Annotated in this window: 53 protein-coding genes and 1 tRNA gene (1 of these 54 running past the window's edge); 29 read left to right on the top strand and 25 right to left on the bottom strand. The window is 48.8% G+C overall.

Features of this window, described 5'->3' with window-relative positions:
- Positions 1-472 precede the first annotated feature (472 nt).
- Entirely contained in the window at positions 473-688 is a 216-nt protein-coding gene (locus QZT94_RS00970) for a hypothetical protein (protein WP_296773090.1), read from the top strand.
- Between the two features lie 190 nt (positions 689-878).
- A complete protein-coding gene (locus QZT94_RS00965) occupies positions 879-1,151 on the top strand; it encodes a heavy metal-associated domain-containing protein (protein WP_270626010.1) in 273 nt (90 codons plus the stop codon).
- A gap of 42 nt (positions 1,152-1,193) precedes the next feature.
- On the opposite strand, the gene QZT94_RS00960 is transcribed toward QZT94_RS00965, so the two are convergent.
- On the bottom strand, positions 1,194-1,853 hold the full coding sequence (locus tag QZT94_RS00960) for a VTT domain-containing protein (protein WP_296761186.1): 660 nt from the start codon (positions 1,851-1,853) through the stop codon (positions 1,194-1,196).
- Between the two features lie 131 nt (positions 1,854-1,984).
- On the opposite strand from QZT94_RS00960, the gene QZT94_RS00955 reads away from it, so the two are divergent.
- The 5 genes from QZT94_RS00955 (at position 1,985) to QZT94_RS00935 (ending at position 8,604) form a co-directional block, all read left to right on the top strand.
- A complete protein-coding gene (locus QZT94_RS00955) occupies positions 1,985-4,552 on the top strand; it encodes a lysylphosphatidylglycerol synthase transmembrane domain-containing protein (RefSeq protein WP_296773088.1) in 2,568 nt (855 codons plus the stop codon).
- A 57-nt stretch (positions 4,553-4,609) separates the two neighbouring features.
- Positions 4,610-5,425, top strand: coding sequence for a thioredoxin domain-containing protein (locus tag QZT94_RS00950; protein WP_296761189.1), 816 nt, complete (start codon positions 4,610-4,612; stop codon positions 5,423-5,425).
- A complete protein-coding gene (locus QZT94_RS00945) occupies positions 5,425-6,285 on the top strand; it encodes a cytochrome c biogenesis CcdA family protein (protein ID WP_296761191.1) in 861 nt (286 codons plus the stop codon). The genes QZT94_RS00950 and QZT94_RS00945 overlap by 1 nt, the downstream gene beginning before the upstream one ends.
- Positions 6,286-6,380: 95 nt before the next feature.
- Positions 6,381-7,640 carry a PLP-dependent aminotransferase family protein gene (locus QZT94_RS00940; protein ID WP_296761192.1) on the top strand — a complete coding sequence of 420 codons (1,260 nt, stop codon included), beginning with the start codon at positions 6,381-6,383 and terminating at the stop codon, positions 7,638-7,640.
- A gap of 1 nt (position 7,641) precedes the next feature.
- Positions 7,642-8,604, top strand: a complete 963-nt coding sequence (locus QZT94_RS00935; protein WP_296761194.1) for a D-alanine--D-alanine ligase — start codon at positions 7,642-7,644, stop codon at positions 8,602-8,604.
- A 92-nt stretch (positions 8,605-8,696) separates the two neighbouring features.
- On the opposite strand, the gene QZT94_RS00930 is transcribed toward QZT94_RS00935, so the two are convergent.
- Genes QZT94_RS00930 through rpmH form a run of 8 tightly spaced genes read right to left on the bottom strand, consistent with a single transcriptional unit; the run spans position 8,697 to position 14,292 of the window.
- Positions 8,697-9,860 (bottom strand): ParB/RepB/Spo0J family partition protein, encoded by a 1,164-nt coding sequence (locus QZT94_RS00930; protein WP_296761196.1) that lies wholly within the window; start codon positions 9,858-9,860, stop codon positions 8,697-8,699.
- Positions 9,860-10,780: a ParA family protein gene (locus QZT94_RS00925; protein WP_296761197.1), complete on the bottom strand. Its 921-nt coding sequence runs from the start codon at positions 10,778-10,780 to the stop codon at positions 9,860-9,862. Before QZT94_RS00925 ends, QZT94_RS00930 begins: the two co-directional genes overlap by 1 nt.
- Positions 10,781-10,822: 42 nt before the next feature.
- A complete protein-coding gene (gene rsmG / locus QZT94_RS00920; RefSeq protein ID WP_296761199.1) occupies positions 10,823-11,476 on the bottom strand; it encodes a 16S rRNA (guanine(527)-N(7))-methyltransferase RsmG in 654 nt (217 codons plus the stop codon).
- A gap of 54 nt (positions 11,477-11,530) precedes the next feature.
- Positions 11,531-12,052, bottom strand: coding sequence for a R3H domain-containing nucleic acid-binding protein (locus QZT94_RS00915; RefSeq protein WP_270626020.1), 522 nt, complete (start codon positions 12,050-12,052; stop codon positions 11,531-11,533).
- A gap of 33 nt (positions 12,053-12,085) precedes the next feature.
- The gene (yidC, locus tag QZT94_RS00910) at positions 12,086-13,456 is read right to left on the bottom strand and encodes a membrane protein insertase YidC (RefSeq protein WP_296761201.1); all 1,371 of its coding nucleotides are present in this window, start codon (positions 13,454-13,456) and stop codon (positions 12,086-12,088) included.
- Positions 13,457-13,471: 15 nt separating this feature from the next.
- The gene (gene yidD / locus QZT94_RS00905; protein ID WP_072510462.1) at positions 13,472-13,801 is read right to left on the bottom strand and encodes a membrane protein insertion efficiency factor YidD; all 330 of its coding nucleotides are present in this window, start codon (positions 13,799-13,801) and stop codon (positions 13,472-13,474) included.
- Positions 13,798-14,151: a ribonuclease P protein component gene (gene rnpA, locus QZT94_RS00900; protein WP_296761202.1), complete on the bottom strand. Its 354-nt coding sequence runs from the start codon at positions 14,149-14,151 to the stop codon at positions 13,798-13,800. Before rnpA ends, yidD begins: the two co-directional genes overlap by 4 nt.
- 3 nt (positions 14,152-14,154) lie before the next feature.
- Positions 14,155-14,292, bottom strand: a complete 138-nt coding sequence (gene rpmH / locus QZT94_RS00895) for a 50S ribosomal protein L34 (protein ID WP_072510464.1) — start codon at positions 14,290-14,292, stop codon at positions 14,155-14,157.
- A 408-nt stretch (positions 14,293-14,700) separates the two neighbouring features.
- Here rpmH and dnaA point away from each other — a divergent pair, with 408 nt between their 5' ends.
- The 6 genes from dnaA to rplI all read left to right on the top strand — a co-directional run bounded on the left by dnaA (position 14,701) and on the right by rplI (position 20,875).
- Entirely contained in the window at positions 14,701-16,113 is a 1,413-nt protein-coding gene (dnaA, locus tag QZT94_RS00890) for a chromosomal replication initiator protein DnaA (RefSeq protein WP_072510465.1), read from the top strand.
- A gap of 458 nt (positions 16,114-16,571) precedes the next feature.
- The gene (locus QZT94_RS00885; protein ID WP_296761205.1) at positions 16,572-19,007 is read left to right on the top strand and encodes a transglycosylase domain-containing protein; all 2,436 of its coding nucleotides are present in this window, start codon (positions 16,572-16,574) and stop codon (positions 19,005-19,007) included.
- Between the two features lie 211 nt (positions 19,008-19,218).
- Complete coding sequence (gene rpsF / locus QZT94_RS00880; RefSeq protein ID WP_072510466.1) at positions 19,219-19,503, top strand: 30S ribosomal protein S6; 285 nt, start codon at positions 19,219-19,221, stop codon at positions 19,501-19,503.
- 21 nt (positions 19,504-19,524) lie between these two features.
- A complete protein-coding gene (locus tag QZT94_RS00875; protein ID WP_072510467.1) occupies positions 19,525-20,103 on the top strand; it encodes a single-stranded DNA-binding protein in 579 nt (192 codons plus the stop codon).
- A gap of 50 nt (positions 20,104-20,153) precedes the next feature.
- Positions 20,154-20,396 carry a 30S ribosomal protein S18 gene (gene rpsR / locus QZT94_RS00870; RefSeq protein ID WP_072510468.1) on the top strand — a complete coding sequence of 81 codons (243 nt, stop codon included), beginning with the start codon at positions 20,154-20,156 and terminating at the stop codon, positions 20,394-20,396.
- A 17-nt stretch (positions 20,397-20,413) separates the two neighbouring features.
- Positions 20,414-20,875 carry a 50S ribosomal protein L9 gene (gene rplI / locus QZT94_RS00865; RefSeq protein WP_072510469.1) on the top strand — a complete coding sequence of 154 codons (462 nt, stop codon included), beginning with the start codon at positions 20,414-20,416 and terminating at the stop codon, positions 20,873-20,875.
- A 101-nt stretch (positions 20,876-20,976) separates the two neighbouring features.
- On the opposite strand, the gene QZT94_RS00860 is transcribed toward rplI, so the two are convergent.
- Positions 20,977-22,278, bottom strand: a complete 1,302-nt coding sequence (locus QZT94_RS00860; protein WP_296761209.1) for an MATE family efflux transporter — start codon at positions 22,276-22,278, stop codon at positions 20,977-20,979.
- A gap of 255 nt (positions 22,279-22,533) precedes the next feature.
- Here QZT94_RS00860 and dnaB point away from each other — a divergent pair, with 255 nt between their 5' ends.
- Positions 22,534-23,859, top strand: a complete 1,326-nt coding sequence (gene dnaB / locus QZT94_RS00855; protein ID WP_270626026.1) for a replicative DNA helicase — start codon at positions 22,534-22,536, stop codon at positions 23,857-23,859.
- A 61-nt stretch (positions 23,860-23,920) separates the two neighbouring features.
- On the opposite strand, the gene QZT94_RS00850 is transcribed toward dnaB, so the two are convergent.
- A complete protein-coding gene (locus QZT94_RS00850; protein WP_296761211.1) occupies positions 23,921-26,536 on the bottom strand; it encodes an MMPL family transporter in 2,616 nt (871 codons plus the stop codon).
- Positions 26,537-26,699: 163 nt separating this feature from the next.
- A complete protein-coding gene (locus tag QZT94_RS00845; protein WP_296761213.1) occupies positions 26,700-27,911 on the bottom strand; it encodes a hypothetical protein in 1,212 nt (403 codons plus the stop codon).
- Between the two features lie 415 nt (positions 27,912-28,326).
- On the opposite strand from QZT94_RS00845, the gene QZT94_RS00840 reads away from it, so the two are divergent.
- From QZT94_RS00840 to pntB, 4 genes are all read left to right on the top strand, one after another.
- Entirely contained in the window at positions 28,327-28,728 is a 402-nt protein-coding gene (locus tag QZT94_RS00840; protein ID WP_072510474.1) for a hypothetical protein, read from the top strand.
- Between the two features lie 75 nt (positions 28,729-28,803).
- The gene (locus tag QZT94_RS00835; protein ID WP_072510475.1) at positions 28,804-29,022 is read left to right on the top strand and encodes a carbon storage regulator; all 219 of its coding nucleotides are present in this window, start codon (positions 28,804-28,806) and stop codon (positions 29,020-29,022) included.
- Positions 29,023-29,179: 157 nt separating this feature from the next.
- Positions 29,180-30,736, top strand: coding sequence for a Re/Si-specific NAD(P)(+) transhydrogenase subunit alpha (locus tag QZT94_RS00830; RefSeq protein WP_296761215.1), 1,557 nt, complete (start codon positions 29,180-29,182; stop codon positions 30,734-30,736).
- 3 nt (positions 30,737-30,739) lie between these two features.
- Positions 30,740-32,281, top strand: coding sequence for a Re/Si-specific NAD(P)(+) transhydrogenase subunit beta (gene pntB / locus QZT94_RS00825; RefSeq protein WP_072510477.1), 1,542 nt, complete (start codon positions 30,740-30,742; stop codon positions 32,279-32,281).
- Positions 32,282-32,488: 207 nt separating this feature from the next.
- On the opposite strand, the gene QZT94_RS00820 is transcribed toward pntB, so the two are convergent.
- The 3 genes from QZT94_RS00820 to trxB form a co-directional block, all read right to left on the bottom strand.
- Complete coding sequence (locus tag QZT94_RS00820) at positions 32,489-33,205, bottom strand: DUF2993 domain-containing protein (RefSeq protein WP_072510478.1); 717 nt, start codon at positions 33,203-33,205, stop codon at positions 32,489-32,491.
- A 121-nt stretch (positions 33,206-33,326) separates the two neighbouring features.
- A complete protein-coding gene (gene trxA, locus QZT94_RS00815; RefSeq protein ID WP_072510479.1) occupies positions 33,327-33,656 on the bottom strand; it encodes a thioredoxin in 330 nt (109 codons plus the stop codon).
- Positions 33,657-33,690: 34 nt separating this feature from the next.
- Complete coding sequence (gene trxB, locus QZT94_RS00810) at positions 33,691-34,611, bottom strand: thioredoxin-disulfide reductase (protein WP_072510480.1); 921 nt, start codon at positions 34,609-34,611, stop codon at positions 33,691-33,693.
- Between the two features lie 289 nt (positions 34,612-34,900).
- Here trxB and betT point away from each other — a divergent pair, with 289 nt between their 5' ends.
- The gene (gene betT / locus QZT94_RS00805; RefSeq protein WP_296761217.1) at positions 34,901-36,970 is read left to right on the top strand and encodes a choline BCCT transporter BetT; all 2,070 of its coding nucleotides are present in this window, start codon (positions 34,901-34,903) and stop codon (positions 36,968-36,970) included.
- 208 nt (positions 36,971-37,178) lie between these two features.
- Positions 37,179-37,547, top strand: coding sequence for a hypothetical protein (locus QZT94_RS00800; protein WP_072510481.1), 369 nt, complete (start codon positions 37,179-37,181; stop codon positions 37,545-37,547).
- Here QZT94_RS00800 and QZT94_RS00795 read toward each other — a convergent pair whose 3' ends face one another.
- Entirely contained in the window at positions 37,548-39,806 is a 2,259-nt protein-coding gene (locus QZT94_RS00795) for a heavy metal translocating P-type ATPase (protein ID WP_296761219.1), read from the bottom strand. It lies immediately after the preceding gene.
- Positions 39,807-39,892: 86 nt separating this feature from the next.
- Between QZT94_RS00795 and QZT94_RS00790 the strand changes: the two genes are divergently transcribed.
- Together QZT94_RS00790 and QZT94_RS00785 are read left to right on the top strand one after the other, a co-directional pair.
- On the top strand, positions 39,893-41,323 hold the full coding sequence (locus QZT94_RS00790; protein WP_296761221.1) for an N-6 DNA methylase: 1,431 nt from the start codon (positions 39,893-39,895) through the stop codon (positions 41,321-41,323).
- Entirely contained in the window at positions 41,320-42,255 is a 936-nt protein-coding gene (locus tag QZT94_RS00785) for a BsuBI/PstI family type II restriction endonuclease (protein WP_296761223.1), read from the top strand. Before QZT94_RS00790 ends, QZT94_RS00785 begins: the two co-directional genes overlap by 4 nt.
- Before the next feature lie 140 nt (positions 42,256-42,395).
- On the opposite strand, the gene QZT94_RS00780 is transcribed toward QZT94_RS00785, so the two are convergent.
- From QZT94_RS00780 to QZT94_RS00750, 7 genes are all read right to left on the bottom strand, one after another.
- A tRNA-Thr gene (locus QZT94_RS00780) sits at positions 42,396-42,471 on the bottom strand.
- Positions 42,472-42,559: 88 nt separating this feature from the next.
- Positions 42,560-44,608 (bottom strand): DUF6541 family protein, encoded by a 2,049-nt coding sequence (locus QZT94_RS00775; protein ID WP_296761225.1) that lies wholly within the window; start codon positions 44,606-44,608, stop codon positions 42,560-42,562.
- Between the two features lie 112 nt (positions 44,609-44,720).
- The gene (locus QZT94_RS00770) at positions 44,721-46,139 is read right to left on the bottom strand and encodes an MFS transporter (protein WP_270626034.1); all 1,419 of its coding nucleotides are present in this window, start codon (positions 46,137-46,139) and stop codon (positions 44,721-44,723) included.
- 12 nt (positions 46,140-46,151) lie between these two features.
- Positions 46,152-46,925, bottom strand: coding sequence for an IspD/TarI family cytidylyltransferase (locus QZT94_RS00765; RefSeq protein ID WP_296761227.1), 774 nt, complete (start codon positions 46,923-46,925; stop codon positions 46,152-46,154).
- A gap of 17 nt (positions 46,926-46,942) precedes the next feature.
- Positions 46,943-47,458 (bottom strand): CarD family transcriptional regulator, encoded by a 516-nt coding sequence (locus QZT94_RS00760; RefSeq protein WP_072510809.1) that lies wholly within the window; start codon positions 47,456-47,458, stop codon positions 46,943-46,945.
- A 199-nt stretch (positions 47,459-47,657) separates the two neighbouring features.
- Complete coding sequence (locus QZT94_RS00755; protein ID WP_296761229.1) at positions 47,658-48,728, bottom strand: metallophosphoesterase; 1,071 nt, start codon at positions 48,726-48,728, stop codon at positions 47,658-47,660.
- A gap of 3 nt (positions 48,729-48,731) precedes the next feature.
- Positions 48,732-50,930 carry a transglycosylase domain-containing protein gene (locus QZT94_RS00750; RefSeq protein ID WP_296773086.1) on the bottom strand — a complete coding sequence of 733 codons (2,199 nt, stop codon included), beginning with the start codon at positions 50,928-50,930 and terminating at the stop codon, positions 48,732-48,734.
- A 185-nt stretch (positions 50,931-51,115) separates the two neighbouring features.
- Here QZT94_RS00750 and QZT94_RS00745 point away from each other — a divergent pair, with 185 nt between their 5' ends.
- From QZT94_RS00745 to QZT94_RS00735, 3 genes are read left to right on the top strand one after another with little or no spacing between them, the layout of a single operon-like run.
- The gene (locus QZT94_RS00745) at positions 51,116-51,445 is read left to right on the top strand and encodes a WhiB family transcriptional regulator (RefSeq protein WP_072510487.1); all 330 of its coding nucleotides are present in this window, start codon (positions 51,116-51,118) and stop codon (positions 51,443-51,445) included.
- A gap of 27 nt (positions 51,446-51,472) precedes the next feature.
- The gene (locus tag QZT94_RS00740; protein ID WP_296761232.1) at positions 51,473-51,631 is read left to right on the top strand and encodes a hypothetical protein; all 159 of its coding nucleotides are present in this window, start codon (positions 51,473-51,475) and stop codon (positions 51,629-51,631) included.
- A 4-nt stretch (positions 51,632-51,635) separates the two neighbouring features.
- A complete protein-coding gene (locus tag QZT94_RS00735; protein ID WP_072510488.1) occupies positions 51,636-52,106 on the top strand; it encodes a RidA family protein in 471 nt (156 codons plus the stop codon).
- 12 nt (positions 52,107-52,118) lie between these two features.
- On the opposite strand, the gene QZT94_RS00730 is transcribed toward QZT94_RS00735, so the two are convergent.
- Positions 52,119-52,499, bottom strand: a complete 381-nt coding sequence (locus QZT94_RS00730) for a hypothetical protein (RefSeq protein ID WP_072510489.1) — start codon at positions 52,497-52,499, stop codon at positions 52,119-52,121.
- 95 nt (positions 52,500-52,594) lie between these two features.
- Between QZT94_RS00730 and QZT94_RS00725 the strand changes: the two genes are divergently transcribed.
- From QZT94_RS00725 to QZT94_RS00710, 4 genes are all read left to right on the top strand, one after another.
- The gene (locus QZT94_RS00725; RefSeq protein WP_296761234.1) at positions 52,595-52,999 is read left to right on the top strand and encodes a sterol carrier family protein; all 405 of its coding nucleotides are present in this window, start codon (positions 52,595-52,597) and stop codon (positions 52,997-52,999) included.
- 112 nt (positions 53,000-53,111) lie between these two features.
- Positions 53,112-53,669 (top strand): phage holin family protein, encoded by a 558-nt coding sequence (locus QZT94_RS00720; protein WP_296761236.1) that lies wholly within the window; start codon positions 53,112-53,114, stop codon positions 53,667-53,669.
- Position 53,670: 1 nt separating this feature from the next.
- Positions 53,671-53,952: a DUF3618 domain-containing protein gene (locus QZT94_RS00715; protein ID WP_072510491.1), complete on the top strand. Its 282-nt coding sequence runs from the start codon at positions 53,671-53,673 to the stop codon at positions 53,950-53,952.
- 181 nt (positions 53,953-54,133) lie between these two features.
- A complete protein-coding gene (locus QZT94_RS00710; protein WP_072510492.1) occupies positions 54,134-54,340 on the top strand; it encodes a DUF3073 domain-containing protein in 207 nt (68 codons plus the stop codon).
- 116 nt (positions 54,341-54,456) lie between these two features.
- On the opposite strand, the gene QZT94_RS00705 is transcribed toward QZT94_RS00710, so the two are convergent.
- A protein-coding gene (locus QZT94_RS00705; RefSeq protein WP_296761238.1) for an FtsX-like permease family protein crosses the window boundary here: on the bottom strand, positions 54,457-55,744 show its 3' portion. Its footprint extends 1,268 nt past the window's final position; 1,288 of the gene's 2,556 nt are visible here — the last part of the coding sequence; the start codon falls outside the window, past its right edge; it ends in the stop codon at positions 54,457-54,459.

The following is a 55,744-nucleotide window of genomic DNA, read 5'->3' as shown; positions in this document are numbered from 1 at the left end:
GTGCTGTTCGAGGTAGTAGAAGAAGAATCCGTACTGCTTGCGTTATTTCCGGATGAAGTAATGCTGGAAGTATTCATGGGAGCTACCCGGTAACGAATCGCACCGGGCACAGTTACCGTGCGGGTATTTTCCCGAGTCTCCGACACTTGAACCGAGTACTCCCCCGCTTTCCCCTGCACCGATAGCACCGAGCACGCGCGATTCCCAGAGCACCCAAACTAAACCATCTCAGAGCAGCTCCGCTGCCCAAAGTGCAGCTACTCAAAACCGCACTCAACCGGCTCCTACCCGAACCATCATTCAGACTCGGGAAAATACCCGCACGGTAACTGTGCCCGGTCCGATTCGTTACCGGGAAGCTCCCAGGAATACTTCCAGCAATACTTCATCCGGAAATAACGCAAGCAGTACGGATTCTTCTTCTACTACCTCGAACAGCACCGCGCAGCCTACTCAAGAGGGGTCTGGTAGCGTGAGTGGCTCAACTGGCAACGGGACCGCCAGTCAAGTTCAGGGAGTAGAACAACCCAAGGCAGCGCCCTCCGCGCCTGCAGCCGCCAAGACGACCAGCAATCCCAGCGTTGTTAATCGCATGGGTGGACTGGGAACAATCGCCGCGATTGCAGTACTTGGGTTAATCGGCGCAGGTGGCGCCATTGCCCTAACCAGGTCACTAATGAACGGTTAAGTCCACTGGGAACTGGCCTTAACGGCTTCTAACTGGTTAGGTACGGGGCAGGAGATTCCCTCAATCTCCTGCCCCGTATTACTATCTTCATTACCGATTCTATTTTGGGTATTAATCCGGGAAACCATTACAAAGCACCGCTAAAGCACTACAATTCAAGCAGAGCATACCTAGAGAAAAAGAGGCTATTATGCGGTTCTTCCCAGCTAAACGACCAGGACAAAAAGCCATTGATCGCACCATCGATATTTTAGTTACCGGAATGACTTGCGATAAATGCGTAGAACGCGTCACTCGTGCTCTTAGCAATTTGGACAATGTTAAAAGAGTATCGGTGCTATTACGCAGCGACAAACCCAGCCAGGTCACAATCCTCACCGATTACGAAATTGATGATGAGTGCATCCGGGAAACCATTAAAGAAGCCGGTTACAGCGTCGTAGCTATCGAACGCAATCAATAAAGTTAAGGGACAGACCTCAACAGCGGAAACCGCCTTCTATCCCTATTTATCGGCTGTTTTTTTAGTTGCCCGAGCCTTAATAAAGCTAATCACCATCGGCAGCACGGAAATCGCCACGATGGCAATCGCAATCAGCTCCACATTATTGGCAACCAGGGGAATATCTCCCAAAAGCACCCCTGCCACCATGAAAGCCCCAATCCAAAGCGCCGCGCCTATCATGTTCCAGATTAGGAAGGTTCGGAAATGCTGTTTCCCAATCCCGGCAATAATTGGAACAAAGGTGCGCACAAAAGGCACGAAACGCGCCAGAACCAGCGCTACCCCGCCGTAGCGGCGAAAGAAATCCTCAGATTTATGCATATTTTCGGTAGATAAATAGCGGGCATCGTCTTTGAACAGGCGTCTGCCATATTTTCGACCTAACCAATAACCTACGAGATTACCGCTGATAGCCGCGACAAAAAGCACTAGGAAAGTAAGCCATTCCGGAACGGAAGGGATTCGGTTATGCAATATCCCTAAGGCAAAAATCATGGAATCACCAGGCAATACCGGAAATAACACCCCAGATTCGATGAATACGATGAGGGCCACTGCCACCACCATCCAGCCCCCCAGCTGGGCTAAAAGAGTATTTAGCAAAAGATTCGGATCAGTTAGGTAATCGAATATCCCCGCTGTTTGTAGTGCCGCAACCATGCATCCTCCTGAGGCTAAACCTTAACTTCTGTAATTCTAAATGAGTCCTTTAACGCCCTGGTACGCGAGGGGCAGCCTTAGGGGTAAGCTCACATCTAGGTATGCACCGGTTCATTGCATACAATCAAGTCATGAGCGCTTCGGGAGAGATTGTCAAGACCCAGCTGACCCAGCACATCACCCGAGTAGTTGATACAAAAAACTCCCGCTTGCGACGCGTAGACGACCTAGCCCGTGCCGGTCTGTACCTAACAGCAATTATCATGGTGGTATTGCTGGCAATCTATGCCCATGCCACTACCCAAGCCGTTGCGCAAGACCTGACCAAAGTATTCGTGAACACCACCTTAGCGCAGGTTTTACTGTTGCCTTTATCGATGCTGCAGAACCTATTTATCCTGGCAACACCGGTAGCGCTGCTGATTATGCTGGCTTTTAAAGCCCAGTGGTTACGTACTTTCCAGGCCGCTTTTACCGGTATTATCGGGGCGATAGTAGCCAGCGCTTTCACCGCCCTTATCTCCGCCCTCCCCTACGTGCTTTCCAACGCCCTAAAAGTGTGGGTGGTAGGCGGCTCAATCGTCGCGATTTCTATCCCCTCTACCGCTGTGGTCGCCATGATGAGCATGGCGGGGGAACGTCGCCGCGACCAACTGGTGCGTATCCTATGGATAATAACCTGGGCAATCCTGGTTTTGGCAGTGCTGCAAGGACGGATGACTCTACCCTCGGCACTAATCACGGTGCTGCTGGGCACCTTCACCGGTTGCCTAGGACGCTACCTCTGGGGAGTTAGTAATCACCGCCCTACTGGACCTTCTTTGATTCGGGCATTAACCGAAGTTGGGATAACTCCGTGCCGTATTCTTCGCCTAGACACCCCCACTGAGGGGGATTTATTACAGGTAGAGGATATAGCTTTCTCTACCGAACCAGGGTTCTTAACTCCTACAGGCATTATGCAAAGGGAGCAGCTTTGCCTTGATCCGGTTTTAGAACTGAGCACCTTTGCTGGCGGTGATTTGAAAACTCATGGGGAGGCTAGCGAATCTGGAGAAAGAGTTTACTGCGTAATCTCTGATACCTCTCACCGCTACCGCATGATTGCTACCGACGGAGACTCTCGGCTTATAACCTGGATTACCGGAATCTGGAATAATCTACGTTTGCGTTCTTTCTCCAAATCTACAGCTGCCACCGTGCGGCAAAACGGGGAATACACGGCCCTAATGGGGGCAATGACCACTCGCGCTCAAATCAAAACCCGCCCTTACCACGGCCTGGCGCACTGCGGTAGCACCATGCTGAACATTTTCGAGGACGATATTGCGCTCACCCCTTTTAGCGCCCTCACCGAGTCAGATATTTCAGATTCTCAACTGCGAGCAGCCTGGCAACAGCTAGTATCTGCCCATCAAGGTGGGTTAGCTCACCGTAATATTAATTCCTCCAATCTGTGTTTAGGAGCCGATGGAGCTATATATTTCCTTAACTGGTCACAGGGAGAAGTTGCGGCTTCCAGGATGTCAATCCTGATTGACCAGGTACAGCTGCTAGTTATAACCAGCCTCGGGCTGGGAAAGGATCGGGCAGTTAGTGCCATGAAAGCAGTCCTTCCTACTTCCCAGATTCAAGCAATGGTCCCGGTTTTGCAAACCTTGGCGCTACCGCAATCAACTAGAGCTAAACTACGTAAAACTGCGCTGCTCGCTACCCTCCGCCAAGAACTATTGAGCAGCACCCGGACTAATCCCAGCGAGGTTCAGCCTGCCCAACTGCGCCGATTCTCTTATTCCTCGCTAATATTTGCCTCCCTTGGCGTGGTTGCGGTGCTGGTGGTGCTAGGTTCTTTGAACTTTAAGGAAATCTATACCACCATCGCTGCCGCCAATACTTGGTGGATTATAGCCGGGGCATTTTTCTCTATTGCGATGAGCAGCGGACAAACTCTTTCTTTACAGGCAGTAACTCCCAGTCGTCTGGGTTACGGCGAACTATTTTTACTGCAAATTGCCGGCTCCTTCACCTCTTTAGTAGTACCCGCCGGAGTCGGAGTTGGCGCGTTGAACCTGCGCTATTTAACTAAGAAGAATATGAGCAATGCTCTCGCCTTAGCGACCGTTTCCTTGATGCAACTGTTCCAGTTTGTATGTACCGTAGTGCTGCTTGTGATAATGGTCATGTTTACCGGAAAATCCATGAATGTTAAGCTGCCTTCTTCCACGATGGTGGTCACTGTGGTAGTGATTGTGGCGGTATTGGTGGGTGGGTTAGCTATTCCCAAAGTTCGCGGGTGGATTTGGACAAAAGTTAAACCCACTTTTCACCAGGTGTGGCCGCGCATAATCTGGATTACTTCCAGCCCAAAGAGAATGTTGCTAACCACGATCGGGGCTTTGCTGCAAACCGGTTTGCAAGTTAGTGCCTTTTACTGCGCGGTTGCTGCTTTCGGCTATCATCTTCCCATCTCGACTATCACCGTGACTTTCCTGGTATCCAATACTTTAGGTTCACTGATTCCCACTCCCGGTGGTTTAGGGCCTGTTGAAGCCGCATTAACTGCCGGTTTGCAGGTGGCAGGAGTTCCTGGCGCGACTGCGCTCTCGGGTGCACTACTTTATCGCCTCCTCACTTTTTGGCTTCGCGCCCCCCTAGGTTGGATTGCCACCCGCTACCTGCAACGGCGTGACGTTATATAAGAAAATAGCTTAAGCTAGGTATTCTTGAGGCTAAATATGAAGAGAGGAAACAGGTAAATGAGTGAACACCCCAAGTTAGGGCGCGAAAAGAAAAAACCAGCGTTAATCGCCCTCCTAGTGTTATTAGCATTGGCATTCTTAGTGCTGGTGTTTTCTATCGCCTACTATATGGGTTCCGCCAAGAACAATACGACCGCGCAAGAGTCCTCATCAGCCCCTAAAACAAGTGCCTCGACTTCCCAAGATGCCAGCGAACTTCCGCAAGGAGTCAATCAAATCACTGACGAACAGGGTAAAAAACTCATTAAGTCCTTTTACCGCTCGAATCCAAAGGATCCCCGGGCAATTGGTAACCCTAAAGCTCCGGTAACTATGGTTCAGTTTTCGGACTTTTCCTGCCCCTTGTGCTATCAATACGAATCTACAGTATTTAAGCAGTTAAAACCTTATATTGATAACGGTACTTTGCGGATTGAGTTTAATAACCTCTCGATTTTCGCTGCCCAATACCATTCCGATCTGGCAGCAACCGGAGCTATCGCTGCCTCCAAGCAAGGGAAATTTTGGCAGTTCCTAGAACAGGCAACCCAGCTGGCGACCAAGCAGGGCGGGGGACATATCAGCTGGGACGACCAGCTGGTAACCCAACTTGCCAAATCCAGTGGGGTTAGCGACCTTACGCAATTTAACAAGGATTTAAAGTCTGCGGATACTCGAAAAATAGTGGAGGACGAAAGTACGCACGCCCGCTCGGTCGGTATCAACGGTACGCCGGCATTTTTCATCAACGACTATTTTATTAGTGGCTCCCTACCGGCAGATACTTTCATTAAAACTATTGAAATCGCAGCTAAACAAGAAAACAACAAGTAATGTCTATTAACTTCACTATTGCCTATCTTGGAGGTTTAGTCACTTTTTTGGCTCCCTGTGGGGCGTTTTTATTACCGGCTTTTTTTGCGTGTGCCTTTGAAGACCGCTCTCGGCTATTGCAAAGAATCTCGGTCTTTTTCTTGGGGTTAATAGTTGCTTTGGTACCTTTGGGCTTTGCAGCCGGGGGATTGGGGGGCTGGCTACTAGCCCATTCTCACCTGGTAACTTTAATAGTCGGGGTAGTTATCCTAGCTTTAGGTATTACCCAGGTTTTAGCCCTTCCCCTACCAAAACTCCCTCTACCTAAGGCTTTAGGGGGAACTACCAAAGCTAGTGTGGCCGGGGTTTTCTTATTCGGCATTTCCTACGGGTTGGCTGGTTCTGGTTGTACCGGTCCAATCCTAGGGGCGGTACTTTCTAGTGCAACCCTAACTGGTTCTAGTTTCCGAGGGGGAGCGTTAATGTTTTGCTATGCGGCAGGAATGCTAACGCCAGTGGCACTGTTATCTCTTATTTGGGGATCGCTAACAGCTAGCCAACGCCGTTTCTTCCACCCGCGTCCTTTGAGGTTATTTGGACGGGAAACTACCTGGGGTTCTGTTATCTCAGGTGCAGTATTCATACTGGTAGGAGTATTACTACTGGTTACTGGGGGTACGAATAACCATTCTTTACTGGACGCCGGTCAGCAAATCTCCTTAGAGACCCGTATTAGTCAGGCGGTCAGTTCGCTTCCCGATTTTCTCCTGCCACTACTGCTGGTAGTAACGGTTGCCTTTATTGGGGTTCTAATTTGGTATTTACGCAGTCAGCGCTCAAATGACAGCCAAAACGCTACTCAGGCGACATCAGATAAATAGTTTTTATTTTACATTTATGCTTTTTTAACTTTGGTTTTGGTGGCAACGCTGCTTCGTGCAAAAATGGCAATTAACCTAGTAAAAAGGAGACGCGCATGGGTACGCAAAAGAAAGGAACGCATCTAGATCTTTGGCAGGATTCCTACGCTGCGCGAGCTCACAATCTGCGTGAATCTGAAATTCGTGCCCTTTTCTCGGTGGTTTCCCGCCCCGAAGTTGTCTCCTTAGCGGGTGGGATGCCTAATATCCATGATTTACCACTCGCCGAGCTGGCTGAAGGCGCTAAGGAACTGGTGTTAAATCACGGTGAACAGGCAATGCAATATGGCAGCGGGCAGGGTTGGGCTCCGCTGCGAGAATCTATTACCGAGGTGATGTCCGCCGAGGGAATTAACGCCAATCCTGACAATGTAGTAATCACCACTGGCTCTCAACAGGCATTAGACCTGGTCACGCAGCTTTTTATTGAGCCTGGCGACGTTATTCTTGCCGAGTCACCCTCATATGTGGGCGCTTTGGGCGTGTTCAACGCCTACCAAGCCGATGTGCGTCATGTTGGGCTCGATGACCAGGGTTTAATACCGGAAGAGTTTGCTTCAGCCGTTGAGCAGGCACGCGGTGAGGGAAAGCGAATTAAGTATCTTTACACTATCCCGAATTTTCACAACCCCGCTGGAGTGTCAATGTCCATTCCAAGGCGAAAAGAACTAGTAGAGCTGTGTCGGAAATACGGGGTCTTAATCCTGGAGGATAATCCCTACGGTTTGCTAGGTTTTGAAGGGCAAACTATGAGTCCCCTGGTAGAACTGGCACCTGACCTCGTAGTTTATCTTGGTTCGTTTTCTAAGATATTTGCTCCTGGTTTTAGAATCGGTTGGGCATATGCTCCACCAGCGGTTCGTGACAAGCTGATAGTAGCGTCCGAGTCAGCAATTCTTTCTCCCTCGATGGTTGGGCAAATGGCTATTCATGCCTATCTGCGTGATTATGATTGGCGCGGGCAAATCGACTCTTACCGACAAATGTATCGGGGACGCCGGGACGCTATGTTAGATGCCCTGGCTACCTATCTACCAGAATGCACCTGGACGGTACCTGAGGGAGGTTTCTACACTTGGCTGACTTTACCTTCAGGAATGGATTCAAAAGCTATGCTCAGCCGGGCGGTTACCGAGTTAGTTGCCTACACTCCGGGAACTGCATTTTATGCCGATAATCAAGGGCACGAAAACTTAAGACTTTCGTTTTGTTATCCGCCTGCTGATGAGATTCGTGAGGGCGTACGTCGCCTTGCCAAAGTAGTGGAACGTGAAATTGAGCTTCTAAAGTTATTTGGTTCGCAAGAAAGGCACTAATATGACTGAGGTTAATGGCTTAAAGGTTGCGATTATTACCGGTGGTCAGCTGCAAGAGCGAGAAGTGTCCTTACGCTCGGCAAACAGGGTCGCAACCCAGTTACGGCAATATGCCCATACGGTTAAGACCTTAGAATTAGACCATAATCTTTTAGATTACTTGCGTGAGTTCCATCCCGATGTGGCATGGCCAGTTATTCACGGACGTGAGGGCGAGGATGGCTCCTTGCAAGACCTCCTGGAGCTAGGGGGCATTCCTTATGTTGGTTCCGGTCCGAAGGGATGCAGAATTTCTTTATCAAAACCGGTTGCTAAGTCGGTCGTAGAAAAGAATGGGCTACCTACGCCCCGCTCGGTCGCCCTCCCCCAAATACTATTTCGGCAGGTGGGAGCAACTACGCTACTTGCAGAAGTTTCGACTAGGCTAGGTTTTCCTTTAATGGTTAAGCCTTCTCGAGGCGGTTCCGCTATGGGGATAACCTATGTCGAGGACGAAGATGGGCTTAGAACCGCCATGGTTAATGCTTTTGCTTACGATGATGAAGTTCTGATTGAACAGTTCGTTTCCGGGCGAGAAGTCTCAGTTTCTATCGTTGAAGAATCGGGTAAATCCCGCGCCCTACCCTCGGTAGAGATTCGCACTGACGCTGGTCGTTATGATTTTGACGCTCGCTATTTAACCGGACGTACCGAGTTTTTTGCTCCCGCTCCGCTTGAAGAAGAGCTTGATGAGCGGGTGCGTGCGCTGGCTTTACAGTGCCACCGAGTCCTTGAATTAGAAGGTTTTTCGCGGATTGACCTGATTGTCGATAATGACAATAACCCCTGGTTTATTGATGCGAACGCAGTGCCGGGTATGACTGATACCTCGCTTTGGCCACTGGCAGCGGAAGCAGATCTTGGATTTGGCAAACTAATTGATGCCGTAACTCGGGACGGTGCAGCCAGGGGCATACGTTGCTAAGAGCCATCACTACCGCTAACAGGTTCTACAATCGCTGATTTTCGCAATAGTTTACCCCTCCCTGAGGAGTTTTCTCTTAGACGATAGGACTATTACTTACGGAGATGTTTTAGCAATTGGGTAATCCGTTCTAAATCGTCTTCATCTGCATATTCAATTACCAACTTGCTGGTTTTTTTACCCGGCTTAATAAGTACCCGGGTATCGAAGATATCTCTCCAAAGACGTTGGACGTTTTCCTGTCTCTCAGAAAGCTCCACTTGAGTGCGTCTAGCACCCGTGCTAGTGCGTTTCGCACCAGCACGCACATTTCCGAGCGCTACGATTTCTTCTGTGGACCGCACCGATAAACCTTCCGCGATAATCCTTTCAGCAAGATACTCTTGTTCGGCAGGGTCACTTATCGCTAATAATGCCCTGGCGTGACCAGCGGAAATTACTCCTGCCGCCACCTTGGGTTGTACGCTAGCAGGTAGTCGCAGTAATCGCAGCGCATTAGTAATTGCTGGACGCGACTTTGATACGCGCTGAGACAGTTCCTGCTGAGTACATCCGAAGTCTTCCATCAACTGCTGGTAAGCAGCCGCTTCTTCTAGTGGGTTTAGCTGCACGCGATGCAGGTTCTCAATCAGGGCATCCAGGAGCATCTTGTTGTCGGAAGTTTCCCGAACTATAGCCGGAACTTCTTTTATTTTTGCAAGCTTAGAGGCTCTTAAACGCCGCTCACCCATAATTAATTCATAGGCATCTTTATTTACCGGATCTTTTCTAACAACTATCGGCTGCAGCAGTCCGACTTCTTTAATAGAAGCCGATAATTCTGCAATTTCGTCATCGTCAAAAGTTTGCCTCGGTTGCGCACGATTGGGATTAATGGCTTCGACTGCCAGCATTTCTAACCTTGCTCCGGGTACCGGAACTAATGATGTTTCACGTGAAACATCTTGAGTAGAATTTAAGCAGTCGCCATCACTCTGTTTTTTAGCGTTGTCAGAAGTGACCGGCGCTACGCTAGACTTACCCTTTTGTGCAGAGCCCTTGGAGCTAGAAGCTCGCGATGTTTCACGTGAAACATTTTTACGAGGTTCAAGAAGTTCTCGTACGGAACCACCTTTAGGAGAACTAGCGTGCCCCCCGAAAAAAATATCAGCCGGTCTAGAGGCAGTGTCTAAACTATGCTGTTCAGCCTGATTAACAACAGGGTCGGTTGGGATTAACGCAGATAAACCACGCCCTAAATGTTTTTTTCGTGCCATTATGATTTCACCTCACGACTAATTAATTCATACGCGGCATCTAAGTAACATTTTGCACCCTTGGAACCTGGTTCATAGGTCAAAATCGATTCCTCATGGGAAGGAGCCTCTGCTAAAGCTACATTACGAGGAATTATCGTTTTCATTACAATATCTCCGTAATAGGCACGAACTTCTTCTAACACGCCTTTCCCCAACAATGTATTAGTGGTTACCATCGTAGGTAAAATTGCAGTAAAGCGCAGCTTTGGATTTAGCCGAATAACCAGCATATCAATAGTTTTGGTAAGTTGCGTAAGACCTTCTAATGCCAAATACTCAGCTTGGAGGGGAACCAAAACCTCATGAGCGGCCACAAGAGAATTAACCGTCATAATCCCCAGGGAAGGAGGAGAATCAATAAAGATGTAATCAAAATACTCTCCGCTGCTAAGCAAAGCATTTACTGCCTCGGAGAGGACTTGTTGAAGATTAGTTCTCGCATTTAGCTCAAGTTCAATACCAGCCATATCCATTGATGCGGGAACAACCCACAGACCGGGGATTTTCTGATTCTCTACCATTGCTTCCCGTAAGGGTACGCCCTCGGTCATAACCTCATACAGTGAAGCCTGATCATCTGAAAGATTTCTAAAACCCAGCGTAGAAGAGGCATTACCTTGTTGATCGGCATCAATAACCAAAACCCTTAGTCCGCCCAAGGCGATAGCTGCCGCTAGATTAACAACCGTTGTAGTTTTGCCAACCCCACCTTTTTGATTAGCCACCGCAATTACTCGAGTAGCTTGTGGGGCAGGTAGCTTTTCCACTGTTTGCCTATTTGCTTCCCGCTGTCCCGTAACAACGCCCGATGAAAGACTCTCTTGACCGCTTATAGCTTGCTCAACCATCTCGGCATCAGCCAAACGATGTTTACTCATTATGCCTCCAATATAAAAGCGGTATTTTAAAAATTGCGGAGTCTAGGCGCGTTTAGTTGCCATAATGATTCGCGTAACGGAACCATCCATTAAAGACGATACCTGTTCAATATGAGCAGCCTCTAGTTTAGCTTGAACCAGTGCCTCGCGCGCATTAGCTAGCTCTTCAGGAGCGCGTTCACCTTTAATGGCAAGCATTATCCCACCCGGAGCAACCAATTTGCCCGAAATCCGTACCAGTTTATTTAAGTTGGCAACCGCGCGGGAAGTAACTGCGGAAAACTGCTGATCAGCTGGTAGGTCTTGACTACGAGAACGCAAAACTTCCACGTTTTGCAAATCCAGTTCCTCTTTTACCTCTTCTAACCACTCTGCGCGTCTACCAAGGGGTTCAATAAGATAAAACTGCAAGTCTGGACGCATAATTGCCAAAACTATTCCCGGTAAGCCTGCACCCGAACCTACATCGGCAACCGTGGCATTTTTCCCAATCGGCAAAAACTTCTCAGCTGCACCGCAGTTTAAAAGATGTCGTGACCAAAGCCGAGGAAGTTCGCGCGGACCTAGTAGACCGCGTAACTGACCCTGCTCGATGAGCATCTGCGAATAGCGAAGCATTAAGGGAAAAGAAGTACCGAAAAAATCGGCAACAGCTTGTCCCGGTTGCTCAACCAGGGGAAGCGTTTCTAATGCCATGACTTAAATCTGTTAAAGCAGGAACTCACCACATCAATCTAGTGCAGCAGGGCGCTATTCAGCTTCCTGCGGACCGGAAGCATCAGGATAGATTACTACTGCCCGGTTGGGAGCCTGCCCTTGCGAGCCTGAATACACGCCCTCTTCAGCAGCAACATCATGACAAACTTTACGTTCAAACGGATTCATCGGCTCCAGGCGAACCGGCTCCCCGCTGGTCTTTGCTTTCGTAATTGCCTCTTCTGCAATCGCCCGCAATTCTTGTTTACGTGTCTGGCGAAAGCCGGCAATATCTAGCATCAAACGTGAATGTTCCCCAGTCTTTTGAGAAACTGCCAATCGGGTTAAATCCTGGAGAGCCTCCAAAACTTCGCCCTCATTTCCCACTAGTCGCTGTAAATCTCCCAAATCCTGGGCATCAGCCACGATATCTACGCTGGCGCGGTCATGCTCAACATCAATTTCTAAATCGCCGCCCAAATCAGCGATATCAAGCAGCTCTTCTAAATAGTCGGCCGCAATATCGCCCTCTTCTTCTAGAGCTGCTACCCGTTCTGATGACTGTTCTTCGCTCATGTCACAAATCCTCCATGCCTATTAGCATCGATACTATCGGTTATGGTTACCTTTTTTACCTGCGTTATTATTTCGCCGTGCCTGTCGGCGTTTCGCTTTTTCTTCCTCACTAAGCTGACCGGCAGCCCGTCGCCGTTTAGCCTGCGCATCACGCTGCGCCCTCGTTAGCCTCTTGGGTTGTGCTTGCGCATTCCTAACCCCTGGTTGCATTCCAGCTTGCTGGCGAGCCTGCTTTTGCAAAGCCGCCATCATCTTTGATTGTTTAACTGGTTTCTTTGGCTTTTCTTCTAGCTCAAGATCTTGAGCCTTCTTGTGTAAATGGTCTTGGGTTTCTTTATGGAGGGCGAGTCCTTCACGTAATTTCTCGCCGTTTTCTATCCCGCTAAAGGGGTCATCTTCACCCTTGCGGGTGGCTTTTACCTCCAGACGCAGGGCTTTAGCCACGTCCTCGCCACTGAGTCCCAAATCCATTAGCTTTTGGTTGTATTCCGCTAAAGTCTCTTCTTTGAAGCTATCGTATTTGACCTGATGCCTGCGCATTTGCGCATCGTGAGCCGTTGATCCGGGGGTGGGCAGATAATACATTACAAAAATCTGCTGAATAAAGCTGACCACCATCGTAACTACCAGGTAGACCAACACCCCAATCTGGACGATAAAACCGAACCAAGCAGTCATCAAGGGCATCAAATACACCATCATTTTCATCATCCGCATTTGTTGCGCATTTGAGGTGTTCATATTGTGCTTCATATTGATGAACTGCTGGAAGAACATTAATCCTGCGTAAAGCAAAACGGATACAATAATCAGGATTTTAGTAGTCGTTGGGTTAGAAGCAGTATTAGTAAAAGTATCTGATAAATAAACCCCAAAAACAGTGGATTTATCCATCTCGGCAGCAAGAGTAGAATCAAAACCCCCAATATGCGCCCCTGGTTGGGATGCAATTAGGGGCATTTGCCAAAGCACCCGATACAGGGCGGCCAAAATCGGCAACTGAATAAGCAGAGGGAAACAAGATGCCATCGGATTAACGCCGTATTGCTTGTAAAGATTCATGGTTTCCTGGCTCATCTGCTGCTTAGAAACCTGGTCGTTACGACCTTTGTATTTTTCTTGAATCTTCTTTATTTCCGGTTGGATAGCACTCATGCCCCGCGTGGACTTAATCTGTTTAATAAACAGCGGGATAATCAAAAGTCTTACAAAAATAGTGAGCACCACAATTGACAAAACCCAGGTAATTCCCGGTCCTTCCGGCAGACCTAGCGTAGTTAGTCCTCGGTGGATACCAACTAATACCCAGGCGGTAACCCATTTAAATGGAAATAAAACTGTGTCATACCACCCGCCCGAGGTGGGTTCGGTAGATGCCGCTAGCAGCTGTGCACTTAGCATCATGGATTTGCTCCTTTACTATTTTCCCCTGCTTATTTGGAGTCCACTATCGATTTTTGCCCAATGAGCTTGAAGTTCGCTTAAAGACATTTGATGATAGGGAGCGCTCTTCCATTCTCCCTTTTGGGGAGGATAATCCACCCCTCCGTTAGATAGCGGATTACACCGAATAAGTCTCCACGCTGACAGCAGACTTCCTTTGAAAGCGCCGTGAATGTTAATTGCGGAAAGCGCATAGGTACTGCAAGTGGGATAGTACTTGCAGCGAGGAGGGAAAAGGGGCGAAAGGCGGCGTCGATAAAGGTTTATCGCCGCAATGATTGCCCTTTTCGCAAGTTTTCCACTCACTGCTTACCTTTCGCCTGCGCCCTAGCCAATGCCTGCTCTACCGCGCTAGTGAGCTGACGAAAAGAGGCGGTCTTAGCTTTTTCCCGGGCGCGAATCACCGTGACAGTACCTTCCCCAAAATTTTGCAGACGCATAGCGCAAACCGCCCGAAGTCGCCTTTTAACCAGGTTACGATCAACTGCTCGAGGTAAAGACTTTTTCGATACCACAAAACCGACTAGGGGATTACCTTCACCTGATGGTGCAGGTAAATGATGTACCAGCACAGTCTTGTTACCCGCGCTGTATCCGCGTCGAAAGACTTTAGAGAAATCGGCTGACTTTTTCAGGCGATTTGCCCGCGGCAACATGCCCTAAGCCGTAAGTTCCTTGCGCCCTTTACGACGACGACTAGCGATAATAGCGCGCCCTGCACGGGTACTCATACGCGCCCGAAAACCATGTTTTTTGGCTCGGCGACGGTTATTCGGCTGAAAAGTCCGCTTTGTCACTGTAGTTCTCCTGAGTGTTATTTATTTACCGAAAATGATTCCGATATTTTATTTTCCAGTTTCATTTCACCTGGATTAGACAACATATGCAAGCCTACGCATAGCGCTTTGCCAGGTCAAATAGTTATTCAGTGGTTATAACCACTAATTTCTAATCACAGGTTTGCAAAGCTGTGGAACTTGAAAAAACTACAAAGATGTAAGATCTTAATTTTCTATTATTGCCAAGTTTCAAATTTTTGCAGTTTATGCACGCAGGAAGCTATTTTCATCGTTAAACTACAACCACGTAAGTTATCCACAATATTTTCCCCAGATTGGGGATAACCTAGTTTTTGCCCTACAATCATCAATAACCCCACAGTTGGGGATTCCTCACTGCTTTTATTAGGAATTTTGGAGAAATCAATGTCCAGTTCGCTACAGACACTCTGGCAAGATGCGATAAGACAACTAAAAGAAAATCCACAAGTCGGGCAAGCAGACTTGGCGTTCCTAAGAATGTCTACCCCTTTGACCACTTACGAAAACACCATCGTAATCGCGACCCCTAATGAATACTCGAAGTCCGTCCTCGAAAACCGACTGGGTTCTTTTTTACGGAAGGCTCTGTCTACCAGCACTTCCCGTGAAGTTATCTTGGCAATCTCTGTAGATCCTTCCCTAGATCAAGGAGAAACTGTTAGCCCTAATAATGAACAAGAAATCGCTCCTGCCCCGCAAAATTTCGAAACCACTGCACAAGAAAAAATTCCGCCCGCTAAACCTAAAAAACCTTTTGAAAGTCGCCTGAACTCGAAATATACCTTCGAATCATTCGTAATCGGTGGTTCAAATCGTTTTGCCCACGCTGCAGCTATCGCAGTTGCCGAAGCCCCCGCTAAAGCCTATAACCCGCTTTTTGTCTATGGCGGATCAGGTCTAGGCAAAACCCACCTACTACATGCAATCGGAAACTACGCTCTAAACCTCTATCCTCATATCAAGGTGCGTTACGTTAATTCCGAAGAGTTCACTAACGATTTCATTAATTCAGTTTCCGAGGGTAAAGCCCACGAGTTTCAACGCCGTTACCGCAATATCGATATTCTAATGATTGACGATATTCAGTTCTTGCAGGGTAAAGAACAAACCATTGAAGAGTTTTTCCATACTTTCAACTCGCTCCATAATGACAATAAGCAGGTAGTTATTACCTCCGATGTTCCTCCCAAAAAACTTGAAGGATTTGAAGAACGCCTGCGTTCTCGCTTCGAGTGGGGACTTTTAACCGATGTCCAGCCTCCTGACTTAGAAACTAGAATCGCTATTTTGCGTAATAAAATTCGTCAAGAGGAGGTGGAGGCACCCTCGGAGGTATTGGCCTATATAGCCTCCCGTTTTACTATCAATATTCGTGAGCTTGAGGGAGCTTTACTGCGGGTTAGTGCTTTCGCCTCTTTAACAAAGCAACCTTTAAGCTTGCAGCTTGCGGAAATGGTATTAAAAGATATTGTTTCTGACCCTAATGATCAAGAGATTACCCCCGCCCTAATCAAGGCACAAACCGCTGGATATTTTGAAACCACCGTTAATGATTTATGTTCGCCCTCACGTTCGCGTTCGCTTACCGAGGCTCGTCAAATCGCAATGTATCTTTGCCGAGAACTAACCGAACTGTCGCTTCCTCAAATCGGAAAAGAGTTTGGAGGACGCGATCACACTACGGTTATGCATGCAAATAAGAAAATCACCCAGATGATGAAATCTAAGCCCCAGATTTTTGATCACGTTAATGAGCTGACAAATCAGATACGGCAAGCAGCACGACATTCTAAGTGATTTATCTAATAAAACAGCTCTATATCCTAGTATTTATAAAGAAGACATAAGAATTATTTTAAGTTAATTTTAGATTCCTGCTACCAGCGAAACTACAAAAATGTAGTTCTCATGAACACAGGTTAAACCGTGTTTCTCCACAGCTGTTAATAACCCTGTGTATATCTGGGGATTGCAAGTGACAAATTGTGTATATTTTTCGGCGAAACTGCTTTCCAGACCGAATAATCCTCAACTAATCCCCAGACATCCCCACAAACATTCACAGCAATAAACATAAATTAACCTGGGATTTTATCCTTCAATCCCACCAATGCTAGGTAGTGATGATAACGATAAACAATAAAAAATCTATGTATAAACAACCCGCCAAAATTTAAGTGCTGCCCAAAACAGAAAACTATTTATTACTGAAAAATCAGCACTGAATCGCTATCTTGCTAAGCTAACCTGTACCTATGACGGATAAGTATTCATCGCGTGGCTCTAAATTTAGCGGACAGGACTTTCCTAGCCGCAGACAACGCCGCAAACATGAAAAAGAGCAGTTACAAGCCAGAGCACAAGCAAACGCTCAGCGAACCGCTGCACCCTTGAACCCTGCTAAATATGCCCGAGACGTAAAACCTCTAAAATCGTCCTCAAAAGTCAGTAGCTCAAACGGCTCAAAAAATCGACAAGGTATGTCCCCCTCAAAACTAGAACCAGCAGGAAAACCCAAAAAAATAGCTGTCAGTACAAAACCTGCTAACAGTCAGCATTCTAAAAACCTGAAAAAATCATCAAACCCAGCAAAGGCTCAAAATCAAGACACGAGCAAGCCAAGAAAGAAAGCCAGCAAAAATAACCGTCCCCCTAAACGCAGTCGCGTCCTAACTTGGACGAAACGAATCATTGGGATACTTACCGGGTTAGTTTTAGTGGCAATTATCGCCGGATGTATAACTTTCTTAATTGCCTATTATCGCCTGGAAATACCAGAGGCTCAAAAGTTTGCTCACGCCCAGGTAACTACGGTTTATTGGGGTAACACTGATAAAATGATGGGAAAGTTTGCCGAACGAAATCGCACCATCGTTGATACCAAGACTTTTAAAAACTCCTATATTCAAGATGCGGTAGTAGCCAGCGAAGACCGTACTTTCTACGAAAACAGCGGGATTGATATTAAGGGGATAGTCCGTGCCTTTTGGAATAACGTCAGAGGACGACCTACACAGGGAGCTTCCACCCTTACGCAACAATATGTAGAAAACTATTACACCGGAAAAAATGTTGGTTATACCGGGAAATTTAAAGAAACAATTTTAGCTTTGAAGATAAATCGGCAGGTTTCTAAAGAAAAAATCCTCAATGACTACCTAAATACAATCTATTTTGGACGCGGTGCATACGGGATTGAAGCTGCTGCAAACGCTTATTTCGGTAAGGACGCCAAGGATTTAGACCTATCAGAGTCGGCAATGTTGGCGGGAATAATTCCAGCCCCGAACTCATGGGATCCACTTGTCAATCCTGACAAGGCAAAACAACGTTGGCAACGGGTATTAAACCTAATGGCTGCCGATAACATGATTAAGGAAGAAGAAAAGGCTAGCGCCACTTTTCCCAAAGTAATAGAGAAGAAACCACAGGCCACCTACTTTAAAGGAACTACCGGTTACCTGTTACAGCACGTACGACAAGAATTAGTCAAACAAATTGGCTATACCGAGGACGAAATAGATCGCGCTGGAATCAAAATTTATACCACCATTGATCCTAAAAAACAGAAAATGCTAGAAGATGCTATCGGGGCTCTTCCAGATAAACGACCAGAGGGATTGCGGGTGGCCGCCAGTTCTGTAGACACTGCAACTGGCGCGATTTTAGCTGAATATGGCGGTTCTGACTATCAAAAAGTTCAGCGAAATGCCGTTACCCAGGATGTGGCGCAAGCCGGATCAACATTTAAACCCTTCGCCCTATTAGCCGCCCTAGAAAAAGGGCACAAGTTAAGCGAACAACTTGATGGTTCTGGACCGATGAAAGTCAATGATGCTTGGGTCGGTAACTATGGCGGTGCCTCCTATGGAAAAGTAGATTTGATAAGGGCAACTAAGCTTTCAATAAATACCGCTTATGTCAGACTCAATAGTGAGATTGGGATGGAAGCAACCAGGCAGGTAGCAATTTCTGCCGGATATTCGAAAGACACCGTAGGGCTGGATAAAAACTCTATCGTGGGGGTTTTGGGAACAAGTTCTCCACACAATTATGAGATTGCCGAGGCATACACTACTTTCGCTACCGGAGGGGTGCGCAGACCTGCGCACATAATTGCCAAAATTACTGATTCAGCTGGCAATATCCTCTATGAAGCTGAAACTCAAGGCACCAGACAATTTGAAGAAGAAAACATCTCTGAGCTAACCAAGGCCTTAGCGGCAGTAACCGAAAGCGGTGGAACAGGTGCTACTGCCGGAAAACTAGGACGACCGGTAGCTGCAAAAACTGGTTCTTCAAATGATAACCGTTCGGCACAATTTGTGGGGTATGTTCCGCAAATGGTCACTGCGGTCTCTATGTATCAGGTGGGTAAGGACGGTTCCGAACAATCGATTACCCCATTCGGGGGAGTCAGAGAAGTAACCGGGGGAACCTGGCCAGCAAAAATATGGTTGGCATATATGAAAGATGCTGTAAAAGATTTACCTGAGCAACCACTATTTTCTGTTGAAAACGGAAAACAAAAAGTTAAACCCAGACCTAAAAAAACTCCCTATCAGACAGCAGAAGTTCCCTCTCCTCCGCCACCGCAAACTATAGAAACGCCACTCAAAGTGCCCTCTAGTAGCGTGAGCGAAAATCCGCCTGCGCCCTCTGAAGAACCAAGCACGAGTCCTAGCCCATAGAGAGCTGGAAAGAAAATAGCTAGGACATATAAAAGCTACCTACCTAATAGAGCGCGGTAGTGGCGAAAAAGAGCATTTACTAACAAAGTTAAGAAATAGCTAGAAAAACTGCCTTAACTTCGTTATTCTGTAACGTGACTTTCGGGTCAAATGCATATGCCCTCCTGCCGCGGAAGGACCGTGGCCGTTAGACCAAAGGAGGTGGGTTAAGATGCGCAAATACGAGATGATGGTGATCCTGAATCCCGAAATCGACGAACGCACAGTAGCCCCGGCGTTAGAAAAGCTACTAAACGTAGTTTCTACAAACGGGGGAAGTGTGGATTCGACCGATATTTGGGGCAAACGTCGCCTTGCATATCAGATTGAAAAGCATTCCGAAGGGATTTATGCGGTTATTGATATGACCACTACCCCGCAGATTGCTGAAGAGCTAACCAGGCAGCTATCGCTAAACGAATCAGTTTTACGTACCAAGCTGCTGCGGCGGGATTAATTTTCGCGGAGAGGAACGAAAATGGCTGGAGAAACCCAGATAACGGTTGTTGGTAATCTGACTGCCGATCCGGAACTGCGCTACACTGCGCAGTCGGTTCCAGTGGCCTCATTTACCGTGGCCTCCACTCCCAGAACCTATAATCGCGCGTCCGGACAGTGGGAAGATGGTACCGCCATGTTTCTGCGTTGTTCCGCTTGGCGGGAAATGGCTGAAAATATCGCTGAATCTTTAACTAAAGGTATGCGGGTGATGGTTCACGGTCGCCTGCAACAACGCAATTGGGAACGTGATGGACAAAATCGTTCCTCAATAGAGATTCAAGTTGATGAAATCGGTCCGTCTTTACGCTACGCGCAAGCTCAAGTTACCCGGATTCCTCGTTCAGGTGGTGGATTTAATCAGGGTGGACAGAGCGGATATGGGCAAGTTTCTCCAGCTGGCAGTTTCAATCAAGGTGGCAGTTTTAATCAGGACATGAATCAGAATCTGGGAACGGGTTCTATGGATATGGCACAGCCTGAGGCAGCCGGGGTTGATAACCCGTGGGCTACCCCTGTTACCGATGATAACGGCGACAATCAAGCGCCACCGTTTTAAATATTTCAGGATTAGACCTACAAAGTAGGTCGCACCATTAAGGAGTAAATATGGCGAAGAAAGTTCTTCGCGTTAAGCCGATAAAGAAAAAGGCTAACCCGTTACGGAATATGCCGGTTGATAAAATCGACTATAAAGATACCCCTTTCCTCAGGAAATTTATTTCTGATCGGGGAAAGATTCGCTCCCGGCGAGTAACCGGAGTTAGTGTTCAGCAACAGCGCGCCATCGCTAAAGCAGTAAAGAATGCCCGCGAAATGGCGTTGCTTCCCTATACAAGTTCTGGTCGCTGATAGGAGGGATTATAGTCATGGCAACAGCCAAAGTAATTTTAAATATGGATGTACCGGGGCTGGGTTCCTCCGGTGACGTAGTAACTGTAGCGCGTGGTTATGCCCGTAACTATCTGGTACCTCGGAAAATGGCTCACCCTTGGACTAAGGGTGCTCAAAAGCAGATAGACGAAATGCTTCGGGCACGTAGGCGTCGGGAAATCTCGAATGTAGAGGACGCCCGCGCAGTTCGGGACGCAATCGAAGCTCACGATACCGTGGTAGTTTCCAAGCGAGCCGGTCATTCCGGTCGCCTGTTTGGAGCCGTATCCACCCAGGATGTGGTGGCTGCGGTTAAAGAACAGATTGGGCAAACTATTGATCGGCGCAAAGTCATTATTGAAAAGCCGATTAAAGCAGTCGGTAAATATCAAATACAAATCAATTTGCATGAAGATATTAGCGCCAAACTGTTTTTGAACGTTGAGGGATCAAAGTAAGTGGAAATCACTTAATAACTGATATCACTTAGCATTAGGCGGGTGAGCCAGGTGAAAATCTGGTTCACCCGCCTTTTTGTAAAATAGTACCTGTTCTATACTCACATCCAAGCATCAGTACGGATACGTAGCCAAAGGGAAAGTGCCCTTCCTCCGATAAAGACCAGTCCATAAATAGCCCAAATCCCTACCAGAGAAATGACTCCTGCCGGAAGTAAACGAACCAACAAAATACTCGGTAAATACAGAATAAAAACAACACCCATGGATAGCGCTAAATATTTACTATCATCGGCTCCAATCAGATAACCGTCATAAATATAGGTAAGTGCCGCTAAAGGTTGAAATAAACCGACAGTAACCAGACCAGCAGTGGTGATAGCTAAAACCCTACTATCAGAAGTAAAAAGTTGCGGTAACAAGGGAGAAGTCAAAATAAATAACCCTCCAATTACGCCTCCCAAGCCTAGCGCCCACCCATTCAACTTTTTAATCAAAGTCCGAATCTGACGCTGGTCGCCCTCACCAAGCGCCCTCGCTAAAAGAGATTGCGCTGCAATCGCTAAAGCATCCAGCCCAAAAGCCCCCAAAGTCCAGATAGTTTTTAGAATCTGGTAGCCCGCTAAAGTGACAGCTCCAAAAGCGGCTGCCTGCCAAGTGGTGACTACGATAGCGGCTTGCAGAAATAGCGAACGAAATACCAGTGGCATCCCGTGCAGACCAGAATGCAAAATCAGCTTAAAACTAGGGCGCGCCGACACTCCCTCTAAATGCAGCTTTTTTACTATCACCATCCCCAGCCAACCTGTCATGATGAACTGACTAATCGCGGTGCCCGCCCCGGCACCGGCTATTCCTAGACCGCAAGGAAATATCAAGATAGTGGAAATAGGTACGTTAATCAGCGCGCCAGTGGTGGTGACAACTAGGGGAGTTCGAGTATCGAGAAGGGCGCGGAAAACGCCATTAGCAGCTAAAACTGAAAGCATAGCAACTAGACCGGGCGCGGAAACTAAAAGATAGGTGCGAGCGAAACCTAAAACTTCTTCTTGCCCCTTAAAAACGCTAACAATTGGGGATGCGAAAACTATCAAGATGAGTGCCAGTATCGTTCCTAATGCAGCTCCTAGCCATATTCCCTGAATGCCTTTTCTAAGCCCCTCCTGGCTTTTACCAGCACCAATGGCGTGACCGGTGACCGCAGTGGTGGTGTAAGCCAAGAAAACACTCATCCCAACTATCAGGTTTAACACGGTTGAGCCGATAGCCAGTCCAGCCAATTCAAAAGTTCCTAGATGACCAATCAAAATAGAATCAGCCATAGTTAGTAGAGGTTCTGCAATCAGTGATCCTAGGGCGGGTAGCGCCAGCTGGAGAATACGGCGATTTATACTGTTTCCCACTTTATCCACTAATCTAGCCTCCAGTTTCTATCCACAATTTGTGAATAACCCTGTTAGTAGTTTCCCAGTTTGTAAGCTGTTTATAAACTCTGCATCATTTACTGCCCACAATAACTTAGCTAGTTTCCACAGGTTTTTAACAGTTTATCCACCCTAATTTGCAAGTTTTTAACAAGTTAATTTCTAAAGCTAGTAGCGGTATATGAAAGAATTAAAGAGTTTCAAATTCCTAATAGGAGGAATCAGGAGGTATCGGTGACAGAATTTGATCGCACCCCTCCCCAAGACATTGTCGCTGAACAATCAGTTTTGGGAGCTATGATGCTCTCTAAAGATGCTATCGCTGACGTGACGATGATTATTAGAGGGGAGGACTACTATAGACCGGTTCACCAAACCATCCATGAAGTTATCCTGAGCCTTTTTGGACGCGGCGAACCTGTAGATGCTGTCACTGTAGCTGGCGAACTTAAACGTCACGGCGACCTAGAGAGAATCGGAGGCGCCCCCTATCTACATCAACTTATCTCCGGGGTTCCCACCGCGGCGAACGCTGGATTTTATGCTCGGATTGTCCGCGAGAGGGCGCAGCTGCGATCCTTGGTACAAGCGGGAACTCGGGTCGTTCAGCTTGGATACGCTGATGATGGCGGAGATGTTGATGAGCTTATCAATCAGGCGCAAAGCGAAATCTATGCGGTCAGTGAGCGTGGAAATGCCGAAGACTATCGCCAAATTGGTGATTTTTTAGATGAGACCGTTAAAGAACTGCAAGAACTGGAGAAAAACGGGGGAATGGCTTCCGGTATTCCCACCGGTTTTTACCAGCTAGATAATCTCACTCACGGTCTACATCCGGGGCAATTGGTGATTGTAGCTGCGCGTCCGGCTATGGGTAAATCAACTTTAGCTCTCGACTTTTGCAGAAATGCTGCTATCCATAACCAAATGACCGCGGTGATTTTCAGTCTAGAAATGGATGGGGTAGAAATTTCGCGACGCATGATTTCGGCAGAATCTGGGGTGTCCATGTCCCGGATGAGCTCTGGTGATTTAGAGGACGCTGACTGGACTAAAATAGCGCAGGTACTATCAAGGTGTTCCCAAGCACCCCTATATATTGACGATTCCCCTAATATGACCATGCCGGAAATTCGTTCAAAATGTAGGCGACTTAAACAACAAAACGATCTAAAGCTGGTAGTAGTAGATTACCTTCAGCTAATGAGTTCCGGGAAAAGGGTCGAATCCCGCCAACAAGAAGTTGCCGAGTTTTCCCGCTCTCTAAAACTACTGGCTAAAGAACTCGATATTCCGGTGGTGGCAGTTGCCCAGCTAAACCGTGGCCCTGAACAGCGAATTGAACATAAACCAATGCTTGCTGACCTGCGTGAATCTGGTTCACTGGAGCAGGATGCGGATGTGGTTATGCTGCTAAATCGCCCCGAGGTCTATAACCAAGAAGATCGCCCCGGCGAGGCAGACGTAATCGTTGCCAAGCATCGTAACGGCCCTACCGCCACTATCCCCTTAACCTTCCTAGGACGCCTGTCTAAGTTTGGTAATCCTGCCCGCGAATAACTTGATCTGGTAGGGGTAGCATCAGATTCAGTAACTGTCACCGTAAACGGTGAAGTAAAAGCTAGTGAGCCTTCCCCGCGTCCTCTTTAAGATGCAGTGATTCTTGGTGGTGATTGCTGTTTCCCGGCAGAGGTAGGCGTGAATGTAAAGATTTAAGCCATTTTGGAGCCCACCAATTTGCTTGTCCGCAAATCATCATGACTGCGGGAACTAGCCCCATACGTACCAGGGTAGCATCTAGGGCGACTGCGACCGCCAAAGTGAAACCAATCTGTTTAATAGCTTGAATACCTCCGGTAGTAAAACCTAGGAATACGACCAGCAGAATTAAAGCTGCGGAAGTAATCGTAGAAGCCGAATGGGTAAGTCCCTCTCGAACCGCGCGTTTATTATCACCAGTTTCATCCCAGATTTCTTTAACCCGAGAAACAAGGAACATTTCATAATCCATTGACAAGCCAAAACCGAAACAGAACACGATTGCTACTACATAAGATTCCACTGCTCCCAGGGAAGTGAACCCGAGAAACTTTTCCCCATGTCCATATTGGAAAACCCAAACCGCTATCCCTAAGGACGACATTAACGAAACCGTGTTTAACACCAAGGCTTGCAGGGGAAGCAATAGCGCTCCGGTCATTAGGAACAACATTAAATAGGTAGTGAGGGCGACGGTAATAAAAACATAGGGAGCATATTCAAATAAGGCTTGCTGGAAATCTGTTTGCAGCGCAGCCTCACCGGTAACCCAGGTTTCAAACGGAGCCGGTAAATCCCTTATCGCTCGCATAACCCGTTTAACTTCCACGGCAAAAGCATCTTTTTCTTTAGTATAAATATCGACAGAAGCATAACGCTGACCAGCAATATTCAACTCTTCCGCGGGACGGATTCGCTCAACATGAGAAAGTGGTTTCACTTTCTTATCCGCCCAATCTTGCAGACGAACAGAATCAGTTTTCGCTACCACCCGAATTTGCGGGTTAGCAGAATCCGGGAAACGTTCCCACATATCCCATAACGCCCCAATTTGAGGTATCGAACGAGGCATAGATTCTACTGCGGATGAACGCATCTGCATATGGTAAAGCGGAATCGACATCACCACTAAAACTATGGTTACCGCTACCAAAACCGGCCAGGGGCGACGGGTAACGAAAGTCGATACCGAGCGGAAAAGTGGGGAAGGGTCGTCCTCTGAACGTTTATTTTGGCGACGTAAAATATGCTGACGAAACCAGTTCACCCAGTTAGCGATATTCGAGGGCGAAGCAAGAGCCGGTCCGAAAAGCATCATTAGTGCTGGTAGTAGCGTCATATTAGCGAGCATTGCCAAAAGAGTGACTGCCACTCCGCCAATGCCCATTAACCGCAATAGGGGGAGCGGAAATATGCAAAGCCCCAAAATTGCCATAGAGACAATGAGGGCGGAAAAGAAAACTGTTGCCCCCGCAGTATCCATGGTTTTATCTAAAGCTTGCATATAGGGTTCACGAGCTTTTAAAAGCTCTACCCGGTAGCGCCTACGTGAAAGGATTGGGCTGATGCCATTGCCACCTGGATGCGAACCAATCAATAGTTGAACTGGGCGCGGATAAAAAATAAAAGTGTCTCCCTGTCCATAAATACCGCGTTTATGCAGTTCCAGGCGGTAGCGAGACACTATTAGTAGACCGTAGTCAATCGAAAGCCCCAGCCCCAAGAAAGAAACAATGTTTACCACGAAAGATTCCACAGTTACCAGATAGGTAAGCAGCAAAATCAACATTAAGGTAATCCCGATGGCTGCTCCTGCACCGATTAGTGGCATTAAAGCCGCGAACATTCCCCCAAAAACTATCGCCATGATAATCAGTGAAATCGGAATCGAGATTCCTTCCCCGCGAATCATATCTGCTTTAACCTGCCCATTGGCGGCTTCTTGCAGACCGATATTATCTACGATATTCACGCTGACATCGAGTGAAGAAGTCGCGAAATAGTCAGGTAAGCTATCTAAAATCTCGGCAACTTGCTTGCGAGCGCTGGAATCAACCTGACCGTATCCCTGCGCTTCTAGCTGCACGTTTATTAGAAAAGTCGTTTCGTCCTTAGCAATCATCTGCCTCAGTTCACTGCGGTTAATAGTGTCCCAAACTGGCGGCAGGTGTGCCTGGAATTCTTTTTTTACCTGAGCTTGCGCAATTTGTTTGGCTCTTTCGATTTGTGAGCTGCTAGCTTGCCGAGCTTTCGCGGTTTCTTCAGCTTTTTCAAGCGCAATAGTCAATGCCTGGTTTAGGGCGCTGGTTTTGGCTTCCTCTGCTTTTTTGCCAGCAGGTAGCTGAGGGTCAAATGCGATAAATGGATCAAAAATTCCCTTAACTTTTTTGACTTTTAACAAGTCCGAATGGATTGGGCGCAGGGTTTTCGCTACTTGCTCAGCATTTTTTTGCAGGTCTTTAACTTTTACTACCGCGGTTAGGGGATAAGTATCTGCGTGTGCCTGCTCGTATAGCTTTTTTCCTATAGCTGATGGTGAGGACGGGTTTGAGGGTTGGGGGGTGACTAAACGTTCAAATAGGGGTTGGTCGCCAAGACCGGAAAATACCGCAAGTAAAGAGATTGCTACTGAAAGCAGCCAGATTGTTACGACAAAGCCAGGGTGTTTTCCCCACCAAAAACGCTTTATCGCCTTCATAATTCAATTGTGAGCCTTTGTTGGCTTTGGTGCAGCAGAATCGGGAATAGATTTGAAACAATTGAGAACCAGATTTTGTCCAAATTTCCCCTGCCTGTTTGGCAAGGAGATTATGGCAGCAGGCGGGCGTTTCTAGCGCACTCGCGTGACTTGTGGGACCCAGTTAGCTTTGCGCGTCCTCATCAGCTAAAAAATCCTCTAGCCAGAGGGGGTGAGGTATTAGGAAATCATCTCCTGCCTGTTTTTGAATTTGCGTGAGCAGTTCATCGCTATCGGTGCCTAGCTGGTGTAATTGGGAAGCAACTTTAGCGCTGCCGGGAGCTATTTCCGCTGCTTTCCAGTATTTTTGCCGTTCTTTCAAGGCTGCCTGATTGCAGTAAACAAGCAGTTCAGCAGCCTTTTCTAGGGAAGAGCTTGGTTTGGATTCCGGCAGGGATTTAAAGCGGGTTAAAGCCAGATTGTAGTTTACCTGGCAGCCCGCCAATACTGCCTGGGGTTCAGTCATTTTTGCTTCTAGAATGAACGGCATTTTCTTGCTAGCGTGAGATAAATATATAGTGGCATTTTGCAGGTCGCCGGCGTTTAGATAGGTGGTTCCCAGGTTGTAGTTCACCAGCCACCTATCGGCTAGTAGACGGGAGTCGGCTTGGCGTAGACGCAAATCTTGCGCCAAGGAATGATTTCCCTGCCGGTCTGCGCGTACCGCCTGTTGCTCTCGTGCCCAACTGTGGGTTTGTAGCCCCGAAACAACCAGCAGGCAGAGCACGGTTAAAGTCACGGGCACTATCCAAAACCGAGATCTGCGAGGAGGCTTGATTACCAAATCCTGACGAGTATTTAAAGCGTGGGCGTGGAGTTGGCTGCGATAGCTAATCTGGGCGAGCACGGCCGTTAGCGTGGCAGTGTCGCTGGGAGAAACCTGGGCGCGTCCTCCCCTGGGAGTTTGTCCGGGGTCAGGCAGCGCCGAAACCAGGGTAGCCAGCTCTGGCCAGTCAGTAGCCAGTAGTTGTTGCGGGTGATAGTTACCCCAACCGGCGGTGCGGTAATACTGCTGAGAGAGATTTATTAGGATTTTTGCGAGGACGCGGCGTCGCTCTGTAGAGTCTAAGACGCTATAGCAAGGATCGGTGACTAGAATCAAAATCCGCTGGCGGTAGGTTTCTAGGAGCTGGCGGAGGTTCTCTTGCCGGCGGGCATTAAAGGTTAAAATTGGTAGGCGCGAGGCGCTTTGGTAGAAAACAACTGTCCACACTATTAGCAGTACTGCCACTATAAGTAGCGCTAAAGAACCTATTAGTGCAATGACCGAGTGCTCCATCAAAGGCTGGATAGGTAAGCTCGGTAATGAGTCTAAGAGCGGCACTTTCCCATTCATTTAGCTGCCAGTAGGAGGTTGAGGAGGTGTAGACCGGGTACTTCCCCTTGGGTAGGAGTTGTAAGGAATCGTCATTTTGTCTCCCGGTGGGTATGGTAAATGCTTGTCTTGACTATATTTTTAGCTCCAGCTCGATTAAGTCTAGAATTATCAAAGAATTCAGGCAATATCTTTTCAAGCATAGATGCCGGTGACAGGGTTAATTATGATTATTTATTCCCGGATTGAAACCGCCACTGCGCAGGAAATATGGTTATTAGCTAGCTAATCTGATTTTAAAATACAGACTATTCAGGTAGTTACTTTTATCGCCAGACAGCAAAAACTAATCCTTGGTACTCCAGTAGTTCCTCCTCCTATCTATCGCGGTTAATCTACAATTGCTAACGGAAAGGAAATACAGGGAGGTATCACCATGACACAGCTTGAACGCCCAATCCCCAGTGACCATGAGCTGGAAGCGCTGCTTGCTGATACTCGCGCCCTGCTAGCTGAAAAAGCTCGCTGGGAAGATGGGCAGGTAAATCGAGATTTAGATGTGTTGATGCACAGAGTACGGGGAGTAAAACGAGGCAGCTATTCCCAGGTGTTAAGGGAGCGTGCTCAGTTGTGGAAACAGCGGAAATCTAAGGAAGCTATCGAAGGGAATAATCGGACTGAGTCCCCTCAATCTGTTTCGGTTTTGCCTCCTTGGATAGGAGAAGAAGATTGCCCTGACCAGTTCGCCGACCAGTTAGCGCGTGTAGAAGCGCAAATCAGTCAGTCAGAATCCGCAAACCAGATTGGCAGTTATGAGGACGAGCCCAACGCAGATTAAATGATATAGGCGCAGTTAATCAGGTAATTCGCTTCGGATAGCAGTTTGTAATAGTCATTTAGGAGGAAAGCAAGGATGCTAGTGCTAACCCGCAGGCGCGGAGAAGAAATCGTCATCGGCGACGAGGTGGTAATAAAGGTAGTTGAATCCCATAAAGACTCAGTACGAGTCGGTATTAGCGCCCCTAGGAATTTATCTATTCGGCGTGGGGAGCTACTGGATGAGGAAGCGAGGACGCGACTCGGTTTGCAAGGTCCTGGGCCAGAGACTAAAAAGCAAGAAACGGGTAAATAGGCTTTCTTAGGGAGTCGATACCGGGATACCATCCTAGTAGCCGGACTTAAAATGCGTCCTAGGTGGGACGCCGAGTACGCTAATAACAAGTTATCCGCTTCAAAATATGGATAAAAATGTGTTGGTATTTGAAAAGCCAAAACTATAAGGAGTAACTGTGCGAATTGGAGTTCCCAAAGAGCCCACGCCAGACCAAACCTTGGTCGCCGCCACTCCGGATACGGTAAAAAAACTCATCAAACTAGGATATGAAGTCCTGGTCGAGCAGGGAGCGGGCGAAAAGGCCGCCTACCTGGATGAGCAGTATTCGCAAGCCGGAGCGCAAATCGTGGACACTCAGGCCGCCTGGCAGGCCGATATTGTCACCGTCTTAGATACGCCTCCCACCGACTACCTGAATCTGGTTAAACCCGGAGCGCTCCTAATCGCCCGGATGGCGCCAGGTCGCCATCCCGAGACCGTAGATGCCCTGGTAGAGCGAGGCATTACCGGATTTGCGATGGATACGGTTCCTAGAATCTCTCGGGCGCAGTCCATGGATGTGCTCTCCTCGATGTCGAATGTGTCTGGCTATCGCGCCGTTATCGAGGCCGCAGAAAGTTTCGGTCGCCTCTTTACCGGTCAGGTGACTGCCGCCGGAAAAATCCCGCCCGCCAAGGTCTATGTGATCGGTGTCGGGGTAGCCGGTCTCGCTGCTATTGGCACCGCCAACTCGATGGGAGCCCAGGTTAGCGCCACGGACGTGCGCAGTGAAACTGCCGAGCAAGCAGAATCGGTAGGGGCAAAGTTTGTTCCCATCCCGATTGCGCAAGAAAAATCCGATGATGGTTACGCCAAAGAAATGAGCGCCGACCAAGCGGACGCTGCCACCAAGCTCTACACCGAGCAGGCAGCTGCAAATGACATCGTGATTACCACCGCGAATATTCCCGGTCGCCGCTCGCCGCTGCTAATCACCAAAGAGGCAGTAGCGACCATGGCTCCCGGTTCAGTCATCGTGGATATGGCCGCAGCTGGCGGCGGTAACTGCGAACTGACCCGACCGGGCGAAAAAGTGGTTACCGAAAACGGGGTGACCATTATCGGCTATACCGACCTCGCAGGACGCTTGCCTGGACAATCATCACAGCTGTACGGACAAAATATTGTTAATCTCTTCAAGCTGATTACTCCGGAAAAAGATGGCAACTATGTCCTCAATATGGAAGACGAAGTAGTCCGCGGAATCACGGTTGCTAAAGATGGGGAAAATATGTTCCCCCCGCCTCCCATTCAAGTACATGCGAGCCCGGCTCCAAAGAAAACCGAATCGGTAGAGGACGCGGCAGCCGCCGCCCGCAAGCAAGCCGAAGAAAAAGCCTCTAAAAAGCGTAAACGCTTGCTGTGGGCAGCGCTAGGAATCGTTTTAGGATTGACTCTGATTTCGGTCACCCCCAAACCTTTAATCCCTTACTATTTCATTTTGATGCTGGCGATTGTGGTTGGCTTCTATGTGATTACCTCGGTTACCCACTCGCTACACACCCCCTTAATGAGTGAAACCAACGCCATTTCCGGAATTATTTTGGTGGGCGCAATACTGCAGGTAGGTAGCGCTAATCCGCTAGTTTCCGTGCTTAGTTTTATCGCGATTCTAGTGGCTTCAATCAACATTTTTGGTGGTTTCTCAGTGACACACCGGATGCTTGCCATGTTCCGGGGGGAGGAGAAATAAGAAATGAGTAATACGTTATTTTCGCTAACCCCCACGCTGATTGCCAGTGCCTCAAAAAGCGAATTTTGGATTAGCCGGGGACAAAATATTGCCTATCTGATTGCGGCGCTGCTGTTTATTCTGGCGCTCGCGGGTCTGTCAAAAAATGAGACCGCCCTGCGGGGTAACCGCTTCGGGGCTATTGGAATGTTTGTTGCGGTGGCAGCAACTATCGCGGTGGCACTATATAACGCGGGGGCTCCCGGTTATCAATCGACACTGGTAACTGCGCTGCTAATTGCAGTAGCGATGATTGCCGGCGCAATTATCGGTCTTTGGCGCGCCAAAACTATCCCCATGACCGGGATGCCGGAACTGGTAGCCATGCTGCACTCCTTTGTAGGCTTAGCGGCAGTGCTGGTTGGATACAACACTTTCATTCATATGCCCGGGGAATTCAAGAAGGCAGGTGTTGATGCAGCCACCGCGATTACGCCCGCCACCGTAGGGTTCCACCTAGGTGAAGTGGGAGTAGGAATCTTCATCGGTGCAGTCACCCTCACCGGCTCTATCATTGCCTACCTGAAACTGTCGGGGAAGATTAAGGGCGCTCCCCTGACTTTGCCGGGACGCAATTGGCTGAACGCTATCGCCATTATCGTATCCATAGTGCTCATCGGGGTGATGGTACGGGGCTCGCACTTTAGCGCTACCGCTATGACCTTGACCTGGATGCAGTGGGTAGCCATCATCGTGATGACCCTAATCGCCCTGGTATTGGGGCTGCACCTGGTGGCCGCGATCGGCGGTGGAGATATGCCAGTCGTGGTTTCGATGCTGAACTCTTATTCTGGTTGGGCTGCGGCCGCCGCGGGCTTCATGTTGGGTAACAATATGCTGATTATCGCGGGGGCTTTGGTGGGCTCTTCTGGTGCCTACCTGTCCTACATCATGTGCAAAGCCATGAACCGTTCGTTTGTTTCCGTGATTTTGGGTGGCTTCGGCTCTGACGGCGGACCGGCTAAGGGGGCAGATACCGATTACGGTGACTACACCGAAACCAGTGCGGCCGAGGTCGCGCAAGCGCTTAAAGATGCCTCTAACGTGATTATTACCCCTGGCTACGGGATGGCGCAGGCGCAAGCCCAATTCCCGGTAGCCGACCTGACCGCTAAGCTGCGCCAGGCAGGAGTAAATGTTCGTTTCGGGATTCACCCGGTAGCGGGACGAATGCCCGGACATATGAATGTGCTGCTGGCAGAAGCTAAAGTACCCTACGATGTGGTGCTAGAAATGGATGAGATTAACGACGACTTCCCCGATACTGACGTAGTTCTGGTGATTGGGGCAAACGACACCGTTAATCCCGATGCCACTAAACCGGGCAGCCCGATTGCGGGAATGCCGGTGCTGGAAGTGTGGAAAGCCCGCCAGGTAGTGGTGTTTAAGCGTTCAATGAATCCCGGTTATGCCGGGGTGCAAAATCCGCTGTTCTTTAACGACAACACCAATATGCTCTTTGGAGATGCGAAAGCTTCAGTAGAAGAAATCGTGCGCAACCTGTAAGCCCGTTTTTACCGGCAGCTTTAATAGCAATAACTTTGGGGGCGGGGTCGATAATCGTTTTCGACCCCGCCCCCATTTTCATGCCGCCTTTAGCTGACGGTGGTGTGGATAGCGTTAATGCTCGGGTTAATACCTTGAGGGTATTAACCCGAGCATTAACCTAGGTGAAAACCGGCAACCATCACGCTGCGCTCGAAGAATCCCCGGTTAGGAATGCGATTTCTTAGGTAGCAAAATATCCTTGCCTACCAGGTTAAAGACCAATTTATTGTCACGTATTTCAACCTTATTAAATTGCATCTGAGTAGGTAAATGGCGAATAGGGATTCTAATTGTGGGCAGCGACTGTGGCATTTTAAGACGAGCTTGTAACTGGCGTGGTAATTGAGTTTTAAGGGTCGTAGCTTTAATGATTAAGGAAAGCGGACTCCCATCCTTTGGGTCACTAAGCTCAACCTGTCCGTCTGCAAGAATCTCTTGACCCCATTTTTTAGCTGAAAAAACAATCTTTCCGTCCTGCAAACTGGTCTTTACCCCCGGAGCCTTAGCTGCCACTATTTTTTCTAATGCAGCTTGGGTTAGATTTGCCTGCGCCTTGATATGTCCTATTTTCTCGATATTTAACCGCCCGGTACTCAGCTGCAGATTGTTAATCTGGGCGTGAATATCTGTTAAAGGCATTGCCCCAGATTCGGTGGGAAAATCCCAACGCGGAATCTCAAGGTTTACTTCCCCAATGTTTCCGCCAATGACCGAGGTCAAGAAGGGGAGGTCAGCGATTTTAACATCAGAGTTCTCGGCGCCCCGCTTTTCTAAGACCTGAGCGCCCTCACTTTGAGCCCACCAGCAAGAAACCCGGTCGAGTGCACCTAATAACAGTGCCAGTACGCCTATTACAATTAATAATCGCTTTATGATTCGCACCAGTTAAGTATATAGAAAGACAGCTCCGCCCTCTCTTAGCTTCTTAAGTAATGTGGCTAGGAGAGGGCGGTGGCTAAAAGCTTAAAACCTGTCCTGAAGTTTTAGCTAGACAAACTGGGGGTTATTTATCTATTTCTTGCTGTAAAGGTCCAAGCAGTTCTCGCTTCGGGTTGGCTCCCAAAATACCTCGAGCTATCTCGCCCTGGTTGAAAATCATAAACATGGGGATAGAGTTAATGCCATATTTTGCTGCCAGTTCCGGGTTGTCATCAATATTTACCTTAACAACCTTCGCTTTATCGGCTACCTCAGCGGCAATCTCATCAACTACCGGTCCCATTTGGCGGCAAGGACCACACCAAGGTGCCCAAAAGTCAGCCAAAACCGGAACCTCAGATTTTAATACTTCCTGTTCAAAGGTATCTTCGGTTACATCTAGTGGTTTAGTCATTTTTTGTCCTCTCTTAATGGTTAAGAATCTGCGTTTAGTCGGCGAGGGAACGCTCGGCATCAAGGGCGGCTCTACACCCTGAACCGGCAGCGGTAATCGCTTGGCGGTAAGTGTGGTCTACGAGGTCACCACAGGCAAATACCCCTTTCAGGTTAGTGGCAGTTCCCGGCTCAGCAACTATAACGTATCCTGCCGAATCGAGCTTTACCTGTCCTTTAAGAATTTGTGAGCGGGGATTGTGACCGATAGCAACAAATACTGCGGTAGCGTCCAGGTTACTGGTTGCGCCGTCCACAGTAGATTTTAAGGTAATAGATTCAACTTTGCTATCCCCGTTAATCTTCTCAACCTCGCTGTTCCATGCGAATTCAATCTTGGGATTAGCTTGGGCACGTTCGGACATAATTTTCGAGGCGCGTAGTTGGTCGCGGCGATGAATTACCGTAACTTTTTTCGCGAAATTAGTGAGGAATAGGGCTTCTTCCATTGCGGAATCCCCACCCCCAACTACTGCTAAATGTTGATCTTTGAAAAAGAAACCGTCACAGGTTGCGCAGTAAGATACCCCGCGTCCTGACAGTTCAGCTTCGCCCGGAACGTTAAGTTTGCGGTATTCAGAGCCCATAGCCAAAATAACGCGGCGTGCCGAATACTGCCCCTCGGAAGTGACTACTGTTTTCTGTGCTCCTTCAAGGGAAACTTCTAGGGCGTCCTCGTAAATAATCTCGCAGCCAAACCGTTCTACCTGGGAAAGCATATTGGCCATCAAATCAGGACCTTGAATCCCTTGCGGGAAACCGGGGAAATTTTCCACCTCGGTAGTGTTCATTAGGGCGCCACCGGCGGTTACTTCTCCCGCTATGAGGAGTGGTTTTAATCCGGCACGGGCAGTGTAAATGGCAGCCGTATAGCCGGCCGGTCCAGAACCGATAATAATAATGTCACGTACCGACATGAAGCCTCCCTAAGCCTTTGCGCAGCATTTATTTGAATACATCTTCGCAGCCAAAACGGGATGGGCGCAACTACTTAACGCAGTGAGCGAAACCTAGCCAATCTTTATGTTCCACGCCCTCAAAACTTCTTTACCCCATAATAAAATCCAGTTTGATAGCTTTCCCATATTGATAACGCGAGGTAGAAAGCTCATGAAATTGGTACTTTAACCTAGAGGAAGGTTAAAACGATTAACCTATAGGTGACGGCTTAAGACAAAGAGACAATAGGGGGATGGACGGTTTCTAATGAGCCAATCTGCAGGTGAAATCCCAACTGAACAGGAAGCGGCGCTAGCGGAAAAGGGAAAGAAAAAAGCAAAAGTAAATTTTCCGGTATTCCTAGGATCTTCAGCTGGGGTTCTATTAATTGCGCTCTGGGCTCTAATCTCACCTAATAGCGCCGCGAACGTATTGGGGGTGGCGGTCGGAGCCATCTCAAAATGGTTCGGCTGGTTCTATATTGGTCTGGCAGCCATAATCTTGATTTTCGTGTTTTTCCTCGGGTTTTCTCGCTATGGAGAAACCCGACTAGGACCTCCTAATTCACGTCCAGAGTTCTCTACTTTCTCTTGGGCATCAATGCTATTTGCTGCCGGTATTGGCACCGATATCCTGTTTTTTTCCGTTGCCGGTCCGGTTAGCCAATATATGCAGCCTCCCGTAGGTGAGGGGCAAACCATTGAGGCTGCCCGCGAGGCTACTGTTTGGACGCTTTTCCATTATGGAATCACCGGATGGGGGATGTATGCCCTTATGGGGATGGCTTTAGGATATTTTGCCTATCGCCGTAAAAAACCCTTATCGGTACGCTCCGCCCTCTATACAATCTTTGGAGATAAACTGAACGGTCCCTTGGGGCATATTGTTGATGCTGCTGCAATACTAGGCACAATTTTTGGGGTAGCGACCACGCTGGGAATAGGGGTGGTGCAGTTAAATGTGGGATTGGAAATCCTTTTCGGCATCAAACAGGGTATTGGCGCGCAAATAGGGTTAGTGGTTTTAGCAGTCGTGATGGCAACCATCTCGGCAACTACCGGAATCCATAAGGGTATTCGTTTCCTCAGCCAACTAAATGTCATACTCGCAATGTTCCTGGCTGGATGGGTTTTTTTCACTGGTAGAACCGATTTTCTCCTCAACGCTATCGTTATGAATATCGGGGATTTCATCTGGAGTTTCCCCCGTCGTTCCCTGGAAACTTTCGCCTATTCTGACGTTAATGCTTGGATGGCAGCTTGGACACTGTTCTTTTGGGCATGGTGGGTCGCCTGGGCATCCTTTGTGGGAATGTTTTTAGCGCGCATTTCCAGAGGACGCACCCTGCGGGAATTCGTAGTAGGAACCATGCTGATTCCCTTTTCCTACGTCCTCATGTGGGTAGCTATTTTCGGTAACGCAGCAATCGACATGATTAGACAGGGAAATACCACTCTCGGAGAAGTTACGTTAAAAACTCCTGAAATGGGATTTTATCTGTTACTAGAGCAATGCCCGGCAGCGGTATTCATTATGGGGCTAGCGACCTTTGTGGGCTTGTTATTCTATGTGACGTCCGCAGATTCAGGAGCCTTAGTGATGGCCAACCTGTCCTCATTCTTGCCGACGGTGCGCTGTGATGCTCCGGGATGGTTGAGAGTGTTCTGGGCAGGGGTTACTGGTCTATTAACTATTGGAATGCTATTAGTTGGGGGGATTCCGGCTTTACAAAATGCCACCATCATCATGGGACTACCCTTCTCTGTCGTCATGATTCTGGTGATGATTGGGTTGGCGAAAGCCCTCAAACAGGATAGGCGTGCTCGGCAGTTGCGAGCACATTCTGCCCGCAATATTTTAGCCGGAACTGGCTCTATAGCTGGCAGGTTGGAAACCAATTGGCGTGACCGGCTCAACAGAACTTTTGGACAGGTCACTCCGCTTGAAGCACAAGCATATTTGGATAGGGTAGCTGAACCGGCACTGCGGGACTTTGCTACCGAGCTAAATAAGCAGGGGATTCCCGCAAAGGTTATTCGTAAAGATGATGACCCTCTTGAACAGGTAGACACCCAGACCCGAATTTATGACCGGGTAAAACTGACGGCATTTAGCGGCCCTGACCAGTTTGTTTACCGAATATTGGCGGTTGATACTCCGGGTACTATTTATGCGGGTTCATCTTTGGATACTTCGCGTTCAACCCGTTTAGAGGTGCATCTACCTGACAACGATCAGGACTACGATGTTATGGGGTATTCTCGCAGCGCGATTATTCAAGATGCATTTGACCATTTTGACCGTTACCAGGATTATTGGCGGATAAATGATGCCTAAAACCTGCCGGAGAAAAGGCAGTATCCCACTTTAAATAACCCAGGGTAGCGTTTTCTATTTTCTGGCAAGTTTTTCCGGTAAGCTGCAAGTATCGACAAGATGCAAGGTGATTCGTTTTAGCTAGGTTCAAAAGGTAACGTTGGTGAAGCTAATCATTCAATAAAGATATCTTGTAAGGTCGTGCCAGCATTTTAGAGAGGAAGAAATAATGACTATCCCGGTGTCACTACCTAGATTACCGGAGGCTATCTCCTGTTTTAACTCGGCTTCTTTAATTACTTTGCCCTATGGTGCGCATGTAGACGTTCATACTGTGGATCCGCTGATAGAGGACGGTCGCCTGGTAATAAAGAACGCAAAAGATTCGGCATTACGAAATGGGGCAGCTAACCCTAACGTTACTTTGATTTGGCAAAGCCCCTACCCCCACGGTTGGAGCCTAATAGTTGAAGGTCAAGCTTGGGCAAACGGACCAGATTTAATGATAGAGTTCGAGTCCGGAATTCTAGACCGCCCCGCCTACCACAATGATGGTCCGCAGTGGGTTTGGCAAGACGGTACTCGACCCGTCCAATAGCTATCCAGCATTAACCGGCTGAAAAGAGCGCAGCCGCAGACTGTTTCCCACTACAAACAGAGAGGAACAAGCCATCGTCGCTCCGGCGAGCATCGGGTTTAACAATCCTACAGCTGCCAGAGGAATCGCAGCCACGTTATAGGCAAATGCCCAAAATAGGTTACTCTTAATGGTTTTTAGGGTGCGTCTAGAAAGCCTGATAGCGTCAATGGCCGCCAACAAATCTGATCGCATTAAAGTAATATCTGCTGCTTGAATAGCCACGTCAGTTCCGCTACCCATGGCGATTCCTAAATCTGCCTGTGCAATGGCGGCAGCATCATTAACTCCGTCTCCAATCATGGCTACCAAAGCGCCCTGTCTTTGCTTAGCGAATACCGCCTCAACTTTATCTTTTGGTTTCACTTGCGCGATAACTTCTGTAATTCCCAGTTTCTTGCCGACCTGGTGAGCTATCTCCTGCCCGTCACCGGTTAAAAGCACCGGTTTTAACCCCAGGTCTTTAAGTATCTCTATGGCCTGGGCACTGTTTTCTTTTAACCGATCAGCAAACCCAAAAACTGCCTTTACCTGCTTATCTACCGCCACCAAGATGGCGGTTTCACAGCGTCGGGAACACTCGTTAAGCACCGCCAACATCTGTGGCGCAATACCAACCCCGCGTTCCTCGATAAAACTGCGATTACCCGCCAATACCGCTTTACCCTCGACAGTTCCGCTGAGACCGCCTCCTGGATAGTTACGAAAATCGGCGGGTATCTGAGCGCTATTAAGGGTGATTCCTTTTTGTGAAGCCGCCCGAATAATTGCCTGGGAGATGGGGTGTTCGCTACCAGATTCAAGGATTGCGACCTGGTGTAAAACTGAGACCTCTTCCTCGGGAAAAATGCTCACCATTTCCATATTTCCGCCGGTAACAGTGCCAGTTTTATCAAGGATAACCGTATCTACTTTCCGGGTTGATTCCAGTATTTCGGCTCCCTTGATTAAGATTCCCAGTTCTGCTCCTCTGCCGGTACCTACCAGTAATGCGGTGGGGGTAGCCAAGCCGAGGGCGCAGGGACACGCAATGATTAACACTGCGACTGCGCAGGTAAAGGCGGTAACAGGGGTGGCAATTAGTAGCCAAACAACAAAAGTCAATAGTGAGATAGTGATTACTGCCGGAACGAAAATCGCAGATATGCGATCGGCAAGACGCTGAATCGGAGCTTTTCCTGACTGCGCCTGCTCAACTAGACGGGTAATCTGGGCGAGCTGAGTATTAGCACCTACTTCGGTGGCGCGAACTACGAGATGTCCATACGTGTTGATAGTAGCGCCGGTAACTTGATCGCCAACCCTCACTTCTACAGGCATCGATTCCCCGGTGAGTAGGGAGTTATCTACGGCGCTGATTCCAGATACTACTACCCCGTCAGTGGCAATCTTTTCCCCAGGCAAGGTAATAAACTCTTCGCCCTTCTTAAGCTCGTTAATCGGGATTTTAACCTGCCTACCTTCGCGCACTGCGGTTACCTCCTTTACCCCCATTTTGGCGAGGGCGCGCAGCGCGTTGCCGGAGCGAACTTTAGCCCGTTTTTCAAAATATCTTCCAGCCAGGATAAACACGGTTACCCCGGAACATACTTCTAGGTAAATGTGGCTACCTGCCTCCTTCGGGTGGGCAATCAGTTGGAAATCGTGGGTCATTCCTCTCATGCCGGCGTCCCCTAGAAAAAGGGCGAAAAGTGACCAGATGAAAGCAGCTAAGGTTCCTAGCGAAATCAGGGTATCCATGGTGGTGACACCCCGTTTGATATTCAAGAATGCGGCGCGGTGGAATGGGTAGGCTCCCCATAGGGTTACCGGAGTGGCGAGAGCCAGAGATACCCACTGCCAATAATTGAACTGTAGTGGGGGAATCATAGCTAATAGAATTACGGGAGCAGCGAGTATAGCGCAGATAAGTAGGCGCTTGCGCAAAGCTGACAGTTCGCCCTCAATACCGTTGCTGTCCGGGTTATTCTCTGTATTTTCACTTTCGGTATCTGCGCGCTTTATAACCTGGTAACCAGCGTTTTCGACTGTTTTAATGAAGTCTTTAACGCCGAAATTTCCAGATTTTGTAATGGTGGCTTTTTCGGTGGCGTAATTTACGCTGGCGCTTACTCCCGGCATTTTATTGAGGTCTTTTTCAATATGTGCAGCACACGCTGCGCAACTCATTCCCCCGATTTTTAGTTCCAGGTTTTCTGAAATGCTTTCAATATCTGCCATAGGTTTCCTCTCACTTTCGCGCTCTATGCTACTAGGTAGGTAAGGAGGTAGTGAATTAGTGAAACGTATTTATATAGGATTGTGATATGGGCATGATGGAACGAGCAGGGATACGGCGTAAAAATACCCTTGCCTGCCTAGATTCTGTTGAACAGGCTTCGCGGGGGCAATTCTTTACTCCCCTCGCTGTGGCCGAAATTATGGCAAGAATGCCTAGAATTCCACACTCAGGTACAATCAAGGTTCTTGATCCAGGTGCTGGCACCGGTATGTTGAGTGTGGCTATGGTCAGCTATCTTTACCAGCATCGACCAAGTCTAAAAATTGAATTAACAGCTGTTGAGAATGATGAAAAACTGTTAGGAGCGTTGAAAGATGCCCTGAATGACTGTAGTAGCCTGGGCGTAACTGTCCGACTCGTATCAGAAGATTACATTACTTGGGCACTGGAGTCGCAAGAGCGTTTTGATATTATCATCGAGAATCCGCCCTATCGTAAACTTCGCGCAGGTAGCGTTCATGATAGAAAACTGCGTAACCATGGAATTCAGGTTCCTAATTTGTATGCAGCTTTTATGGCGTTAGGGGTTCGGCAACTATCAGTCGATGGACAGCTGGTTGTAATTGCGCCACGCTCTTGGATGAACGGTACTTATTACTCGCGTTTTCGTAAAGATTTGGTAGGTAGAGCCTCTTTTAACGCTATTCATATTTTTGGTTCTCGTTCCTTGGTATTTGGAGATATGAATGTCTTACAAGAGTCAGTTATTGTCTGTTTGACCCTAGGTAAAAAACAGAGTGACATCCTTCTTCGTTTTTCTCACGATCCTTCCTCAAGATTTACGGAACGCCTTGCAACTGTTGATGAGGTTATTCACTCGGGCTTTATTTTCGTTCCTGCAACTCAAAATGACATTGATGCAGTTGCCTGTATGGGACAGTTTCGGCACACATTGGACGATTTGGGGCTGAGTGTCTCAACTGGCAAGGTAGTAGATTTTCGTTCCCGAGATATTTTGGTTGATGCACCCGATATTTTTTCTAAAAGATTAATCTATTCAGCGAACATTATTAACAATCAGGTTGTCCATCCGCGCACTACACTATCCAAGCCACAATGGATTCGCTGCATGGATGACAAAGCTAGTAAATTATTTTGTCCTGCTGGAAACTATGTGCTGGTGAAAAGGTTTTCTGCTAAGGAGGAAGCCAGGCGACTCGTCTCAACTGTCTGGGCTAGCTCAGAACCATCAGCCTTTGACAATAAGTTGAATTATATTCACCAATCTAACCAGGGGCTTAACCCAATGCTGGCGCGCGGAATAGCCCTTTGGCTTAATTCGCCCCAAGTTGATGCCTATTTTCGGGTATTCAGTGGGCATACTCAGGTTAATGCTACGGATCTTCGACATCTAAAGTTTCCTAGTAGCCACGCGCTGATTGCAGTTGCTAGGCAGAACTCTAATCCTGAAACGGCTTTCCAAGAATTAGTAAATGGAAATATTGAGGCAGCATGAGCACTTTAGAAGAAGCTCGTATGATTCTTAGAGCGTTAAAGTTTGACGACAAGCGCACTAATGCTATGGCAGGACGCACATTAATGGCGTTGGCGGGAGTAGATGCCAACATTACCTGGTCGGAAGCTACTACAGAGCGAATGGGTGTGCGCGGCATTATGGATTGGATGCGGGAAAGACTTGACTATCAAATAGCCGAGAATTCTCGTGAAACTGTGCGTAGATTCGTCCTCCACCAATTCATTGAGGCAGGTTTTTGTCTATATAACGACGACAATCCCTCGCGACCAACAAATTCGTCCCTGAATAACTATCGACTCAATCCTGAAGTAATAACCGTTATTCGGCAATTTGGTACTTCCGATTTTGCTTCTGCCGTTGCTGAGTATCTCGCAGATGCTCCAGGGCTTGCAAAGCGGTATGCGCAAGCTAGAAAGATAGCACGAATTCCTGTGAAACTTCCTAACGGAATCCAAATTAGTCTCAATGGTGGAGGTCAAAACTCCTTAATAAAAGCGATGATTGAGGATTTTTGCGGATTCTTTGTACCGCAAGGCGAAGTACTATACGTGGGGGATGCTGAATCGAAATTTAAAGTCTTTGAAGAAGACCGTCTAAACTTGCTGGGCGTAAAGCTTGATAGACACGGAAAGTTCCCTGACCTAATTGTTTATCAGCCTGACAAGAACTGGCTATTTCTGATGGAGGCTGCTTCAACTCACGGACCAGTCGATCACACACGTAAAAATGAACTGTCGCAAATCTTCGCCTCGTGCGAAGCTGGCTTGGTCTATGTATCGTGTTTTCCTGATTTAGTTACCATGCGTAGATTCTTAACCAATCTTGCTTGGGAGACGGAAGCATGGGTTGCTACTGACCCAACACACATGATTCATCTCGATGGTGATAAATTTCTTGGTCCTTACACGTAACCCATATTTGCGGACATAGCCCCCGGCAATCCTATATAGTCCAAATGCTGTTTATATTTAAATCCAGATGGATTTCGCGGCAGGATTGCTGATGGGTGAAGAAACGAAAGTGAAACCGGTACTACCGGTTTTGTTAAATATGGAGCCGCTAATCGGACTTGAACCGATGACCTACGCTTTACGAGAGCGTTGCTCTACCAACTGAGCTATAGCGGCAAAGTGCTTAAAGCACCGTGTCAGTCTATCTAGCCTTATGCCTGCTTTCCAAACTAATCGACCAGGTATAACGGTTATTTTCGCCACGCTAGGGATTGCAGCCGTTAAAGCGGTAAAGAACAGCGCGCCCTCCTCGATCCACCTCTGTGAAATACCCGTCTATAGCCACTCCATAAAAACCTGGCCATTCGAAGCTGCGCGAAACCCCCCTGAACTTGCTATCTGGGCGAGTATAAAAATGAGTAACCTTTAGATGGTTAAGAGCCTGGCAAATCTGCGGGTCTTTACCTAAGTCATTCAGATGATAGAACAGCCGACTGCGCTTAGAATCCCAAACCGATTTACTTAGGGCAGGGAAAACCACTTTACGTCCCGCTATAGAGTCAAAATAGACGGTTCCGATGGAAGGATCTCCCAGGATTACCGCATCTTTTGGCAAGGTTGAAGCGGAGCGGTTAATTAAAGCCAATTCTGCGCTGTTTGCGAACCCATCTGTGCCCGTCTGGTTGGGATTAAAAACTGACTGGAGTGCCCATAGCCGACTATCGGAGGCAGAAATACCGATAATCAGGGAGAGTGAAAGGACGGTTACCACCCCAACTTTACGTCCTCTGCGGGATACCTGCCGGGATTTAAGGAAGCGAGAACCGCTCACTATAAAGAAGTCTAAACCCACGCCAACCAGCAGGTTTAGGGGTAACTGGAGTAGAGCCATTAGACGGCGCGGATCCGAATACCAAGGACCGGTTAATACTTTTAGCTCGGTGGGTGGCAGGGAAGAAACCATGACCAAGAAAGCGCAAACCGCCCAGCTTCCCAGCAACCACTTTGGTGCCTGCCCATTAAATATCGCTACAATCCCAAAGATAAATAGCACAGTCATTAATCCCATGAACAGGATAAATGGCACAGACTGGTAGAAGAAAGGAGCGGGGAAAAGAGGACGAACAAAGGAAAGGAGCAAATCACCTTTTCTATCAAATAGGGCGGTAGCCAAACTGGAGGGGTTAAGGAAAGCCACCTCGAGAACTATCAAGGTTCCAAGGCACGCCCCTAGCCACCCGGCGAGACTAGAGAGTTTTCCTCCCCTCACAGCTTGCCATAAATGAGTAACAATAAGCGCTGTAAGCGGTGGGAAAAGCAGTGCTAACAGATTGAAAAAGATCGCGGGGTGAACCCAAACTGCCCCTATCCCCATAAAACAGGAAACAAAAAATACTGTTAAAAGCGAAGATAGCTTAAGGGGTAATCCGAGGGGGATTAAATAGGTAGCTGCGGGGTCAGAAAGTAGCGATGACCCTGCTACTTTTCGCAGATAAGCTAGGAGCATCCGACCCAAAACTAGGATTAACGCTGTAATTCCCGGCACTAATGCCAGTCCGATTCCATTAGGCCATTGCACGTAGCGGGCGAGGGAATCAGCCGGGAAACAGAAAGTGAATCCGGACAATACGGTTACCAGCAGCCCGGCGCGCCGAGAAATCCCTATCAGACTTACCAGTGCACATATTCCGATAATCCACCAGCACACTAACAATGCAAAGGTGAGATTAGCGGCAGGAACTACGGATTTAGAACCGGTAAATAGGACGGTGAACACGTGCCAACCATCAGGATAATAACGTTTGGCACCATCACCATACATTCCAGATAGGGCATAAAGAGGATGCGCATCTTGGGTGCGGCGCAGCAACGAGAGGGCGTTGTAGTGGAAACTGGGATCCCAACGTTGAGCGGGATTATAAAAGTTCACGGTTGCCAGCATTGGGGCAATACCTGCGACGATACCCCCTAATCCGGAGCCAAGTAACGGAAAATCCCAGGAGATATTAAACCCGATATTGCGGCGTCGCCAGGTAGCGAGGGCAGCAAATATTACGCTAAGTAGGGTTATTAGCGGGAAAACTGTGGCAGGTTTCCAGCGCCAATAATCTGGGAAAAAGCCCAGTTTTCCCAGCCAAAGGGTACTCGAGGGGGAAAGCAGAGCTGCTAATACTAGAAGTAAGAAAAAAGAAAGCGCCGGAGAAACCGCTAGGGTCAGCCTTTTTGAAAGTCGCGGAATGAGTGCTCGAATCAGGGTGAATCCCGGTAGCACAGAAAATGCCAGCATCGCGAGAAAGATAGCGACTAGCTGCATTTTCTTGCCTTACCTTTAGCCATAGAGGATTTTTCTGATTAGACTTTACCGTCTGCGCTACATGAACACTAGCTTGGGTTTCAATCTTTATAAATGCGTTTAGGGATGGTAACTATTTTTGAGGACGCTCCGGGGCTTTCAGGGGTGCGAGCAGCGCGAACCCCACTCCCAGTAGCAGAGTAATCCCTAATACTCCGAAATGCTGGGAGCTGCTACCGGCGGGAACAATCAGTTTCCCAATCCACACAAATAGGGCGAAAAGGGCGGGAGATAGGAAAGAAACCGCCCGTCCGGTGGTGGCGTACAGACCGAATAGTTCGCCCTCGCGCCCTTTGGGAATAATTCGGGCAAGGAACGAACGGGAGGCTGACTGGACAGGACCGACAAATATGCAAAGTAACAGCCCAAATGACCAGAAAATTTTGGCTCCCCCGTTGTGGGCAAAGAACAGAGTTAAGCCGAGGATAGTCATGCAGCCAAGGGAAAAAATCATGACTTTTTTAGGGCCGAAATAGTCGTCAGCGGCTCCGCATCCGATAGTTGCGATTCCCGCTACCACGTTGGCGACAATCGCAAAAATCATTACCTGCCCGCGGTCTAGTCCGAACACGGTGGAAGCTAGGATTGCCCCATAGGTGAATACCCCTGCCAGTCCGTCCCGGAAAATAGCGGAAGCAATCAGGAATCGTAAGATTTCAGGAGCGGTTTTTGCTAGACTTGTAATAGTTTGCCAAAGCTCAATATAGGCAGCTTTGATTCCGGCAAGAGTACCGGCGGATTCTTTGTCTTGAGAATCAATTCCCGCCATAGTGACCGGGTGGAGTTTCCCATCGGCTCCGCGCCTCCTGCCTGGTAAAGCCACTATTACCGGGATGCTAAACACCGCGAACCAGATGGTGGCAAATACCATGGCGATACGGATATTCATATAGTTTTCCCCGGTAACCCCAAACCAGCCTACCTCGGGGGAAATGAAACCGATATAGAGAATTCCCAACAAAAAAATACCGCCCAGGTATCCCATACCCCAGCCGATACCGGAAACCTTCCCCATATTCTCTTTAGTGGAAACTCGTGCCAACATGGCGTTATAGTTCACTGAGGCGAACTCGAAGAAGATGTTGCCAAAAGATAGCATGGCGACCCCTAGCCACAGCGCCCCGGTTTTTCCTAAAGGTGAAGTGGGATAGACCGCGAACATTAACGCCATACAAATCGTGACTAGACAAGAAAATAGCGCAAGCATCCGGGTACCGCGCCCTTTATGGTCGGCTCTCTGTCCAGAAACCGGTGCTACCAGAGCAATTACCAGTCCAGCAAACGCTAATCCGATTGATAAATCGGTGGTGGCTTCATTTCCGGGGGCGAATAAATCCTCGGTGGTTAGGTAGACGGTGAAAACGAAAGTGGTTGCTACCGCATTGAAAGCGGCAGACCCCCAGTCCCATAACGACCAGGCAAAAATCTTGCCTTTGGTGCGGTCATTGCTTTGTTCCGGCAAATTTTGCTGGTTATCGGCGGTCTCAGCCATAACTTCCTGCCCTTAGTCGCGGTCGGGGTTTTCTGCCAGCCAAGTGGCTAGCTTCAAGTCTAAGGGATAAGTGATTTTTAAGGCGCGCATCGAGCCGGGAACAAAATACTGTTCGTGCCCTAGGGTAGCTACGAGTACAGCGTCATCAACAGCTTCGCCCTCGCAAATTGATTCCTCTCGGGCTCGGTCGTGAGCTGCAAAAATAATATCCCCAGCGAAACCTTGCGGGGTTTGTACGCAGCGCAGACGGGAACGGTCAGGAGTTGAACCGGCGGGGGTTATTTTAAGTCCCTGGCGGGTGAAGGTGTCGCCTTTAACTTCTCGTACAGTATCGATTAGTTCAGTAGCAGGCACTACTGCCGGGCAGCCGGATTCCACTGCCTGACATACCCTTTCAAACTGGGCTATCGGGGTGAGGGCACGGGCTGCGTCATGGATTAGCACAATCGCTGTCGGGTCGTTTGCTGGCAGCTGTCCATTGCCCGGTTCAAAACTCAATAATCCTTTAAGACCTTCGTAAACAGATTTTTGTCGGGAGGAACCTCCGGGCAGTACTGTCCACGGATAGGATAGGGCGGCTTCGCGGGCAATCTGGGTGAAGGTCTCAAGATAGTTTGCGGGGGCAGTGATTGCTACCCCTGCTAAGTCACCTAGAGGTTCAAGACCGCGCAGCGCATGGTGCAGTATCGGTTTTCCTGCTAGGTTTACCAGCGCTTTCGGTTCTTTATGTCCCAAGCGAGTGCCAGAACCAGCAGCGGTCACGACGCAGTAAATGCTGCGTCCCATAGCCAGTTCCCTAACCCTTATTTGTTATTGACGCGGTCGTATTCTATTTGGGCTTCTTCCATGATTTTATCGAGGCGATCGGAGGCGGCCTCTTCGTCCTCATGTTTAGCCAGGGCAAGTTCGGAAATTAAAATCGCGCGCGCCTTGGCAAGCATCCGCTTTTCACCTGCAGACAGCCCTCTTTCGTTGTCGCGGAATGTTAAATCCCGAACTACCTCGGAGACTTTTAGAATATCGCCGGTAGCTATTTTCTCGCCGTTAGCCTTGTAGCGGCGTGACCAGTTCGTAGGCTCTTCAATATAGGGCTGCTGTAGCACGTCAAGCACTTCTTTTAGACCATCTTCGTCTACTACGTCACGAACCCCAACCATATCGACATTTGCTGCCGGTACCTGGATGGTCATATCACCATTGGTGACCCGCAACATCAGATAGGTGGTGTCTTCACCTTTGAGCTTACGGGTAGTGATATTTTCAATCACTGCGGCACCGTGATGGGGATAAACAACGGTCTGACCGATTTCAAATGTCATAACTTTTAGGCTCCCAAATACAAATTTTCCGGATACCATTCTACCGTAAAACCTCTTTACCTGCTAAAGAGGACTTAGCCACAAAGGTGGTAGCCGAAATAGCTGTTATTTGCGGTGATGTGGCACTTTCAAAAGCGCTTTTCTGACAGATTTTAACCGGATGTACCAGGCACTTTACCTATTGCAAGCGTTGGAATCCCTAATTGGAATATCCAGAAACTGTGATTAGGGAAGCCTCAGGTGGGCAAGCCAGGCGCACCGGCGTGAACTTGGAAGTGCCTAACCCTCTGGAAATATGTACCCAAGTTTGCTCGAGCTCGCGGGTTGCACCAATCTGCTCGTCCTTAGCAATTTTTCCTAAATCGGGCAGCGGGTAGATTTTACCTTTATGTACCCGAGGCGCCGGGTTATCTACTGTCCCTGCCTTCCACAAATGCAGTCCCCCAGAATAGCTAAGTGGCAGGTCAGTGTTGTTTACTAGCGCGCCAAATCCCGGTAGGCAAACCTGACCACCATGAGTGTGACCTGCAAGCACCAGGTCAGCTCCCCAAGTAGCATATTGGTCGAGGACGCGAGCATAGGGGGCGTGGGTGAGGGCGAGACGCAACTGAGATTGCCCCCAAGTAGGAGGTACTTTCACTGTCTCGTCCCGTCCTATATGAGGATCGTTTACCCCAGAAAGCGCTAGTGAGAGTGCTATAGCGCTGCGTCCTTGCCGGGCAGGGGAAGTAGTATTTAAGGTTGCCACCTGGTTGTTTAGGTCTATCCAGCCGCCGTCAGTTAAGAAGCTCCGAAATTCCTCGGTGGGCAGGTCGGGAACGGTACGTAGTTTCGGTTTCTTGTCCGGGAAAAAATAGTGCCACGGTATTTTCGCCCGTCCCGAATAATAGTCATTAGAACCAAAAACAAAGGCTCCCGGAAACTTAAATAGAGGTTTTAGGGCTCTCTTTAACATCGCTAGCCCAGAGGCATCAGAGAAGTTATCCCCCGTCAGAGCCACAAAATCAATCTCGTCGAACTCGCTAAGGGAAGCCACGTATTCACATAGCCACTCACTTCCAGACCATAAATGCAGGTCAGAAAGGTGAAGTATGCGTAGCTGCCAGTCGGAGGGCAAGTCAGTATTGTCTGGATTCCTCAGTGGAATTAAAGCAGGCAAATCGGGCGCTTTTTCCAGTTGATAGCGTCGCAGCCGGGGACGGCGCGCCTCAATAAAAGGATAGGCTGTCGCCCCCAAAGCTAAGGGAGCCAAAGCACCTAAGTACCGCAAAGCTTAGTCCTCTTCGTAATAGATAGTTTCGGAAATTTCATTGACCGCAGGACTTGGTGAGTCAGGGGCATCATCGGGATTAGTGGGCTTGGGGCGAGGTACACCCTGGTTAATGGTCTTACCCTCCGCGATATTCGCGCTTGGGAAACTAGCCGCTGGCAGACCTTGCACCGCAGTGGACATATACTGTCTAAACGCCGTGGAAGGAACGGTATTACCGTAAACAATTCCATAATATGAACCGTTAATCCTCAATCCCGTCAGGTTGCGCGGACCTCCCTGGGAATAGCCGACCCAAACCGCGGTTGCCAGATTCGGGGTGGCTCCCACGGTCCAGGCAGCTTTTGGACCGTTAGTAGTACCGGTTTTCGCCATCACCTGACGACCTATACTCACCCGTCCCCCATAGCTATTAGCGGTAGATACCAGTACCTGAGCAGTTTTATTAGCCACGCTTTCTTCAACGGTGCGTTTACAGTTTCCCGAAGGAACTTTGAAAGATTTACCGTCGGCATCCACCACTTTTTCGAGCGCTACCGGCGAGCAGAGCGTACCTCCGGAAGCAATTGTGCCAAATGCATTCGCCATGTTTAGGGGGGTGACCGAACCCGCCCCAATAATGAAGGGCGGATAAAAATCCTGTTTTAGATTAGGATCGCCGCTCACCGCGCCAAGATTTTCACCCATTTTGTAGATATCGCAAAGGTCAAGGTTAGTAGCCATCCCGGCATAGGTGGTGTTTAAAGATTTTTGGGTACCTTCTAAAACCGAAGTGGCATAGTTGTTACCCCCGGTGGCGTTCTTTAAATCCCAAGAGCTGGCATGTACCGGACAGTTACCAGAAACCTTCCATTCCCGGGTGGAATAATGGGTGCGTCCTCCCACCACCGAATAGGCTGAGTAGCCATTATCAAACCAGGTAGCCAAGGTTACGGGCTTATAGGAAGCTCCGGGCTGGAAGCCCGCGCCTCCACCGGGAGCCTTATCCACCCCGAAAGAGTTCTGGGTGGCACGGGGGTGTTCCTTATCGGGATTGCCATAAGTGGTGTTCTGGGCAATCGCTCGAATTTTTCCACTGCCAGGTTCAATGGAGGTAATACTGATTGAAAGCCCCGAACCGTCTGCCTCAGGGATTCGGTTAAAAGCGGTATCGGTTGCCGCATTTTGCATATTGGAATCCATGGTGGTGTAAATTTGCAGACCCCCACGTAGCAACAGACGCCGCCGGTCATTAAGGGACTTGCCGAAAGCAGGATTATTGTAGATTTCATTAACCGCGTAAGCGCAAAAATAAGAAGCCTTACCAGCAGTCGTACATCCCTGTTTACCAGGAGAAACTTTCAACATATCGGTAACTTTTATCGCCTTGGCTTCGTTGTACTGCTCGTAGCTAATCATCTGCTCGCGCAGCATCGCTTTCAATACCTGGTCACGCCGGTTCTGACTGGCATCTGGGTGGATAGTGGGGTCATATTTTGCCGGCGACTGGGTGATGCCAGAAAGCAACGCCCCCTCACTAATCGTCAGGTCTTTCGCGCTTTTAGAGAAGTAGTAGCGACTGGCAGATTCCACCCCGTAAACCGAAATTCCGTAGGGGGCTATATTTAGATACCCCTCTAAAATTTCATCTTTTGTTAGTTTCTTTTCAATGGCGAGGGCGTCTTTGGCTTCTCGCAGTTTGCGGGAGATGCTCTGCTCGCGGGCTTTGCGAACCTCGTTCATATCTCCAGAACGTAGACCCTTGTCTATTAGGGTGTTCTTTACTAGCTGTTGGGTGAGGGTGGAAGCGCCTTGAGTGTCGCGCCCCGCTAAGTTATTGACAATGGCGCGGGCAATACCCTCTAGGTCTACCCCGCGGTGCTGGTAAAAGCGGTGATCTTCAACCGCGATTGTCCCTTTTTGTACCCAGGGGGACATATTTTTTAGTTTGACGATAATCCGGTTTTCTGCATAAAAGCGGGCTATTTCTTTGCCGTCACGAGAGTAAAGCACGGATTGCTGGGAGGGCTGTGTGGGTTTGAACTCGCTAGGAATTTCGGTGAGGGCACTTACCCCTACCCGGGCGGTTAGCCCGGCTGCGCCGATGACTGGCAGAGCCAATCCTGCCAGCAGTACTGCTGACAGAGCAATCAAAGCTGCCAGCGCTGCTAGAGTGCGGCGTAGCTGCTGGCGTGGCAGATAACGATTGGTGCCTTTTTGCATAGTCCTAGCCTACTTTGCCACCCTATATTTCGGCATCTTAAGCGACGTAAATAAACAGAATGTGGGCAATCACTATCTGGGTTACTGACTAAAGCTAGCTTACGGTTTCGTTTTGTGTTTTTAGTAAAATATGGGTACGGTCACATATAAAGGCAACGTAGCCGTAATAGTTCAAGGAGTGAACAATGGACTTTAGACAGGACGAGACTTGGGCAGCTCAAGCTTTATGTGCTGGTCAGGAACCAGATGCTTTATTTGTGCAGGGCGCGGCGCAAAGACAGGTTCGTACCCGCTGTTTTTCCTGTCCGGTACGTCTTGAATGTTTGGCTGATGCTCTCCAATCTGAGGCTAACTACGGGGTGTGGGGCGGTCTGACCGAGCGGGAAAGGCGCGCGATGCTGCGCTATTACGAGGACGTAACTGATTGGTGGGATTGGTTAAATAACTCGGCTGATGAGCTTGCGGTAGAGCTGCGCCAACCGGCTACTCCCAACGTTTTAGCAAGAGTGCGTTAATACGCTAACTGTCGTTAAACTGAGAACATGACGAAATGGGAATACGCGACAATCCCGCTACTGTCGCATAACACAAAAGCAATCCTAGACAATTGGGGCGAGGACGGCTGGGAACTGGTTAGCGTCATCGCCGGTCCTAATGGCTGGGAAAACCCGGTAGCCTATCTTAAACGTCCGCGTGATTAATTAAATGTCGGCGGTTTCAAAGCGTTTAGAAGAGGCAGGTTTGGTATTGCCTGCGGTGGCGGCTCCGGTAGCTGCCTACACTCCGGCGATTGGTTTTGAAACCGAGGGCGGATTACTGGTGCGTACCTCCGGGCAGATACCGGTAAAAGACGGCGAACTGGTAGCAACCGGGCTGGTAGGGGCAGAAGTTAGCCCTCAGCAGGCATATAGCGCCGCGCAGGTGTGCGCCCTTAATGCCCTGGCTGCTGGCGCCCAGGTTGCTGGCGGGGTGGATAGACTAGAGCGGGTGTTAAAGGTGACCGTCTTCGTGGCATCTATCCCCACCTTTACCGGTCAGGCAAGTGTGGCTAATGGAGTCTCCGATACTTTTGGAAAACTATTTGACCAGCCCCATATCCGTTCTGCGGTTGGGGTAGCCTCTCTGCCGCTGGGCGCTCCTTGCGAAGTAGAGGTTGAATTCCTGGCGCGCACCTAATAACCCGTAAAGCTAAAGGTTTGTTTTAGGAACGTTTGCGTCCTCTTTAAGGGTTTTTGCCCTCACACTTGCCACCCGGCGCGCCGCCCAATACACAATGCCGGTGAAAATCGCGGTTCCTGCAACCATGCTAAGTTGCACGAAAAGCTCAGCTTGCGCACTCAAGGTAGCAATCGTAAACCCATTGAGGACGCACACAAATGCGGTTGCCCCCAGTAGGGGCCAGGCTGCGCGGTGGGCACGCCCCCAGGCGTCCTCATCGGCAGTGGTCGCTTCATTAACGATTCCGAGTGGGCTGCCAATAGGTAAGCGGCGGTGATGAAATAGAATCAGTCCCGCTCCCAGATAGGCTGCCAAAAGTAGATAAACGATTCCTATGACCAGCGCAAGCATATATTTATTTCCCTCCTGCCAGCGGTATAACCTAAGGGCTAATGAGCTAAAGCTGCAAATGCTAAAACTATTCTAAAACTAAAGGAGTAAACGTTTTGGGACGCAAAATCTCTGATTCTCTAGGGCGCAGGGCGATAGCGGCTTGGCTTGCTTGCGGAGCAGACAGGGACGCTAAAGCGTGCGCCGTGCGTTATAGCCTGCAAGTATTGGCAGAGCTGCACCCTGGTCAAGCCGTAGAAGTGCGGGTTCCTCCTTTTGGGGCGGTGCAAATCGGGGCGGGAACCGTGCATCGGCGGGGAACTCCGCCGGCGGTAGTCGAAATGGATACTGACACTTGGCTGGCTTTAGCTTGCGGGAATATCTCCTGGAAACAGGTCGTAGTGGACGGTCAGATTAACGCCACCGGGGTCGGTTCGGACTTGTCCGCCTATTTGCCCGTATTTTCAGCTCCATCTACACTATCTGAGCCTGTTTCCGCCCCTTCCAAGCGGTGTCATTAGCGCGTTTCGCGCAGCGAAAAACTTATGCTGGGCATAAAACACCACGCAAGGCATAGAATGGATAGTAATTAGCAAAAACTGCTCCCAAGAATGGATAGGAGAGATTTTGATTATGCCAAATCCTCAGCGGTCGGTACCGGCCACCCCCGGATATCATTCTGCTCCCTCAGCGGCGCCGGCTCACCGCGCTGTTCCCGGAGTTCCTGCAACTCCCGGTTTTCATGCGGGGCAATCAGGTGTCCCTCATCAACAGCCTGACACCCCCAAATCTACTGAGGACTCCGCAGCTTCGACGCGTCCTAATCTGGGTAATCTGCTGTCAAAGCTCTCCGATCAGATACAGGCTCTGGTAAAGGGCGAGATTGAGCTGGCGAAGGTTAAAGCTGCCAATATGGCTAAACGCTCCGGAACGGGGATTGCCCTCCTGGTAGTAGCGGGGGTGCTCGCCCTCTATATGTTGGGATACCTATTTGGGGCAGCAGCTAGTGCCCTGGCATTAGTTGTTCCTCTCTGGGCAGCTAAACTGATTATTGCGGGGATACTACTGGTTGTGCTGTTGATATTGGCACTGGTAGGCAAGGCTTCTTTGCAAAAGGGAATATCTGACAAACCTGCTCCGCAAGAGGGGATAAAAGAAAGTATTGCTGCGGTAAAGAAAGGGCTTGAATAAGATGACACAGCGTAGCGAAAGCCAAATACAGGCAGACCTGGAGGCTGCACGTAAGAATCTGAGCGGAACTGTTGAGGAGCTCTCTGATTATCTTTCTCCCAAGGCTAATGTGGAGCGAGTAAAAGCAGATGCGCAAAAAAAGGTACGCGCCCTCGCCGATAAAGCCCAGGAAACCGTGGAAGCGGCAAGCAGTGGCAAACCGGAGGCAATCAAGAAGGTGGTGGCGGTTGCCGGCGGGGCTGTGCTGCTCGGTGCGCTAATCGTGCGGCGTATGTTAAAGTAATTCTAAAGCTAGGGTTGGTGAAGCGGAAGATTTTCCGTGTACGACATGGTGTGCCGTACACCTCAACCGTGGAATCAAAATGGTCTTGATGCCCGCAATGGGGTATCTTTTATACAGGATATTTAAGGTAAGTTTTAGGGTACGCTAACGTACCCGCGATTATTGTGGAGGGGGTCACGCCATGGGGCGCGGCCGTCAAAAGGCGAAACAGACAAAAGTAGCACGTAAGTTAAAGTACTACAGTCCCGAGACGGACTATGCTGCATTGCAGCGCGAACTACAGGCTAAACAGCGCGATAATGTCGATGTCGATGATGAGCAAGGCGAAGACCTAGAGGATTGGCGTAAAGACATTCCGTCTGCAACTGATGACGATTGGTTCAACTAGCTGTAGCCCATCAGGACAGAGTGCATCTTTGAATTAGACGACCTTTATGGGGACTAACTGTCCAGGATGCAGTTTTAGGGTTAATACCCAAATAGGCATTAGCCCCAGTTTTACGATTAATCTTCGGTGGCTATTGCCTGGAGCATAGGTATTTTTCGGGCACGGCGCGCCGGGATTGCGGCAGCAATCGTGCCTACTAGCACTGCCAATAGGCAAATCCAGCCTAGGGAAACCCACGGTATCTCAATCGTGGTTATACCCGAGTCAGCTAGGTATTTACAGATGAACACCGCTAAGGAAACCCCGCCGGTAATCCCCAACAGCGTTCCTGCCAAAGTGATAAACACAGATTCGACAGTAATCATCAGGGATAATCCGAAAGAAGAAAGCCCCACCGTGCGGATTAGCCCCAGTTCTCTAAAACGCTGCTGCACCGACAGTGACAGGGTGTTCATAATTCCTAAAGCCGCGATTATCAGCGATAATGCCAAGAGGGCGTAGAGAACTGTCAGCACCTGATTGATGGTGGTTGCTACTTTGTCGGCTGCTTGTTCTTTATTTTGTACCACCATAAAGGGGTTATCGGAGATTGCTTTTTCTATCTCTTTTTGTACCTCGCTCTGATTTGCCCCTGCTTTAAGATTAATGGCGCAGCTAGTGGTAATATCTAGTGTCTGCGATCCCAATTCCTTGGCTAAGGAACGCTCTATCAGCACATCCCGGAACAAGAATCCCGCGTCGATGGTGGCAGCGATAGTGAGTGTTTCTGATGCGTTAAAACCGCTGATTCGGAAAGTATCTCCCACGGATAGTCCATGAGATTTTGCCCAAGAATTTGAAACTAAGGCTTGAGGGGCAGTTAAAGATTGTGAGAAATACTTATTAACCGAACCGGTAACTACCGGGACTTTTCGGTACTGATTGAAATGAGGATAGGTTACTTGGGTAATGGTCTCTTCCGGGGTTTTCGCGTCGGTTATCACCCTAAAAAGCCCCATGCCGGTGACCGGTTCCACCTGTTTGACCCCGGGAACGGATGCAACTTTGTCTATTACTGTATCCGGAATTGAAACAACCTTAGGGCTGGGGCTAATCATTAAATCTGCGTTTATCTGCTGATTCAGGGTAGATTCGGTGGAGGCTTTTGTGGAAGCAGCTAGGGTTGCCCCTACGGCTACCAAAGCCACCCCAATCATTAACGCGGCGGCAGTATTGGCGCTTTGGCGCTTATTTGCGGTCAAGGTGCGCATTGCCAGGCGGGCATGAGGACGTAGCCACCAGATAAGCAAAGCGAACGTCCTAACGATTATCGCCGTAAGCGGGGTAACCAGAATCAACATGGACAGCAAAAACAGGCAGACACCGATAGCTAAACCCGATCCGCTCTTTGCGTCCTTTGAGCAA

Origin of the sequence: Varibaculum sp., assembly GCF_008661855.1 — a bacterium.
In the GTDB taxonomy this organism is placed as follows: domain Bacteria; phylum Actinomycetota; class Actinomycetes; order Actinomycetales; family Actinomycetaceae; genus Varibaculum; species Varibaculum timonense_A.
The sequence above is the reverse complement of the archived record's forward strand: the minus strand, read 5'-3'. Positions and strand labels throughout refer to the sequence as shown.

Bases quoted from the DNA above. Each gene is read 5' to 3' on its own strand.
- QZT94_RS00965 (WP_270626010.1), top strand. From the start codon at position 879: ATGCGGTTCTTCCCAGCTAAACGACCAGGACAAAAAGCCATTGATCGC.
- QZT94_RS00960 (WP_296761186.1), bottom strand. From the start codon at position 1,853: ATGGTTGCGGCACTACAAACAGCGGGGATATTCGATTACCTAACTGAT.
- QZT94_RS00955 (WP_296773088.1), top strand. From the start codon at position 1,985: ATGAGCGCTTCGGGAGAGATTGTCAAGACCCAGCTGACCCAGCACATC.
- QZT94_RS00950 (WP_296761189.1), top strand. From the start codon at position 4,610: ATGAGTGAACACCCCAAGTTAGGGCGCGAAAAGAAAAAACCAGCGTTA.
- QZT94_RS00945 (WP_296761191.1), top strand. From the start codon at position 5,425: ATGTCTATTAACTTCACTATTGCCTATCTTGGAGGTTTAGTCACTTTT.
- QZT94_RS00940 (WP_296761192.1), top strand. From the start codon at position 6,381: ATGGGTACGCAAAAGAAAGGAACGCATCTAGATCTTTGGCAGGATTCC.
- QZT94_RS00935 (WP_296761194.1), top strand. From the start codon at position 7,642: ATGACTGAGGTTAATGGCTTAAAGGTTGCGATTATTACCGGTGGTCAG.
- QZT94_RS00930 (WP_296761196.1), bottom strand. From the start codon at position 9,860: ATGGCACGAAAAAAACATTTAGGGCGTGGTTTATCTGCGTTAATCCCA.
- QZT94_RS00925 (WP_296761197.1), bottom strand. From the start codon at position 10,780: ATGAGTAAACATCGTTTGGCTGATGCCGAGATGGTTGAGCAAGCTATA.
- rsmG (WP_296761199.1), bottom strand. From the start codon at position 11,476: ATGGCATTAGAAACGCTTCCCCTGGTTGAGCAACCGGGACAAGCTGTT.
- QZT94_RS00915 (WP_270626020.1), bottom strand. From the start codon at position 12,052: ATGAGCGAAGAACAGTCATCAGAACGGGTAGCAGCTCTAGAAGAAGAG.
- yidC (WP_296761201.1), bottom strand. From the start codon at position 13,456: ATGATGCTAAGTGCACAGCTGCTAGCGGCATCTACCGAACCCACCTCG.
- rnpA (WP_296761202.1), bottom strand. From the start codon at position 14,151: ATGTTGCCGCGGGCAAATCGCCTGAAAAAGTCAGCCGATTTCTCTAAA.
- dnaA (WP_072510465.1), top strand. From the start codon at position 14,701: ATGTCCAGTTCGCTACAGACACTCTGGCAAGATGCGATAAGACAACTA.
- QZT94_RS00885 (WP_296761205.1), top strand. From the start codon at position 16,572: ATGACGGATAAGTATTCATCGCGTGGCTCTAAATTTAGCGGACAGGAC.
- rpsF (WP_072510466.1), top strand. From the start codon at position 19,219: ATGCGCAAATACGAGATGATGGTGATCCTGAATCCCGAAATCGACGAA.
- QZT94_RS00875 (WP_072510467.1), top strand. From the start codon at position 19,525: ATGGCTGGAGAAACCCAGATAACGGTTGTTGGTAATCTGACTGCCGAT.
- rpsR (WP_072510468.1), top strand. From the start codon at position 20,154: ATGGCGAAGAAAGTTCTTCGCGTTAAGCCGATAAAGAAAAAGGCTAAC.
- rplI (WP_072510469.1), top strand. From the start codon at position 20,414: ATGGCAACAGCCAAAGTAATTTTAAATATGGATGTACCGGGGCTGGGT.
- QZT94_RS00850 (WP_296761211.1), bottom strand. From the start codon at position 26,536: ATGAAGGCGATAAAGCGTTTTTGGTGGGGAAAACACCCTGGCTTTGTC.
- QZT94_RS00845 (WP_296761213.1), bottom strand. From the start codon at position 27,911: ATGAATGGGAAAGTGCCGCTCTTAGACTCATTACCGAGCTTACCTATC.
- QZT94_RS00840 (WP_072510474.1), top strand. From the start codon at position 28,327: ATGACACAGCTTGAACGCCCAATCCCCAGTGACCATGAGCTGGAAGCG.
- QZT94_RS00835 (WP_072510475.1), top strand. From the start codon at position 28,804: ATGCTAGTGCTAACCCGCAGGCGCGGAGAAGAAATCGTCATCGGCGAC.
- pntB (WP_072510477.1), top strand. From the start codon at position 30,740: ATGAGTAATACGTTATTTTCGCTAACCCCCACGCTGATTGCCAGTGCC.
- trxA (WP_072510479.1), bottom strand. From the start codon at position 33,656: ATGACTAAACCACTAGATGTAACCGAAGATACCTTTGAACAGGAAGTA.
- trxB (WP_072510480.1), bottom strand. From the start codon at position 34,611: ATGTCGGTACGTGACATTATTATTATCGGTTCTGGACCGGCCGGCTAT.
- betT (WP_296761217.1), top strand. From the start codon at position 34,901: ATGAGCCAATCTGCAGGTGAAATCCCAACTGAACAGGAAGCGGCGCTA.
- QZT94_RS00800 (WP_072510481.1), top strand. From the start codon at position 37,179: ATGACTATCCCGGTGTCACTACCTAGATTACCGGAGGCTATCTCCTGT.
- QZT94_RS00795 (WP_296761219.1), bottom strand. From the start codon at position 39,806: ATGGCAGATATTGAAAGCATTTCAGAAAACCTGGAACTAAAAATCGGG.
- QZT94_RS00790 (WP_296761221.1), top strand. From the start codon at position 39,893: ATGGGCATGATGGAACGAGCAGGGATACGGCGTAAAAATACCCTTGCC.
- QZT94_RS00785 (WP_296761223.1), top strand. From the start codon at position 41,320: ATGAGCACTTTAGAAGAAGCTCGTATGATTCTTAGAGCGTTAAAGTTT.
- QZT94_RS00775 (WP_296761225.1), bottom strand. From the start codon at position 44,608: ATGCAGCTAGTCGCTATCTTTCTCGCGATGCTGGCATTTTCTGTGCTA.
- QZT94_RS00770 (WP_270626034.1), bottom strand. From the start codon at position 46,139: ATGGCTGAGACCGCCGATAACCAGCAAAATTTGCCGGAACAAAGCAAT.
- QZT94_RS00765 (WP_296761227.1), bottom strand. From the start codon at position 46,925: ATGGGACGCAGCATTTACTGCGTCGTGACCGCTGCTGGTTCTGGCACT.
- QZT94_RS00760 (WP_072510809.1), bottom strand. From the start codon at position 47,458: ATGACATTTGAAATCGGTCAGACCGTTGTTTATCCCCATCACGGTGCC.
- QZT94_RS00750 (WP_296773086.1), bottom strand. From the start codon at position 50,930: ATGCAAAAAGGCACCAATCGTTATCTGCCACGCCAGCAGCTACGCCGC.
- QZT94_RS00745 (WP_072510487.1), top strand. From the start codon at position 51,116: ATGGACTTTAGACAGGACGAGACTTGGGCAGCTCAAGCTTTATGTGCT.
- QZT94_RS00740 (WP_296761232.1), top strand. From the start codon at position 51,473: ATGACGAAATGGGAATACGCGACAATCCCGCTACTGTCGCATAACACA.
- QZT94_RS00735 (WP_072510488.1), top strand. From the start codon at position 51,636: ATGTCGGCGGTTTCAAAGCGTTTAGAAGAGGCAGGTTTGGTATTGCCT.
- QZT94_RS00730 (WP_072510489.1), bottom strand. From the start codon at position 52,499: ATGCTTGCGCTGGTCATAGGAATCGTTTATCTACTTTTGGCAGCCTAT.
- QZT94_RS00720 (WP_296761236.1), top strand. From the start codon at position 53,112: ATGCCAAATCCTCAGCGGTCGGTACCGGCCACCCCCGGATATCATTCT.
- QZT94_RS00715 (WP_072510491.1), top strand. From the start codon at position 53,671: ATGACACAGCGTAGCGAAAGCCAAATACAGGCAGACCTGGAGGCTGCA.
- QZT94_RS00710 (WP_072510492.1), top strand. From the start codon at position 54,134: ATGGGGCGCGGCCGTCAAAAGGCGAAACAGACAAAAGTAGCACGTAAG.